The following is a 57184-nucleotide window of genomic DNA, read 5'->3' on the forward strand; positions in this document are numbered from 1 at the left end:
GGAAGGCGTGCAGCAGTTTCCCCGGGTGTTTCGTCGCACCGGGCCAGACCGGTATCACGCAGCGTGGCTAGACCCCTCTCTTGGCCGAGAGAGAGTGATGTACGTGTATATGGCCGCTGGGAGATGGGTGGCCTTCCCTCAGGATGAGGACAAAATGGATTTCGAGCAGCACGCCATCTGTCACGCTGAGCCACTTCTAAGGCGAGAGGGCTTTCAATATCTTCAGGACACCCTTCGGGCGATCCGGAACTACTACATTGGCCACGAATACTACGAGTCCATGGCGGAAGCGGAAACCAGATCGGAGATCGCCTGGATTTACAACGAGAACCGTTTTCACAGAACGTTGATGGATGCGGTTTTGCAGGCTATAGATGATGCCCTGTACTCCAGGGATGCGCGCGCCAGATACCAGAATCTGCCTGCAATGATCCCGGGGCAGACACATCGCGATACATGCCTTGAGAGCCCATGGCAATCAGATGAGCTGGTACAGATACCCATCGGAGCGCAATCATGGACTGCACCGGCTTATATCGTCGATATGGGGTTCAAACTACCCTCCTCGCCGGACAAAAAATCGCTTGGCGCGATTACGCTCAGCCCTAAAACGGCAAGCATTGAAATTCAGTCGTTTCATCCAGATTCTGAATGCGTAGCGATTAGCGTGTGTCCTCTGAATATCGAAGACACAGAGCGGCTCATCCCCGCGATGACGGCAAGGGCGATGTCTTCGCTGGTCGGAATGCTGGCGGATCAGACGGACACATTGCGGGCGTATGGTGAGGCCATGGCGGGTGTGATTCGACAGGTATATGGCCAGGAAAAAACATCCATCTATCAGTGGTGGATCGAAGAGCAGATTGCCGCCACAAGAAAAAGTGCTGCGGACCGGCTGGCGGACCTGTCTGTAGAGCTCGGCATTCCCTGGCAAGCCAAGCTGCTCGGCGCGGCGACGATGCCAGAGCGCGATATGGGGGATGATTATCATGTCAATCCTGTGCCATGAGGCTCAGTCCGCTGAGGCCATATCCAGGCGGGCCGGCCTTCAATTACTGCTAACCAGAACCGGGCTGCTGGACAAACCTTTCGAGGAGATGCGAAAGATCTGCCCGAGCATGAAGGTTGCCTTCTCGAATCCAGGCATGAAGGTGGCGGTGGTACAGACGCAAGAACTGGCGGCCAAGCTAGAACCCCCTGTTGTCGTTGCTGCGCAAGAAATCTGGATTGGGTATTTGCAAAGGGAAGGGGTCGAGGCGTCAGCCATTGGAACAGTGTTTATAGCGTCCTCTCAAAATGAACTCGGTGTCGTACTGAAAAACGTTGTCACAGGGACTCGTAACAACTATGAAGTCGGCGCCATTATGGGGGCCAATGCGCGCAGGCGTGCTGCGCTTTATCTCTTCGAAAACAAGGCCGCCATGGCGGATTCTTATCAAAGAGATTCGATCATGCTGGGCGCCTCTCGTGCGGTTGTCGAGGCTATTGAGGGATGGCATTCCGGGGCGGGTTCCAGGCTTGACGCAATGGTTTCAGAGGCGGTGTCCAGAAAGGCGGCCCAGTGGGATGTGCCTTATCCAACTCTGTTCGGATGTGTCCATGCGAAGCAGGTAATGAGGGAGGGCGAATGCCGGCAGGGTATGCCGGCCAAGGATTTGAGGGCAAAAATAACCAGAAATGAAGCAGACACGCTCTGGGTGTGCGATATCAAGGCTCCGGCCACCAATGGAGCGCCTGGCTGGCAAACGGAGATGGTGCATGTTGCGGACCATCGTGCTGCCTTGGAAGTCAAAGCGACCGGGCAGGCCATGGCGCTGTGGCTGGATATTCGGATCGGATTTGAGATGTTTCATTGGGTTGCCGAGGCTATCGGGCCTGATGACATTCGCAGTGGAGCGCTTGTGATGGCAGGGATTACTGCCGGCATTCGTGGTGCCGCGGCGCTTTCAGGTCGCGCAATGTCAGTATGGGACGCCAGTGGCATTGCTATGGAAATTACGAAACGTAATCGGGACAAGTCTAACGCCGAGAGAAGTGAAGAGGACAATCACAGTGCCAGCAGCAAGCCATAAGCAAGGACCATCGGAGGCCGCCTCCAGGCAGGAGGAGACCCAGGCGCTTTTGCGCGCTGCCGGGCTGGATGGAGCCCCTTTCGCGTTGCTGGAAAAAAAATGCTCATCGATGAATGTCGCGTTTTCCAACCCAGGAATGAAGGTGGTGGCCATCGATAAAGGCGAGTTGGAGGCCAAGGCGCGACGTCGATCCTCTGCCGGAGGAGGCGAGGTATGGTTCGCCTACATGGGCAACAGAGTAGACCCTGGCTCGGCATCTGAGAAGATGAGTAGCAGCCTCAGCAGGCAAGACATGGCCCTCAGAATCCATGACCTTTTGATTAAAGACACGATCGCCGCGGATGCCGGCAAGAAAATCGGCAATGCCGCCAAAAAGCGCCGCAGTCTTGCGCTGACCGAAGGTCGGGCCACTCTCGCGGAGAGCTACATGCGAGATTCGTTTAATGCGGCCGCCGGGCGGGCTGTCATGGAATCTGTCAGGGCGTGGTGGCAGGGCGGCATGCCAAGGCTGGATGAGCTGACGGCAAGATTGGAAAATGATGATGCGCATGACGACTGTTATCCCGGTTTGTTCGGCGATGTTCCGTTTGAGAGATCGTTTCGTTCGAGCAACAGTTTTCCAGAGCCTCCGGAATTTATTTTCGGGAGCGAGCCAACGTGGTCGACAGAGGATAATGAGGCGTGGGTCAAAGTTATGACCCCTGATGCTGAGGGACTAGGCGGATGGCAGAGCGTAAGCGTGGTGACCAACGATCTCAGGTCCGCGCTTGAGATTGATGCAATGTCAAAGGCGATTAACCTTTGGGCACGCATTCGCGTAGGGTTCGAGATGGTTCGATGGGTGGCTCAGACAATCGGCTACACAGACCCGCGCAGCGCCAAACTGGTTTCCGCGGCCATAAAGGATGCCGTCCTGGGCGCCGCCGCCATAACGGGCGCGTCGATGTCGAAGCGGATGGCCTCAGAAATTAGCGCAGATATTGTCAGCCAGCATTGGCAGCAATCGGCCCGGAGTGACGACGAGAACATTGCTTCTGCAGGAGTGATGCCATGAGCTGGGCGGATATCAAAACACCGGCAAATCCGGATTGGCCGACTAGGATTATGGTGGGCGAGTGCGAGTGGGAGCATCGATACAACGGCACCTACATTGCCAGATCGAAAGAAGATATGTTCCAGCCGCCGGATCTTTTCCCTCTCAAGGGAGGAGGGTTCTACGCTGCAGTGCTGAAAAGTACCGATGGGGCCAAGCAAGCTATGAAGGTCAGCCGGATGAGCGATGGCATCTGGGTGGCGCAGCCGCTAGTCAAAGATGGCACGTTTGATAAAGATTTAGCAGAAAATATCATCGGCATGAAAACGATGAGGATTCAGGAGGTCTTTCAGGAGATATATGCCGGGACTCGGTATGCCAGGCAAAACCTGAATCGACTCGACACGCGCGAAGGCATCAGGCTGGTTGCTGCGACAAAATTAATCGCCCTAGATGTCACGGAACAGCTTGCCAGGTATGGCCTGCAGATGATGACCGAGCCAGCCTCAGCCAAAGCCGAACAAGGCGTGGTTATTCGGCATATATACGGCGGCACCGTCACCCAAAGCGCCCTGGACAATGAGCTCTGCGAGGTGGTGCATCTGGGCAGGAGCATACCCTGCCGGGTGGACACAGGGCTCACATACGCGGAAAACAGACTGGCCTTGCTTGGCCGTCGTCGGTATCTGGTAGAGATCAGGGATGGCGTGGTGATAACGAAGGCCACCGCAATCGGCTCTGCCGTTGAAAAATTTCGCGCAGTGAATCCGGCGGACGTGGGGTCATTGTTTCTGGCTATCTTCTCATCGAGCATTGCCGCTGTGATTGATGAACTTGCTACTCAAGATCAGGATCTCAAGAGCTTTTATGCAGCAGTCGCCTGGCTGCAGGAACAGGGAGTAGATCTTGATCTGGCGCTCATCGCACTGGAAGAGGCCCGTGACAGCTGGAACAGGCGAGTGGCGGAGGATGTGTATAACCACACAGTGAACATAGCCTTCAACCTGGGCCTGTCGGACCGAACTGACGAGATCGAGCCCCTTCCGGTATTCGCACCGCTGCGAGCAATGGCCGGCATTGATGCGACAGTGTCGCAGCCAGAGTCGTCGGCCCTGCCAGGGGGTGGGAATGTCGCGCCATAACAGTGCTGAGCTGCGGTCTGCTCTCGACACGATGGCAGAGCTGAGGTCTGTTCTCGACGCGATGGGCGAGAGAGTTTTTGAAACGGGCGCCGTCCGCCTTGAGGATCGAGATGGGGGGCGGGTGTGGATGCTTGAGTGGGATGACAGACCGCGCGCCCTGATGTCTCGCAATGTCATGGTCTATCACGATGCTGGGTCCTCCACCGCTCAAGGGCTATCACTCCGTGGCGTTCGCTCCACCGATAGGAACCGGTGGGTGGTGCTGGAATCAGACGGGCACGCCGATCAGTTTGAGATGGTCATATTCGACAGCCTCGAGGCGGCTGCCGGCTATTATGCCCGGTGCCTGCTGGAGGTCGAGGTTGAGCCGCTCATGCCGCGACCTTACTGGAATCAGATATTGGATGAAGCCCCGATCGCGCTAATCCCACGGGACACCCCGGTGCTGGCGGAGATGATTTTGACTGGAATTTACGAGACGGTGCAGATCCAGAGCCTGCTCGCTAGTCGGCTTCGAAAAAACGTTGATTGGCTCGGTGCCGCGATCGGCGCCGGGCACATGAAGGATTACGTTTCGATAGCGGGAGAGAGCGGTGTCAAAGGCACGCCGGTGTTCGGCCGGGAGCTTGCTGCGTTGGAGGAATGTTGCGAATTGTTCGATGGGACCGGTATCCGCAAGCTGCTTTGGCATGGTGGTGTGATCGACTGCAAAGTTTGCGAAACCAGCATGATTGACCAGGCTCAGGAGTTTTTTAGGATGGACCTACCTGAGGGGCGCCCACTTCGTGGCCCTGGGTCATTCAAGTTATGGGTCGCCGGCGCGGAGTTGGAGATATATCAGCGAACTGTGCCGGGCGGAGTGCTTTCGTCTGCGTGCCGCAGCACCAACGAACTCGGCGAGTTCGATAGCCGCACCATGAACCTCGTGGCGAGTGCTGATCAGAATACCGGGCTGCTGAGGTGCCTCCAGTCCTTCCCCGTTTCTGTTCTCGAACAGTACGAGAAGAGCCTGCAGTCCATGGCCTTCGGCATCAGCCGCGCCGATCAGGGTGGGCCTGTTGGCTCGGTGATGGCGGCTGCGATAGAAGATCAAACCCGTCGGGCGGTAGACATCATATTGACCGGCAACACTGAAGATATGCGCACAGAAATGCGCGCTGCGCTGGGCTCGCTGGATGCAACATGCCCGGGCTGGCGGAGCCGGCTGAAAGAAGCCGTTAATCTGGCATTTCATGTAGAGGTATCGCCGGCGCCTGAGTGGACGCAACACCAGGATATGGTACAGTGATTCACATAACCGATAGTCGGAACCTTAGGAAGATTCATGTCAAATACGACCGGGCGTAGCCCGAATAATCGCGTTACGGAAGGCAACCAGAGTCGGTCGCGTGAGCGTCGGCATAATCAGGCCGCATCGTCGGGCCCAGGGTTATTCTTGGGGGTGGGCGATGGACTGCGTGTTACTCCCAAAAAAGCATTTAGCCCTATATCTGTTGCTGAAGTTGTTTCGAACGAGCCGTACGTCCTGACCGTGACGCGGGTGGAGCGTGCTGACGATTTGGCGTTGAAAGGGCTTCGGGTCGCGACGATCCCGTCTCGGGTGCTTTATTTCGACACCACCCGTGATGCCGATTTCCCTAGTGGGAGAAACTGGATATTTGCGCATGGCGCCTCGGCTCGCGCGGTAGAAATGTCTCGTGGGAAAGGCCAAAGCCTAACAGTGCGCCCGCACCCTGATGCAGCGAGCGAAGACATTCGCCGTTCAATCGAGTCCGGCTTCACGGTGAGGTTTACTGGTGAAGAGGATGACATGGGCGCGCCGGTGCTCGCTGTGGCAGCAGATGCTCCCTGGGTGGTAAAGCCGCTCGAGTCTGTAGGCAAGGACTGGTGGCGATCGCCGATGCGATGCTGGATGACAGCGCTGGAGGAAGATTTCCGTTCCGCGCTTGATGTCGAGGCTGATGCGCAGCGGTACCTGGCAGCACTGGCGCTGGAAAATTTGGCAGGCGATATGTTTCGCGAGCGAGTCCGGCAGATTGATAGAGGCAAGTTGCCGTCGGACCAGTACACCCAATTCCGAGAGCTGCAAGATGCCATCGGGGTGCTGCGCCGTCAGGAGGAGGCCAGATTGGCTTCGCCTTCTATTTTGAAGGCTCTTGATGATCTGGTGCCGGAAGTACTTGAACGAGTTGTGAGTCGCGCCAACGAGCTCAATAAAGAGCTTGATCCGGAAGCGGCACCAATCGGCATGAATCCCTAACAATCTCCGGTGAGGATGATATGAGCAACGACAAGATTCGCGTCCAGGTGAGTCGGGAAGTTACCAGCATCGATACGCATGTCGTGTATATGACTCAAGAAGAGTTCGATCGCATGAAGGAGATCGATGAATTGCATGAAAAGGCCGAGTACGCGATTGGCCTACCGCATGCTCTACTTGATGGCGACGAGGTAATGGACTCTGCCCTTCGGTCTATTGAAATAGGCACGGAGAAAGATGCGCGCCACGAGGTGCTTTTAGCGGATGACGAGTCTGCTCATTCCATGGTGGTCGATTAATTCCGTTCTCACGGGAGGCAATATGGAAGCCGATATTCTCAAGCTGATTAGGTCCCTGCTCGATGAGAGCAAACAGTTGGCGGATGATGTCCGTGCTTTAGACCCTCGGCGATGCTGGCTCTATACCGCGAACGAAGCGCCGGTCAAGACGACGATTCACTGGGTGCTGCAGGACTTTCGGTACCGCGACGATCGGACGCCTGAGCAACGGGCCATGCTTGGCCCCCACAAAAACCCTCGGATTGAGCGGTATCCAGGGATATGCGCTGTCGATCCTGAGACCATGGCCCGGGTCGAGCGGATCAATACCACCAAGAAGCGCCTTCAGGATGACATTCAGGGCTATCGAGCGGAGCTCAGCGTCAAAACGGGCGAGAAGCTGCTGAGCGGATTAAACCTGAAGCGTGATCCTGCGCTACAAATGATGCTGGGCGACGCCGGCCTGACGCGGGTCAACCTGATGAAGATGTACCGACATTTGCCGGCTTTCGTTGAGCCGGTGAAGTCAGTCAATTATCAGCGGGTTCTGTCGACCCCGCACGTAAAGACCCTGACGTCAGAGCAGCTGATTGCCTTGATCGATGCGCGGATCGCCAAACTGCGCAATGACGGCACATCCAGACGGGCAATGCTTGAGGCGCGTGAGCGGGTGTTGGATGAGCCTGACGTTCACTATGCCAAGGTCAGGACTGTCGCCCCCCAGTTGCGGGCGAATGTGGCAATAGGTCGCGGTGGTCGAGACAACACCAAGGTAGTGCAGGCGGCCATGCCGATATTCGTGCTTGGCGATGTGCTGCCGACGCATAATGGCGCAACGCTGCCGACGCCGCTTCTGCCAGAGGACCAACAGGCGATGGAGGCTGAGCTGGGGGAGCGTACCAGAGTCAGGAACCAGAAGATTCTGGAAGACGTGGAGTTTATCAAGGACCTGGGTATTCACCGCTACATTGAAGGGAGGTCAACGCGCGCCATCTTCCCTAAGGACGAGGACGAGAACGATATCGTCCCGGGCATGCGGATTTAATCCAGATAGGGAGTGCTGTCTAGGGTACTAGATAGGGGGATTGTGGCGCCGAAGAGGAGGGCGGGGCGCAAGCGCCCCTGACGATCAGTTGCAGTACGTGGTGCTGCCAATTTTGTTGCAGACCGTTCCATCGGACCCGTACGTAGTGTTGCCGATGCGGTTCACAGTGGATCCGTCGGAGTTGTACAGGGTATTGCCGATCTGTGTCGACGTGCTGCCGTCCGAGCCATACGTCGTATTCCCAATCCTGTTTGAGGTGACCCCATTGGAATTGTAAGTCGTATTGCCGATGGTATTGGATGTGCCATTCGGGCCATAGGTAGTGTTGCCAATCTTGTTGTAGGCCCCAGGCGAGCCGTGGAGGTAGTCGCCTGCCATGGCGCCACTACTGAGAAGCAGGGCCAGAGCCCCAAGCAGTGCTGATTTCATTGTCGCTCCCGTCAACGGCCAGAAAATTGGCCTTGTACTCCTACGATGCGCCTTTTAGCCCGATCTTCCAAGGCCCCATTTTCTCGAGCGTGCAGCCCCGAAGCAGCCGTTAGGTAGAGTTGCCTTGAGCGCGCTTGAATACATTTTGAAATCCGGCGATCGTTTGTTGTAGACGCGTCTGACGCGCCCCAAGCCCGTCCCCGCCCCCCGAGGCACGCGCTAATTTTTTTGATTTTCTGTCGGGAATCCGGCAAAACGTACGAGAGAGAAATCCACAGGGGGTCACATGACCAGGCTTTTGACGCTAATCTTTACCTTCATGATGATCGGCGGGTGCGCTTCATCTGGCGGGGTCACAGAAACAACATCCCCAAAGCGTGGTGCCCCTGTCAGCGTCGCTGACGACCCTGCCTCACAGCTCCGATACGTATTCGAGCTTAAGGCCAACCTGGGCGAGGGGGAGACGACGCTCGGCTCGGGCTTCCTCCATAAGGGAACAGTGATCACTAATGCGCATGTGGTCGCTGACGCCAAATGGGTCGACATCTACGACCAGGGCGGGGAGCATGTCGGCACGGCCGCTTACGCCCTCCACGTAGATAACACGAACGATATCGCAATCCTGCCTCTTCCCGGCAACTCCGCCGAAGGCATCCCTTTGGCCGGTGGGAATGTACGAACCGGAGAGCCCGTCTGGGCTTTCGGATCACCAATGGGCTTTCGCAATACGGTCTCGAACGGCATCGTATCCGCAGTCAGAGAAGTCGAAGGCAAACAGCTCATCCAAATCACCGCCCCCATTTCAACAGGCTCATCAGGCGGCCCCGTGCTTAACGATGCCGGCGAAGCAATCGGCGTGGTGGTTTCGACCTACCAAGAAGCGCAAAACATCAACTTTGCGATCCCAGTCACGCTCCTGCCGGCTGGCATTCAGGATCTGAGCGCACAGAAAGCCTTCCCGTCAGTGGCAGATCTGGCACCAGATGACGAGCTCTCGGCCACGGACTTGCTCATGCTGATGTCCCTTATGCACTCACAGCAGGCCGAGTACGGCGAGGCTTACGAAATGGAAATCACAAGCGACCAAGAGTTTGGAGAACGGCGTATCTTTTTCTTGACGTTTCAAGCCGACGCTTATCAATCACTCGAAGTATCAGCATGGGTAGATCGCGGAGACGTTACCGTGGGCGTGTACGAGTCGGTGATTGGTGAGGACAGAGAGCCATGGATCTTAGAAGACAAAGGTAGCGGGCTGGGCAACGCATCGATCGTTCGCGGTGAAGCGCCCAAAAAGGGTACATATTTTGCCATGCTGATGATGGATAAAGGGCTCGATCAAAAGGCGTACGTCTGGCTTGGGAATACACCGAACAATATCGCGCTAGACAAACGGTGGAAGGCGGTCTCAGAGACAGACGATACCGAGTTTTACGTTGACAGCAAGAGCATACAGCGGCCTGATCAATACGAAAGTTTGGCATTCAGCGAATTCAAGCCCGTTTCGGCGTGGACGTATCAGTATCACATTATCGAGCAGGATCTCGGCGGCTTTAGCTACAATGCAACGCTGGGACTGGCTGACTTCTACTGTAAAAGCAGGCAAGTGCAGTTCAAGCAGGTCACGCATATGAATTTGGAAACCGGCGCCAGAAAAGAGCGAGTGGCCTATCACGCTCGAACAGACGTCATCCCAGGCAGTGCCGGCGAGCATATGTGGGAATATGTCTGCCGCAAATAAAGACTGGAACCCAACGCTGAACAGTGAGGTTCAGGGCGCCGTCCGGCAATCAGAACAAACTGAGGCTGGCGGAGCTGTCGGGCTCGTCATCTTCAGCCTGACAAGCATCGTCATCCTTTTCAGAGGCCCGTTCTAGGCCTGTCACCAGGTCGTCGACGGCATGGTTCATGCCGTATTCAGAGAGGGTGTCATAGAAGCACGCCTTTGTGCTCACGACCGCATCTATCAGTTCGTCGGCACCCATTACCAGAAGGGACTCATGGATCGCGTCCTTCAGATCTCCCTGATGAAACTCCTCACCGGTTTCGCCGGCGTGATTGCTGGCGGCCAGGTACCAGGCCTTGAGGTATCGGTCCCGGAAGTCCGCCAGCAATGCGGGTTGACTCGCTGACAGGGTCGGGAGCTGGCCGGCCAGCCAGATGCGGTCATTGGGTGAACCATGCTCATCGAGTACAGCCCGCAGGGACAGGCGTGTATTCAGGACGGCCTCACGAAAACGTTCGACGGGCATACCGACAATCAGATCATCCAGAAAATCTTGGTAGCAGAGGACGGTGCTGTCTTCGCCACGTTCTTCGCCGGCGCGCTCCGCCGCGGTAATAAGGCAATCCTTGAAGCGCTGCTTTTCCGGTATCAGGGTGTAGCTTGTCATGATTCTCTCCTGGCCAGCCATCAACGAGGAACTGCAGAGCGGTGCGGCCATATTATGGTTCCAATTAAAACCATACTTTGGGCAAACGGCCAACCTATGCTTTCAGTTTTCGCGAGCGCGACGCTGCGCGGACAAACTATGGTGACATTGACACCATAGTTTGGCCAAAACGGACAACTTATGGTTTCAACTGCTGCCGCTGATCGATGCGTGCTTTTTCCTGTTCCGGGGCTGTGTTTGGCATGATACTGTCCCGCGTAGATTGTGGTGGGATGCGGTTATCATATCAGCTGTCTCGTCACACTGGAGCGAAGCCAAGAGACCTCAATCATGACTGAAACCAGACATCCCAGCATCGACCAATCAAGGGTGGCCGCACGCCGGGTCCACGAGCATTTCAATACCAAGAACAACCCGATGTCTCTCGAAGAGGCCCAAGAGATGGCTGCATATATCCTGGGCTACGAATCCTGGTCGGCACTGGCGTCCTGGGCAGGGAAAGGTGAGAGGTTTCTGCCCGACGAGTGTTTGCATCCATGGGAGCAGGAGGTTCGCCTGTTCAGGCAGGCGGTCAACCTGACAAACATTAATGGCGGGATGCGCTTTCATCACGAACAACTTGTGCAACAGCTTCGCCTCACTGCCGAGAATCCGAGCTCGGATCGGCTCGCGTACAATCCATGGACCACCAACCAGATGAGCCACACAGCCAGCAGCGGGACAGGGAAGACCATCCTGCTAGGCCGGAAAGGCTGGCGGTTCAGGCCGTCTCTGCGAAGCGAGCGGGCATTGGGGACCTTTCGAGACAGGAGCAGTGCGTATTGGGAGGAAGGCTCGATAACCTTCGAACAGTACAACCAGTATCTGAAGGCGCTTATTCAGCGACAACCGGAGAACATTTTCGCGCTCACAGAGGTGATTCACCTCCACGCGGATATAACAGGGCGCTCACCAAATCGGAGGCGAGTAGAGCAGCTTGAGCGTGCAATGAGAGAAATACTGCCATTCGGGATAAGGAAAGAAGATCTTGAAGGGGACGATGAAAACTATGTCGCCGGCAGAATGGAAACTTACGAGGGATACAATCGAGATTTCAAGGGAGCTGTGTATATCCTTGCTACCGCGCTGTACGTCCTGAAGGAGTACGAGGCCGCCGGTGAGTGGTTTCGGGCCAGCCTGCGTATCAATGATTGCAATGCTTTCGATCGCGAGTACTTCTACCTGGCTGATTTGGCGGGGCTGCGCCCTAAGGGTGATGTCCACAAGTCGGAGTGGGGGCCGGCTGCCACACAGTGTCGCAGCCCTACAAGAGACGGCCGTTAAGTCGTTGTCTGCCAGAAAGTCCTTGAAATGTTGCTTTCCGGCATGAGGGTTAACGCCTGCGGGGTGTGATGCTGGAGATGCGCTTTAACTCGGGTCAGGAATAGGCCAAGAAGTAGTCATGGTTCTGTTCATCGTTAAAGTGGTACGGAGAGTCGGGCCGGGGGCCATGGTCTACTTCATGCGAGACCACCATGACCTGGGTATTGAAATCGAATGCCAAGCAAATGGCCACATCGATCGGGTGAAGGTTAAAGAACATGACTCGATCGCAAACTCTGAAAGGTTCCTCTCGCCCCTCGGGCATCAGGATAAAGGCTCTTGTTGATCCTGGCGGCTCTCCGGGGCAAATCAGGCATTGCAGATCAACCTGGAAGCCTTCAGTGCTCGCGTAATGTTCGATGATTTCATCAGAAGTTTCGTCCCACCACTCCCTAAGATCTTCCAGCCGGTCCTCTGCAATAGGCAGGGTGGCCATTATCCAATCAGCAATCTCTTCCTCATAGACTGAGCGGATCAGGCAGCCAATGAAGAAGCCGCGAAGCTGGTCATCCTCAAGCAGCAGAGAGCGCAGGCCGGGGTATTCGTCTTTACGAATAGCCAAAAGCAGCGGGGTCAGGCCGTCGAAGAATGCCTGTTCTTCATCTCTTACGGGGGCTTTGGCGGATTCAGAAGGCCAGGGGATCATTGGATACGGGAGATTGGCGACTTGCAGTGCCGTCAGGTGATCGTAGGCTTCGGCCTCAAAGAAATCCGGCAGGGGGGCGTTGGCCAGATACGTTTTGATGTTTTGAAGCGCCTTGTCGTCAGTAGCCATGACAGTCTCCTGCTGAGTAATTCCCAGTGTAGTTGCCCGCGAGCAATTCGTCCCCTGTATGCCGCCCTGACCGCCAGCCATTAACGCGGATATTCTAGGGCGGCGCGGCCAGACTATGGTCCCCATTCCGAGTCGGTGTAGTCAAACAATAAAGTTAGTAAATAGACAATAAAGTTGGTAAATGAACTGGCGAAAGATTGGCCCTTTTTAATCCTCTAATCCCAGAGCAACCCGGGTTTTGGGGGGGTTCAGGGCAAGAGATTTACCAACTTTATTTTGTTTTGTGTGGTGGTGTGTGGCGATGGAATGCTGCCTCCAGGGTGTTTTGTTTACCAACTTTATTGATTAGCGCCGGTCGGCGGCATACTGAGAGGACAGACTATGCTGACATTGAAACCATAGTTTGGCCAAAACGGACAACTTATGGTTTCAACGGCTGCCCCCGATCGAGGTGTGCCTGGGCGGGTGATCCGGTGGGGCTGCCCCCACGGTGCGGGGGAGGCTTAACCTGGCGGGGGAATCCCATGGGGTGGGACGCCGGCGCGTGTTGTCGGAGACTCCATGCGAGTGGATCGGGCAATCGGTCGCCTGGGGAGGCGCTGCCGGCGTCGGCAACCATGATGGGGCTATCCCCGGGGTGTGGCTGTCAGCCTATGGTGCGCCTGGTTGTAGGAGGATGCCGTTGGGAGGGCGAGGTTTTTGGTTATACCAGCACTGACCGTCTTCCCCAACGGCAGGGTACCACCCTAAACCCTGTCCTCCCCATATCGGTTATACCAGCACTGACCCGCCCAACCCACCCCTCACCATAAACCCCTTTACCCCTACCAAAATGCTCTCCCGACACCCCTCCCGGGACAGGATCGTGGAGGAGCCCCTACGGTGGTGGGGGTTGCCCTAAACCCCTTGGGGGAAGCCCCAGAAAAACAAAAACACCCAGGGGATCTGGCTCTACTGCATACAATTTAGTTTGATCATAAATTAGACGATTTAAGAGGAGTGGCTCATTATTTGATAAGTTAGACACCGTAACTTATCAAATAATGAGCCACTGTCATATTGGGCCAGCCTGAAAACAGAGATGCCATACGGTTTTGTTTCCCCCAAAATGTAGAGAGCCCCCTACTGATAAGGGGGTGACCCCAGACCTGTTTGCACGTGCGTGCGTGACTTGGACAGGGTCATGGCAGAGGGTCGGGGATAAAGCCTGGCTTAGCCTTGAGGCGGGGTGAGCCTTGGTGGTCAGTGCTGGTATAACGGAGAGTGGTCTGCTGGCTGATCGAGCGGGGATTGCCGGCGTCCTGGTGATCCGGTGGCCAGGGTGGATAATCCGTGCGCGGAAAAGATTATTTGTGCAAAACACCATTAGGCCAGGATTTCTTGTGCGGTGACGAGTCGGCCAGGCTGGTCGTGTGGATTGCAGAAACTGCTGCAAGGATCGGGGAGTGTGCTGGCGGGATAATAAATGGTGGCCCGCAAAATAAGCGTCGCCGAATGAGCTATAATGCCCTCCTGTCCTTGCCGGAGCATCCAGAATGCGTCTTCTTAGGGTTGCCGTACCGCTAATCATCATCATCACTTTCTTAGCAATCTTCGTGCTGGCAATCCTTGACAAGAATCTTTCTGCGGCCGCGGCCGCAGGCGCTATTGCAATGGTGGCCGCACTCGCCCTTGCGGTGACAGTGGCCAGATAACATCGCGGTCATCCGGTCGAACTTCGATACCCCTGCGCTTTCCGGCGCGCAATCATGTATCCCCGCTAGAAAGGCGGTTTCTGCCCGCGGCCTTTCTTCACAGCAGCTGCACTACCACAGCTGTGGATTGCAGAAACTGCTGCAAGGATCGGAGAGGGTGCTGGCGGATAACTCCCCCGTTACACCATAAGTCTATAACGCGATTTATAGGACAAGTTTGTAAAAGTCGGCCATTTGCGTCCCGGAGCCGGCTCCTCATCCAGCGGGAATCCGCACCATCCCTGGCGTTATAACCTTTCCCTGCCAGCTTTTATAAAGTTCTCCTGAAAATTTATAGCTTTATCCTGAAATTCTCACTGTCGGGGCTGTTTTTTGTTGGGTGTGGCTGGCGGACCGTGGTGGTCAGTGCTGGTATAACGGGAAAATGAGCGCTGGCCACCGCGAGGTGCGGTAGCCAGGCTCGAGGTTCCATCCGCCAGGCGGACGGGTGCAGACGCTCAGATGCCGACCTTGTCGTGCTGGCGGGCCTTTGATCCGTCCGCAAAGCGGACGGGTAAGTTAAAGGAAATCCTAAGACCTCCCAGCCGTCCGCGGAGCGGACGGGTTCAGACAGGCCCTGATCATTTGCCGGATCTTCGACTCCCTTTGATCCGTCCGCAAAGCGGACGGGTACAGATGGTTTGGTTTGGCCACCGGGGGACTTCCAGACCTTTGATCCGTCCGCAAAGCGGACGGGTACAGATGATATCAGGCCTTCTATGCTTACCTAGTGTCCCTTTGATCCGTCCGCAAAGCGGACGGGTGCAGATGTTTACGAATCGTGAACCATACAGTTCGCGCCCTTTGATCCGTCCGCAAGGCGGACGGGTGCAGACGTTTATCCGAACTGCAGGACTTTTACTTTGCCCTTTGATCCGTCCGCAAAGCGGACGGGTGCAGACGTTCATGACTAATTTCATTGAATATGTATGTCCTTTGATCCGTCCGCAAAGCGGACGGGTACAGATGAAAGAAGGAATATAGGATGATCTGTTATTTCCTTTGATCCGTCCGCAAAGCGGACGGGTACAGATGCGTGCATCAGAGTTTGAGACATCTTTCGCGCCTTTGATCCGTCCGCAAAGCGGACGGGTACAGATGTGATGTTCAGTAACCACATGATGAAACTAGACAATCGGCGTGTGCAGCGTGCCATTTTCAAGGAAAAGCCTCGCCGCCGGGAACGCTCTCTTTCGGAATCTGAGCGGAATCGCTGACGCCAACACCGGCCGTGCACGAGAGGGTGGAGCCTCGAGCACAACCGGATCCATGCTGTTCGCTACCTCCTCCGGTAACGGGAACCGAGGGTCGGCTATCCAGATCGTTACCCGGTCACTGGCTCTGCGAATGCCTCGTCCAATGCCCTGAGCAAGCCTCCGCCGGGTTTCGGTTGCAATGCGCCCCATCACCATGCCACCAATCATGTCAGCGCTCATGCCGGCTCGCTCAAGCGCCATGCGATAAAGCATCAGGCGAATACTGTCAGGCCGGATATTCGGCAGCCTGGTAATAACGACATGACTCAGAACACCAGGCAGATCGATACCCTCCCACCCGGCCGGCGTGATCAATACACCGTTCTTGCTGCTTTTGAAATCAGCCAGAAACGAACGCAGGCCTGTGCCTCGCCGATGAAACTGAACCCCTTCCACGCCTTGAAGCCGCTCTTCAAGTAGCTCTGTTTCTACAAACGAGGTAGTAAGGACCAAAGTCCTGCCACCGGACGCCTGCGCGGCGCGAACCATTTTGGCGGCGTAACCTAGCCACGCATCCGATAGCACCGCTTGGCCATCGTCATCCTCGTCCGCCCTGATAAAAGGCGGCTCGACACGAGGGTCCGCCAGCACAAACTTCATGCTCCCGAACGAAGATGGCTCAAAGGTGCGGAAAAGATCGGTTTGCACAAAATGCGGAGAATCACCGCTCTTGGATGGCCGATACTGAATGCCGATATCCTGCATGAAGAGGTCAAATGCTTCAGGCATTGGGCGCCCAGGAATGCCGAGTGTCGCCGAGGTGAAAAGTACCGATCGGAAGTAACTGCCCGGCGGGCTTGGATCCTCTTCCCAGTCGCGGTTAACCACTGCCCACATCCTGGCCAGAATGCGCCCCGGAAACGCCTGTCCAACTCGCACACTCGGGAATGCTCGCACCGGTGACCAACTCACCGCCCCAGCACTGTTGGTGTCGGAAAGCGCCTGAATGACATCATGAACCTGAACGGCCAGATCGCAGAACACCGCATCGTCAGCGGAAAGATTCTCTTGCTTTGCCAGCGAAGCAGCCCGGCGGCCAATGGCATTTTTAAGGTGCTGCAGCTGCTCTCTGACGCGAGCAAGCTCGGGGCTATTGCCGGTCAGTGGGATTGCCAGAACACGATCGTCCGGCCGCAAACGGTCAATCGCTGCCATCACACCGACCATGGCATCTCGGTACCGCTTGTTGCCCGTCTCAATCGACGCGCGCTCACAGATCGATAGCGCTTTATGCAGGGGAACATCTGCCGCTATCGCGGAGTCGGCAGCGGTCGGCAACCGGTCAGCCTCATCGAAAACCATCGCAGCGATCTGCCTGTCGCTATCGAGCAGGCCTCCCCAGCGGAAGCTGTTCATGACAGAAAGCGTATGGTTCACAATCAACACATCTGCATCCTTGCTGGCGACCAAATCTCGATGGAATTGCTGGAGATCATCGTCGTCTTGCGAGAGAGACAAGCCGATTGCTGAATGGCTCACGCCCGCCGGCAAGGACTCAAGACCGGTGTCACGCAGGAAATCATCCAGAATCCCACTGTTAATTCTCTGCCCGTCTTTGCTCTCGGCCTCAACCCAGTCCAGCAATCTCTCCAGAAAGTCCGCCAGCGCGGCGTTGCCATCCGTCATCGCAGCGTCCACCAGCCGTGCGACAGAGGATGCAGACACGTAATTGCTGCGGCCAACCCGGCGAGCACTTCGAAGCACCACGCCAGTACGCTCACGGATCCATTCCGCAACCAATGAAACATCATTCAGCAGCTGCTCCTGGAGATGCCGGGTAAAGGTGCTGACCGCCACTCTCTGGCCACTGCGTGCGGAATAAGATAGCAGCGGCACCAGATAGCCGATCGATTTTCCGGTACCGGTTGCCGCCTGCAGGATGGTCAGCGCCGCTCGCCGGCTCCCGCTGGGGTCTTCACGGCAAAAAGCCTGGGCGGCCAATTGCGCATACTCGTACTGGGCGGGATTGTGAGAGAAGGACTTGCCCTCAGGGTGCCCGGCAAGGGTGATGACACCGTCTGGGCCAAGGATGGCCTCAACGTCCTCTAAAATCAGGGTCTCTAGCTGCTCCGGGGTCGCGTGGCGCGGCATGCGCTCTCCTAAAAACGTGGCAATGGATAACCCAGCCCATAGCTCGCGCCGCCACGTAGGCTGGCGTCATCAACGGCGACGTTAACGAAAAGCGAGTAGGACTGCCGGGTGGACTGGCTTCGCATCCGCAAATAGAAAGGCGCAGGCCTGGCGGTGACACGCTTGCGCATCGAGCGACCATTTTTGGCTTCATGCCGATTTTGTCTGGCCAGGTAGCCATCATTCTTTTCTGCAGCGCGATCTCTATAAAACGTGATCCGAGCGTCGGTGGCGGGGGTGGGCTCAATATTCCCCACGGTTACCAGCCCGGCCTGAGAGAGAGGGGACGTAGCATCAGCGAAGGCTTTAAGGGCATCACCGTCACCGAAAACCCGCATGCGCATTCCCAGCGAGCTGGGGGCGAGTCGGTACTCAGGCCAAGTCACCGCCAGCAATGCACCGGCCGCACGGCACCGGTGAACCGCATACAGCAGTCGCTCGTGAATTTCGTAGCAGATGCTGCGCTCGACAATCAAAACATCGATGTGCTGGGCATCATTAACCATTGGCGGCAGCCTTGGTGGTCGGGATGCTGAAGTCCGCATCCTTGAGGGCTGCAACGAGTGCAGATTGCGCTGCCTTCAACACATCGCCTTCGACCTGCAGTGCATCAAACGGCTCGAACCGAACGGCACCAATCTGAACGCGACCCTGGTTCGTGACCTCGTACACCGTCCACTCCCCGGCAACCAGGCCACAACCATTGGATGTATGGGCGCCAAGCAGCGGCTCCCGGGCAAATACGTCCAGAGCCGCCAGCAACAGGCCGAGCTCCACGTCGTTAGAGCGCAACAAGTGCATCCGCTGTTCCAGATACTGGCCTTCGGGAATGGCCTTGTAGCCGGCCAGTGGCATGCCGACAGACACGTCCTTGGATCCGGATTCATCCCGGATATCGGCAAGCTCCTTCTCGGCGTCTGCGATTTTGACGCTCAGCGATTCAACCTGTGCCTCGTCTTTTTCACGACGGGCTTTGCGCCGGGCCGTCTCAAGCTGTTTAAGACTCGCCCGCACCGACGATTGATCACGATTACCTTCCGCTTGACGCACCAGGGATTGGACATCATCGTCGCTCAGGTAGGCAGCCTGAGACCTGTCCCGGTAGAGGTCATCAGTTCTGGCGCCAGAGAAAACCTGGGGTGCAACATCGTTGCGACAGACCGCATTCCCCACCGAGAGATGGCCGGCAACAAATCCCAGCTCGCCGGCATCACCAGCGCCGAAAACAGAGAGCAGGGGATTTTTCTGGCGCCAGTACGCCTCATGGGCGACGGAGGCTTTGCTGGTCTCCCCGCTGCCCTTGATGCCGCCCAGGGTAAGAAAGTAGTGCTGATCGAGGGAGAACGGGGTTTCATTGCCGGTTGCCGCAATGACGTGCTGGCGAACCGCATCGCGCGCGCAGCGCCGTAACTTGCCCCGGATCCCGGTGGCGGGGAAGTAAAGTCTGGTACCGGAGCCGGTCATCGTGTGCGGGATAGGTGATGGCTTTCCAGAGCCCCCCTCGCGGTCCATCAGATCCTTGCTACAGGTTGCCAGGGGCTGCACGGAGGTGAGGCCACCAACCAGGACATAAGTCTTCATAATTCCCTCTTAGGATTTACTATATGCAGACCTGATAGTATCCTCCGGATATCGTGTTCGCAAGCAAAGGGGAATCATGACAACGTCACCGGCTGTCGAATTGTGGATGGAATGTCTGGGAACACCCTTGGGATACGATGATCCCGATACCGCACTGGGGCCGATCCTGCCGCAGCGCGGCGCTGGCGGGGTTATCAAGGAATATCGCCTTGGATCCGGGCGCCCGGTTTACCTCATGCTGTCCCCAGGCAATTCGGTGCTGGTCAGCGCCATTGCCCTGCCTGATCAGCCTGGTCTGACATTTGTGCCCGACGAATCCGTCGACGGCCCGCGCTACATGGCAGAGTGGCTGCTGACTGCGCGACCGCCCTATATTGTTGCGATCGCCGGCAAGGCGAGCCTCGGGCCATTCCTGACGATGACTGAAGATGAGCGCTTCGGCATGCTGTGCCAGTCTGCCGGGAATCAGTCATTCGACATGACAGTGGTCCGTCGAGCCAAGCAGGCCCTGGAGCCCTTCGACTGGCGCACCGCCGCCAGCACGCTGCACCTTATGACTCGCTACCAGGCGTCGCCTTCCGAGGCCGATCGGGAAAAACTCCGGAAAGCGTTCGCCAAGACTCCCGGCCTGAGCGTCGCCTTGATGCAGTCGGGGCTCAAACCAAATTCGGGAGAATACACATTGATGAGCTGGCTCAATCGCCAGCCGCGCCAGGAGGCCGCATGACCGCCAACACTCCCTTCGAGCTGATACTGGAACTGCTGACACCCTTCAGCATGCGTTATCCGGTCACGCTCGATGCGCTGCTCTCTGCCGCGGTATTCAACAAAACCGGGTTGATGGGAAAGGACACCATCGAGCACATCCCGCTGGCCATGGAGAAGGGGATATTCAAAGGCTCGTCACTGCAGTTGCCGAGGATCTGGCAATACTCACCGGTGTGCCGAATCATGGGATTGCGCGGCGAAGGCGATCTGTCACCTGCAGCATTTGCCCCAAAGCGGGCAGGGCGATACGTTTTCATCGACCAGCAGCGCGGCGACTACAAACGCAACCTTTACAGCCATCAAGGCATCCACGCGAAGGAGGTCAGATTCTTCGGCGTGGGCGACCCTGAGAAAACGGTCGCACTTATCCAGCACTACATTCCGGGGCTTGGGAAACGCACCAATGGCGGCGCCGGCGAAATTGTCGGCGTCCACTGGCTCCCAACCGAAGAGGACTACTCGTGGGTATTGCCTGATGGCAGCCCGGCCAGGCCGTTGCCGGTGGCTATCTGGCAAGAGATTGGTGGGGATCCGTCAGCTCCTGTGGCGCCGGCACCGGTTACCCTCCCGTACTGGGAAAGTCCAAAGGTCGATGCGGTTTCTCCTCCACTGGTGCGCTGACCCTATAATGGTCGGCAGACAGATAATGGCCGCCGTCGCCGCAACGTTTTGACAGGAAAGGATACCCATGAGCCCACCTCGATACCCTGATGGAATTGCGGAGATAGAGGATTCCTTCCCTTTCAACGTCACGCCCGCCATCGAGGGCTTGATCGAGTCTGCCGGGGCTCCAGCAGCGCTGCAGCCGGCGCTCGTTCTTGCGTGCGCATCATTTCTCAAAGCATTACCAGGCCATACCCCCGCGATCCCGCCAGAGGCGTTCGCAGCCACTATTCAGAGCGTATGGCCACAAGCAGACGATTTTGTGATCGAGAATCTCATTCAAGGGCTCATGTTGATCGCCACAAAGCACGGTCAGATCGCTGATTGATGGCGTAACGATTCGCGTCCGAAGAAATGGCAGCGCTGGCTGCAACGACAAGAATAGATAACAGAGGAACAACATGCCACTTTCATGGAATGACATCCGCACACGATCCGTCACTTTCGTCCGGGAATGGAGCGAGGAAACCTCGGAGCACGCGGAGGCAAAGAGCTTCTGGGATGATTTTTTCAGTGTGTTTGGGGTTTCTCGCCGGAGAGTCGCTGCGTTCGAGCAGCACGTTAAGAAGGCAGACGGGAAGGATGGCTTCATCGACCTGTTCTGGCCAGGCATGCTGCTCGCCGAACACAAGTCCAGAGGCAAGAATCTGGATTCAGCCTTCACCCAGGCCACCGATTACTTTCCAGGCCTGTCTGACAAGGAATTGCCGAGATACATTATTGTTTCTGATTTTGCCCGGCTCCGGATTCGCAATCTGGACACAGGCGAGAACATTGAGTTCCCACTGGCGGAGTTGCCAGATCGCCTGTCACTGTTCGGTTTCATCGCCGGGTACGAAACAAGGGAATATAAAGAGCAGGACCCGGTAAACATAAAGGCAGCAGAGCGCCTGGCAGAGCTGCATGACGCGCTACGTGACGTAGGCTATGACGGGCATGAACTCGAGGTGTACCTTGTCAGAATCCTGTTCTGCCTATTCGCAGACGACACCGGAATCTTCATGCCTCGAAGCTCATTCGAGGATTTCATCAGAATCCGGACATCAGATGATGGATCCGATCTCGCATCCAGATTGAACGAGATATTCCAGGTGCTTAACACGCCAGCGGAGAAGCGCTTCAGGAACCTGGATGAGCAGCTCGCGACATTCCCCTACGTTAATGGGCGGCTTTTCGAAGAGCACCTCCCAACTGCCAGCTTCGACAGAAAGATGCGGGAGACCTTGCTCTCATGTTGCGAACTGGACTGGGGCGCCATCAGCCCCGCGATATTCGGATCCCTTTTCCAAGGTATTATGGATGCCGACGTTCGGCGCAACCTCGGAGCCCATTACACAAGCGAAAAGAACATCATGAAGGTCATAGGGCCACTATTTCTTGACGACCTTCTCTCCGAGTTCGAAAAGATCCAGACACAGCCAGCAAAACTTCGGGTATTCCACGAAAAGCTCGGACAGCTTCAGTTTATTGACCCCGCGGCCGGCTGCGGAAATTTTCTCGTCATCAGTTACCGAGAAATAAGATTGCTTGAGCTTGAGGTCATCAAGGAACTATACGCAAAGGAAATGCAACAGCTATCAATGGATGCAGCGAGCCAATATGTCAAAGTTGACGTTGACCAATTCCATGGAATAGAGATAGAGGAATGGCCAGCTCAGATCGCCAGAGTAGCAATGTGGCTTATTGATCACCAAATGAACCTTCTGGTCGGCGAGGCATTCGGGCAGACGCTCGTCAGGATTCCTCTCGTTAAGTCGGCTAACATCGCACACGGCAATGCCTTGGATATAGACTGGAGTGATGTTCTTCCTGCTGCGAAATGTAGCTATTTATTTGGAAACCCCCCATTCGTGGGAGCCAAATACATGAGTGCCGAGCAGAGGGCGTGGACAGCCAAGATATTCGAAGGCATCCATGGCGGCGGAGTTCTTGACTTCGTTGCAGCGTGGTACGTGAAAGCTGCAAGATACATGAAAGGAGGGGCCCGCTGTGCTTTCGTATCGACAAATTCCATTTGCCAGGGAGAGCAGGCGGCCCCACTTTGGGGATGGATGATATCTCAAGGAATAAGTATTGATTTTGCACACCGGACATTCCGGTGGAGCAATGAAGCGAAGGGAGTTGCAGCCGTACACTGTGTAATCATAGGGTTTAGTCGAGCTAACAAGAAAGAACGAAAAAGACTGTTTGACTATTCCAGTGTTGATAGTGAACCGGTTGAAGCGGCCGCAAAGAACATCAATCCATACCTTGTAGACGCGCCGGACGTTCTTCTTTCCAATAGGTCAAAGCCCATCTGCGATGTGACACAGATGGGAATAGGGAACAAGCCAATTGATGGCGGGCATTATCTTTTTACAAAAGAAGAAAAGAATGAATTCATTAAGAATGAACCCGGAGCGAAGAAGTGGTTCCGGCCATGGCTTGGATCAAGGGAATTTATTAACGGGATAGAAAGATGGTGTTTATGGCTTGGCGATTGCCCTCCGGATGAGCTTCGTAAATTGCCGCAGTGCATGAAGAAAGTGGAGGACGTAAGAAAATACAGAATGGCAAGCGTCAGTGCCCCTACAAGACGACTCGCCGACACACCAACCAGATTCCATGTCGAAAATATCCCGCAAGACAAGTATCTGCTAATACCGGAAGTGTCGTCAGAGCGCAGGAGATTCATCCCAATTGGCTTTATAGGCCCCCATATACTTTCAAGCAATCTTGTTAAGATATTGCCTAATGCGACGCTGTTTGACTTTGGCATCATGACATCAACGATGCACATGGCATGGACTCGGTCAGTCTGCGGAAGAATGAAGAGCGACTACAGGTATTCAGTTGGAACCGTCTACAACAATTTTCCATGGCCTGTTGATTCAACAGAGAAGCATAGGAGCGCAGTTGAAATAGCTGCGCAGGGCGTTTTAGATACCAGAGCGAAATTTCCAGAATCAACGCTCGCAGATCTTTACGACCCGCTAAGCATGCCACTGGCTTTGGCGAAAGCCCATCAGTCTTTAGACAAGGCTGTTGATGCATGCTACGTGGCGAGTGGCGGAAAAAGCTCGTGGTCCGGAGAGGGGGAAAGAGTGGCCTTTCTGTTCGACTTACATCAAAGGATCACATCAATTCTTCTCGACGACACCTCCGACCAGGCAACTCGGAACAGAAGAAAGAAGAAATAGCCCTATTGTGGTCGCTGAAGCGGGGTTTGGCCGATTTGGCGAACTTTGCTGGCAGTGCGTCGGACGCCGAAAAAGATATTCGCCCCTTGCCTCGCTCAACCCTGCAGTTTATTCGTCTGCAGGCCAGTATGTATCCGACATACTATCTACTTACCCCCACCTTTGACACAGCATCTAGTTCCCGTATATTGTACTTCATATAAGGGTTTAAGCCCGCCGTTAGAGAATTGCTATGATCACGTTCAGCGATGCGCTGGCCTATGCCCGTGCGCTCAAAATCAACCGCCATACCCTCATTACCGAGTTTTCGGCATCCGAAGAAGGCCTGCTTCAGGGTGCCGGGCTGGCCGCAGGCAGCCTAGCTAAAACATCCTTCCCCGTTGCACAGTCATGGAACTTCCATGCCCAGGACGGGGCAATGCTGTGGGAGGGAGCGGACAGCCGGGGCCGCCGCATTGAAGTGCAGCTGCTGCAGTTCAATGGCCCCGCGCCAGAGATCGCAGCTCTCGCTCAAATCTCTGCTGCATCCGCCATATTGGCTGGAGCCAACGGCGATCTGCTGGATGAAGCTCATGATCAATGCCGCCCTATGCCAAAGATCGCTCTTCAGGAGCTTTCTCGAGTTATCGCCAGTGCGAGCAGCGCTGAGGACGCAAACGACCAAGCGCCAGCGCCAGCGCTGGCCCTGGGGGTGTGACATGGGGAAATATACCAAAAAACTATTGGCCGCCCAGGCAGAAGGGATGCTTACCGAGTTCCCGGAGGGCTCCAAAGAGTTTGATATGCTCGCTGAAGAAGGATTTCTGATTCACTGGACATCCAACGAAGATCTCAATGAGGCGGACATCCATACCCATGGTGTTGAGGCAATTTTAGGTGCAACTGAGCTCCGGATCGTACTACCGGTGCGTCCAGAAATGGCCGCAACAATATTCCACATCGTCGTAGACCACGCAAAAAAAACAGGGCCACTTAAGCCTGGGGTACTAAATGGCTTACTCAAAGGCGGAGTGCCGCTGTTGCTTGTGGAAGATGCCGACGAGCATCAAAACCGACTCTTACGTGTGATTATCCCAGATCCAGAGGGCAATATTGATGAAGGCAAAATGGCGCCGGAGTACGCGGCGCAATTTCATAGCCTTCCTGGGCGCGACCACCCCTCTGAACCAGAAAGCGGTCCAATGGTGCATTAAGGTGAGTGCGATGAAACGATTAGGATCGGCAGTTATCAGGCACAAAGATCTCGTCGAGTTCTACCGCCTGGAAGGCCGCGGGGTAACAGATGTGGAAGATGCCCCAATCAAGGTCGCGCGAATGCCTGTCAGCGGCACTAAAGACGACGTCGACATCGCAATGTACAGCGATGAACTTACGGACTCCCCATTGCTGCAACCGGTGTACGATGTTGGCGTATGGCGTAACGGCAACACCATTGCAGCCACTGGCGCTTTAGCCGGACTACCGCCACTAATGGATACTATGGCGCTGAAGGGTGAGCATGGACAACCTGACGCGCTGCTTCGAATCGAGGTCGATAGCCTTGCTGGCCTGGACGGCGAAGATGCTGACATCGCCTTTTTACCACTAGACAATGAAGATGCGTATCGATGGGCGCAGCGGACGCATGTGTGCCCGGAATCAACATCAATGAAACTGGCCGGAATGGCTCTTTACGCGTTTGATATTAGCCGACTTACTAACGACCAGGTAAACGAATTGAGAGTGCGGGCCGGCAGGATTCTGGCTGAAATTGCTAAGAAGAGCCGGGTTCATGACGATGATAACGACTGCGAAGATGACGCTCCGCCTGTCTTTGCCCCATAAATAAAGCCAAAATATTAGCCAGGCGCCGGGCCTGGCTCATCAGGATCGGCGCGCTTCTCCCGCGGCAGAAGAGATTCAGGATACGTCGCTGCCACTGCCAGCAAATCGCTGGTTTCTAACCTTCGGCTAAATCCAGCGAGCTTAAATGACTTGGCCACATATCGAGATGGATCGACCCACTCGGATGGCTTGAGCCATTTATAAAGAGCTTCTGCCGTTGGAAATAACTGGCCACATTGATAGCCCAGGGCAGGGGACAAAGTAACCCCAATAATCAATCGCCGCCCCCTCGGGCCAATGCGTTCTAACAGGTCAATTAGAGGGGACTGGGGTTGCTCTACGTCTGGGAAACGGCCAGTCGCTTGAAAGAGCATCTGTGCCCGCGGGTTGCGCGCCAAAATGCGCATTTGCTCGGAATGCTTGGCGGACATGACCGGCACCCTTGTTATGAATCGGGATTGTCGATCAATTCAAACTGGATGCCCCCGGTAAACCTCGATACGAAATTGTAAATCCACGCGCCAATAATCGTCATGATGTAACCCATGATGAGATATATAATGGGCATGACCACCAGCATAATCCAAAAAGGGGCAGGGTTTACTGGATTGCCGTTTGCATCATGCATAGGAGCATTTAGAAACAGCAAGCTCATAGGCACCAAAAAAACAATTGAGCTGAGAGCCATAACACAGGAAAACGTTAGCGCTGCTTTATGAGCCGAAACTTTAACAATACTCTTGGTCATTTGTGACTCCATTCATAATTAGTAGAGGTATCGCGAAGACCCGACCCAGACCACGCAGTGGAGGGCCCCATTCTACGCCGGCAACACTTTAGCCGAAGGAGGGCGCATCGACTGGGAGAGGAGACAAGGCCGCTCCTGGCGAAGAATCTATCTCCTTGGTTGCATAGACAAATCGCTGCACCGTGGATCTACGCAGCGAGTCGCCGATTCTAATATCGATTTCAGCGAGAGGAATACCACATGAATTTACCCCAGACATCAACTGAACTGCGGCGAGTCTTGCGCAGAGGTGATCGAGATCTATCCCGGTGAGGGAAAGACGCTCTAGCGCGAGAGGCCGTGAGTTAAAAACGAGTCGTGCAGCACCTAAAAGCAGCCCGCCCGCTCCAACCGCGGGGTCGAGGACGCGGACAGGCCCTTTTGAAATATCGCCAGATGAAATGGCAGCCATGAGATCGCTCAAGTTTATCATGGCCATGACGTCACACACATGAGAGGGGGTAAAGAATTGCCCCATCTGTGATTTATACCCTCTACTGGCGAGCTCTTCATACAAAGGCCCGAGAATATCGCTAAAGGGCTCAGACTGCCGGAGCGACCGCCCGTAGACAGCATCCAGCTCTTGGCAAAAGGCCAGAACAGCTGGAGGCTGGTTGGGGTCAGGCCTTGCTCCGATATTTGAAAGGCTAAAGTCACAGTATTCCCGCAGCGGATTGCTTTGGAATTGCCGAGTAGCCTTTAGGCAAATATCTGCCATGACATTGAGGTAGGGAACTTTCTTCATTCCCCTATGATATATATTTTACGGGACGCCAGTCTACTGCGAATGGACTGAAAATGTGAAACGATCGTTCAAGATTAAACCCGATCCGCGGCGGAGCAAGGTGCCCGGATCGCGCTTATACTCATAATCCAATAGCTTCGCCTGTTCTTGTAAGGCATGTTCTTCGCTCCCATCCCATTGTGGCGCCCACGGTGCAACCAGTCGCCGACAGAGTCAATTACGACCCGCCTGGTAAGGCGGGGACCGCCTCAGGCCGGTCTCAGCGCGGAGACGCATCCGCTGGCTCTTGCATGGGAGCGTTGTCGGCGTCGTCGAAGCCATAAACGCTATCCACAACATCGGCGAGGCCGGCAAGGGAGTACGATTCATGGTCATCTCTGCATTCCAGCGCCTCACCCTCAAAGACTACTGAGAGCTCGAAGTCGTCCAGCGACTTAATGGGGATAGCTGAGTGAAACGCATCCAGTGCAGCATCGGCCCAGCGAGTCTTCTCCACGCTGGCGTCGATCACAACATCAGCTCGACCAGGTACGCACTCGGCGTCATACACATGCAGGCGCTCGACAGGAACGACCGGCTTGATAATTACGGAAACCATCACCTTCTGAGACATTGCTATCACCCATAGGAACAATTTACCGTATGATATATCAAATACGTAAATCCTTCCTGCCTATGAAAACTTCAAAGAGCTCACCGCTTCTTTGATTCTCTCATCGGAGCGCTGATCATAAATCTGAGTGGTACTAACATCCGCGTGCCCCATGGCATCCCTAACGAGCCCCAGGTCATTGCCGTTCTCAAGAAGCACAGTCGCGAATGTACGCCTAAGGTCATGCGGGGAGAACGCATCGAGGCCTATGGAGCGCGCCCGCCGGCCAAGTATGTAGTAGACGCCATCACCAGTAAGGGCCTCCAGCCCTAAAAGCCCGTTTTTGTGTATGCGAGGAAACAACGGCGAAGACCTCATATCTCCAATAACAGCGTTGCGGTACGCCGAAAGCCACTCTTGCAGCCTCACTTCACACTCCTTGACCAGGAATACCCGCCGAGTTTTATCACCCTTCCCAATTACGGTCAGGGTAGAAGATCGCGGGTCGTAGCTATCAACCATCAATGAGGAGAGCTCAGCTCTCCGAATCCCACAGCCCAGCAAAACCGCGATCAGTGCCGCATCGCGCCTGCCAATAAGGGATTCGTCAGGATCGGCCGCGATAAACAAGGCCTTGACCTCTGCGGGAGTCAGACGCCGACCTTGCCGCTCAGACCTGGCCTTGGCATATCTGACTCTACGAATTAGCTGATATTGCCCTTGATCAATAATGCCTCTGACCAAGGCTTCGCCGGCAACGGCCTTCAGCGCCGTAAGGTAGGCCCGGATTGTTGCTGCAGAACGCCGCTGCCCAAGCGGTACTTTATCCGGTGACTTGGCTATTTGTGGCCATTCAACGCCACCGGATGGTGCGAGCTGTGAAAAATGCGCAGTGGATGATTTCGGAGTGCGCCGCAAGAACTCAATGACCAGATCTATGTGTGAAGCTCGCAGCTGCGACCACTGGAACTGACTATGGTGAATCGCCGCATCATGGGCCGGGCCACGCATGATCCAGCAGGCAATATTCAGGCATGCCTCCATTTTCCGCCGGCTGGTGAGCGATTTAAGGCCCTGAATATAGGCAACAGATGGCAACTCGTCCCGGTCAGCGGAAACGTAAGAAGTCAATCCAGTCCTGCGGCCATGAGCCGGCACAGATCCTTGGCGGTCGCTACTGCTGGTCATGTTTCCTCCTTGGGGATTCGCCCGGGGCATCAGGCATACGCCCTCCCCGGCTAAAATACATCATTACTCACGCGAATCTATATTCGCATAAGTAAAACATTAATAGAATGGGGCACCTTTATATACCGTTCATACCGGTATACCGTTGCACCATTCAGGCCGATATGACACCCTTCGCCCACTTAACATGAACGGACTCAAGAACAGGGGATTTGCCATGACAGAACAGCGCGTCACCAGCCAGGACGTCGTCTCAGCTATTCAAGCCCTCGAAAATGAAGGCGTAATCAATCCTGGTCTTCACCGAATCCGCAGCCGGATAGGGAAAGGCAGCACTGGGACCATCGCGAAGCTGCGCGCCATTTACTATGCGGAAAAGAACCGCGCGCCGGCTGGCGGCACCAACCCCATCGCCGAAGCGGTAGAAAGTCTCTGGCTGGAAATGATTAAGGCAATAGAAGAAAGGGAGAAAGTCGCGATCGAGGAATCCCAAAAGCCGCTCCAGGAAGCGCAGGCAGCAGCGGTACGCGCCGAGCTCGAAAAGGAAAAATTACAAACCCACCTTGAGGAAGCGAATAAGAGAATCGAGGAACTACTCCAAAGACAGGTCGAATTAAAGGCCGATCTACACGCTTCTCACGAAGCGGCCAACACTGCAAACATGACCAAAGAACGCGCCACCGCAGAAGCCGCTGCTTTGCGTGAGGCACTTGAGTCGCAGAAGGTAGCTATCACAGAGCTTTCAGCTGAGAGAGAAAAGCTGGCACTGGCAGGTATGGCGGAAAAACTCGAGCTCATCAACAAGGTCGCAGAGCTAAAAAATAGTCTAATGTCTGCTGGCGCTGAGTCCGCCCTACTCAGAAACCGGGCCGAGGCCGCGGAAAAAGCACTGGAGCTCGAGAAGATGGCCTCTGAGCGCCTTGGGACAGAGGTCAAGGTCGCACGGGCAAGACTTGAGGAAACCAAGGACGCGATGGGAAGGATGACTGGCCCTGAAAACGAAGCAGGAGCGCTTTCTTACAGAATTGGACGGACCCAGCGAGCACTGCTGCGAGAACATCATTTAAGAGCAAAGCCCCGTGCGTAACCAGCACTTGCTGACGCATTGTCGTGTTATTCAATTATCAATCGTTGTAACCCTCACTGGCTTAATGGCGGCATCATCAAAACTGTACGAATAAGTCACACTCATACCCTTGACGGCCTTAAATGCCGCTAAATTTATGTCAGAGAAGTTTATCGCTAATTCGCTAATAGCATCTCGCAATAACGTTTCTCCCTCTTGGGTTTGTAAGAACTCAAAATTCTCTTCGAAGGACAATGTATTCTCTGAAGCCATTTCTTTGACGAACACATTGGTGTTCAAGACGTGGCTGTAATTAAGATAGCACCTACCCGAAATATAGATCGCCTGAACCCCTACAAGCACTGTCATGTAGTCAATAGTAATCGGCGTTTGCTGCTGTAGTTCGGCGATCACGGGAGTTAGCTCTTTGCACACGGCTTTTGCATCCATCGCGCGGGCTGAAATTGAGACAGAAAGAAATAGAACAATGCATACGATTTTCATGACTCCCCCTTTAATTCGCATCGTTGCCCGAAATCGTATCACTAACAACAAAAAATAAGAGCACCCAAAACTGCAGTGCTATAAAAAAGATTGCGCCTGCCATAAAGCTACTTTCCTCTACGCCGATATTGTAGCTGACGACTGCAACCAGTATTTCCAAAGCCAATATCGAAAAATTATCCACCGATTACATCATCCACTAGACTAGCGCTCCCTAATTAAAAATCTCACTATTCGGATCAGCCCAGTCGTGACTGTTGGCAACAAAGAGTGACAGCAGAAAATGAACACCGGCCAACACTAAATGGTCACATCAATATCCCAGACTATACTGCGCCGGTGGATCATCTTCTTTCAGCATTTCATCGACAAGCCATCCAGGGAGAAACTCCACCCCTGCGGGATAGATCTCCGCAAGAGAAGCGGTGACAGATGCTGGGTCCTCAATGAACAACCTGGAAACATCGGTAAGGATGGCTGCCAGATAGATGTGGCTGTAATCGAGGCGACGTTCCCGACGGGCGATCGCCTTGTCCAAATGAGACATCCCGGAAATTGAAATTTCGGCCGCCAGCTTTGCAACGCCGTGACCCGAATCGAAGGATAGATCGTGCCGGGGCGAAAGACAGAAAGCCCGCCAAAAATCTGGATCACCGACGCACCTATTAACCGCAGACTCATGGACCGGCTGAGACTCGGCTAACATGCCATCCTGGGCTGTGGAGGACCTAGACCTATTCAGTACCGCCAGCGGCACGCTGGGCGATACTTTAATAGACAGCAATCCTGTCATGCCATCATCTTGCTGCGCCGCCTCTATAACCGGGCGCCCGGCGGCGTCTTCCAAGTAGGAGAGTCCGAGGGTTTTTATGTCCGCCGGTGCCATTACCAAATGGCCCGGCTGAACTCGCTCTCCCCCCACCATTCCATCAAAAGAAACGGCAAGCGACAGGAGTTCATCGATGTCATTTTTCTGCTCGATGAGAGATCGCACACCAGAGGCGGCATTCTGAAGCTGCATCGACAAGGGAACATTCTCATCAATGGTTTCTGCGATCCTATCTATGAGCGCTGATGCCATGCCCGATGCTGTACCCGCTACGCGCAAAGCCGATCTGGCGCCGTACCTCCAGACATCGGATATCGCTGCAACCCGAGATCGTCCGTAGTGAGACCTAATATGATCCCCAATCGAGGCCTCGCTGCCCTTGCCAACAACGAAACGCAGCGAGTCTTTATCGGCCAGGACTGATGCGAAAAGCTGCTGGAGATCTACTCCAACAACCGCCTGGCTTGGCAAGGCAGCCCCGATTCCACATGCCGTCAACAGAGATCCGGCCCCTCCTCCGACTAAAATCCTCCCATGTCCATGCGAGAAGGCCCAAGAAGAAACCCCATGAATAAAGAGAAAGAGCCTCTCGAGGCCGTACCTGCGTATTAGGGAGAGCTCTCTATCTAGCCTCTCCGCCAGCTCACTCGGCTCTGATCCGGATGCCGATACCAAGTCGGCAGTGCACTCTCGCAGTCCTCGCATCGCGATATCCGCCAGCATATCGAATTCATCCACGCCATCCGGCACCATTCGAGGGATGGGCGAAAAGGACATCCTGCTGGCCTTGGAAAGACTGCTGACTGACACCCCCCTCGCAATGGTATCAATCGAGTGGAGACACTCCGGCAAGTCACGAAAAGTCGAAGTAAGCACATGAGGGGCTGCGAGGCGCTGTCCATCTGCTAGATCGCATTGTGCCTGACCTTTGGATGAGTACATCGCCCTGGCGTGGAGCACGCTTAGATCACCGTCCGGCGTAAGCCGTACATCCATGCTGCCTACAAGCGGCACGGATAGGGTTTTCCCAATATCCTGCAGAAGGTCATTGATCTGCCCTTCCTTACTTCTGCCTGTTCGGCACACCTCAAGAAAAAAGTCGTCACCAAACATGAGCTTGAACCGCGTGATGCGCAAAAGAGCTTGATGCGTTTCACCTCGAGTGAGCTCATCAACAGAAACACCGTCAACGCCCCCGCTTAGGACAAACCAGCCACCGGTATAGTGCTCTCGTAGAAGGTGTTCAGGAGTGATTAGCAAGCCAGCCGACGTACGGCGCTGGCGACGATGAGTGGCGGCCAATAGTGTTATGAGGCCTTGATAGCCATCATTATCTTTAGCGATGAGGGTGACCCGATAAGGCGCGGGAAGCGATAGATCCAATGGCGATACGAGCAGGTCAACCCCCGGAATCGGCACCAACCCGGCCTGTTTACATTGCGAGAAGAGTTCAGGTATGCCGCGAAGGGAGTTAAGGTCGGTAATGCTTGCGTGGGTAAAACCGAGCCGAGCACATGCCTGGACGTAGTCGCCTACCCGGACTATGCCGTCGCTTACGCTGTATTCCGATCGAGCTCGAACATGCATGATGATAATCCCGTATATAGTAAAATGTACGGGATTGAAGGAAGGATATCAATGGAGCCCGAGCGCCTGCAGTCTCAAGAAAGCTCTGAAAGGCGCCCTCGGAATCGATCTGCCAGGTGAGGTCTTATCGCATCCAGGCCTTGGGTAAAGTCCTGTAAAGAGCAGCATAGCTCGGCATGAGCAAGAACAGCATCTCGAACGTCAGGCTCAAGCTCCGGCAACATACTCTGGATGGCTTCGAGCATTTTATTAGCCGCATCCAGACTGGTTTTAGGCGCACGCGCTTTGGTCAGCATAAAAAAAAGACCCTCTAAAAATATAACAACTCTCTAGTACAATACTCCTAATACTGTCATCTTGCCATCAAAGGAGGCCACATCGTGCACCAAGAGGGTGCGACATCAACTATGATGTCCGAATGTCAGATCAGAACCGTGATTCAGTTCAAGTATTTGGGCGGGAGTCATGACTGATGCTTGCACTCGGAACATCTTCCTAGCCGCCGCCTCTATTTCGTTTCCATAGGTTGCGCCAGACGGCATCACAACGCCATTTAAGTACCTTGAGCCAATAGAGTCGTGAGCTCTAAACTGCATTGCCCTGCTGTCCGCGCCATCCCGAGCTCCGCCAATCACCTTCTCAACTTCAATCTCATAGACATCCGAGTCCGCGACCCCCGGCAATGGTCCTATGTCTATGTCTGCCGCCTTAATAAGCTCTTTTCGAACCAGGAGCTGGGTGAAAATCGCCCTTCCCTCGTCTGCCGCTGCATCCCGGACGACATCAAAAACATAGAAGTCTTCGGAAACCAAGCGGGGGTCTGGAAACCTTGCTGATGGCCGGGTGGCATGGGCGAGCTCATGGATGAGCGCGTGGCACCGCTGCTCAAGCGTCACCTCTCTGTCGGTGTTGATATAGATAGTAACCAATGGCTCAAGGCGCCTATCTGTCCGTGTGTGGCCGGGAGCCTCACTCAGCGGCACGCCTTGATGAGTTGATCGAAAATAATGGGCCTTGAGCTTCGCTTCGGAGCCGCACACAAGATGAACTTTCCGCTGACGCAGCGCCCCCCGCACCATCTGAGAGAAAACCGTGGATCGCGCAAGGACCATGGCGACGTCTTCTCCGAGCTGACGGGAAATCTCCAGCATATTCATGATAAAAGGGCCTCAGGTATGTCAAGGCAGTCCGACATCTCGGAACGTCCAGCCTCCCCGGCCTGAACAAAGTACAGGTGGGAGCAAAGAGCCCCTAGCGACCCGGGCCAAACCCCATAAACAACTGCATCACTTGTTCGAAACTGGAACCTGGGAGCCAGCAAGGGCGCCCTGCTGCCGGCAGGGCGATAAGGAAGCTCCGAAATAGAGGATAGCTTTACAGGTCCGCCCAGAGCCGATTCAACGGCAGAAACCTTGGCGGAGTGTTCGCCAAGCCCTACATAGATCATCTCAATCTTCCCGCCTCTACCGACGTGAACGCAGAGGCCTGCAATGCCCGGCAGGCGATCGATCTCATTCAAATCCCAAATCTGTACGTCTTGCTCACCACCAATCATTACAAAGGCATCAGGCCCGACCTCAGCTGCCCGAAAAAGAACGCCTATCTCCTTGCCCACGCTGGCGATGAATACCTCGAGGAGGCCCTGAAGGCTCGGCTTTATCATCAGATCGCGACTCCTAGTATAGATGGCTGTGGAAGAATATCCGGCTTTGAAGCGCGATAATACCACCAGATCGCTGGCCCAGAATGACCTTCAGCGGCTATGGAAGCACTTAATATAATCCAGTAAGATACCCTATATTCAGGATTTTAACACCTTACCACTCGACAGGATGAGACAATGAGCAGCCACTCCGCCAATCTCGTAGGTTTAACTGGTGGCCCTGTAAGTAAGGTCCAGGCAGTCGCCGTACAACAGGTGGCGCATCGCCATAAAAGCCTGGCAACGCGCGTTGTTCAAAAAGAGCTCGAGCAACGCAAGGTAAACCTGCCGCTGTGGCAGCGATCTCTTGAAGAAAGCAACCGGTCCGCAGACAGGGCCCAAGAGATCTACACAGAGTATCGCGTTGCGCAGGTACTCAAATACATTGAAGCAATCGAATCCGAAAAGACCACCGGCACCCCATCAGGGCCTGACCCACATGGCAGGCACAAGGACTTGGATTCCTTGCGTGCGGAGAATGCAACGCTGCTCAGTGCGCATTTCGAAAACAACAGAACAATTGCCGGCATGAAGGAAAGCCTCCAGGTTCTTTCGAGTCAGGTAGATACCCTCACCAAAAATCGCAAACTGGAGGCTGAGAGGGCTGCCACGCTCGGGAAGGTTGTCAGCAAAGTCGGTCGGCTTACTGCCGCAACGGGGCGGCAGCTCATCTCTATGAAGAAAACCGTTGCAGCGCACGGGAGCCAGATCGATGCCGTCAACAGCTCAATCGCGTCGCACGATAGGTCAATCGGCGCCATCAACGCCGGCCTAAAAAATGCGCAAAGGGCGTTCAGAGAACTTAGAAAGGCACTGACAATCGCACCGCACCAAAAAGGCACTAGCGATCGCGGCAGCGAAAAACGCCCACCAGAAAGGATCGATGGCCATGCGTTGGTATCTGAGCTGGCGCTGTTTGGCACTGTTCTCCCAGTGTCTATTTTCCTCGCATCTATTGTGGTGGGCGCTTTTTTGGGCACGGCACTCATGTACGCGGGTCTAGCCCTTCTCTGCGCGGCTTCTATTCGCTCGACCGTCAAAACAATCACCATCTTGCATGGCGGAGACAAAAGAAGGCTGAGCCCGGCTATGCTTTGGGGTGCATGGGCATCAGTGAGCGCGCACAGTTTGATCGCTCTGTTCCTGGTGCTTTACTTGGGAGCAAAGCTAATCGCGTAGTGTGAAATGGTCTAAGAAAATACTATCTTTTAGAGAGATCGAAATATGAACGATCAGACCAGCAATACAGGAAATTTGGGCTCGCCAGAAACCAATGGCACCGAGAAGAAAATTGTCGCAACACCTGAGTCGGTTTTCGCGGCCTGCGAACAGCTCTACATGGACGCCGAGAACATTACTCGCGACAAAGTTAGCAACATGATCGGTGGCGGCTCGCCAGTTACCGTGATGCGCTATATTAATGAGTGGCGCGAGCACCGAGCAACCGAAAACAAGCGCAATAGATCCGAGTTAGAGTCCGCATTTGCGGACTTCGGGCGGCGCGTGGATTCGCTCATCTCAAAACGGCAGGCGGAGTTTGAGTCGGCTCTACTAAGGAAAATCGGCGCCGGAGACATCCTTTCCAACGAAACTCTACCCTCAACGGCCGAGCGTCCGCCCGCGGCGCAAACAGACACTCTCGTAGCCACCCATGCCGGCGATGATAAGCCCATCGTCGAAAACAATGGCGTCCAAGCTACATCGCCTGATGTCAGCCCCGCCGATGATATGAACGAGAGCAATGCGGAGGAAGGCGCCCCATTTGCCGCCGCAGAACATCACGACGAGCCGCCGCTGGCGGCCAGAGTGGCACCCGCCATTGACTCGGCCCGCCAAATTGACTCATCCGAAGACCAAGGGTTCGGTGACACGCCGGACAGCGGGTTTATCGCAGATTACGAAGATCGCATAACCCCATCGCCTTCCGAGCAAGAAGAAGAGTTTTTCCCGGCAGTTTCTGAAGGGGACTTTGAGCTACGTCCAGAGGACCTCCTGGCGCTAGGCACCGCCGGGAAGGCCGGTGCGGAGGATTTAAGCCTGGAAGACATAGACGCGGCTCTGAACTCAACCCCAGACCGAACCGATGACATTGACTTAGCTGATATCGACAACGCGCTCATCCAAAGTCAGCCGGCGGCTGAGGCGCCCATCGAGAAGCCCAGAGACCAGCATAAAGACAGTTGGCGGAGCTTCGATGCCCCCTTGCTGTAGCAATGGGTCTATATTAACTCTCATATATTGTCTATTATACGGGCAATGAGCATACCACGAGACTTCATTGCTGTAGCATGTGAAACAACCGGCTTGGACATCTGCTCCAGCCGGCTTGTAGAGATCGGCTGTGTCGAGGTGCTGGATGGCAAGATAACCGGCAAGCACCTACATACGATACTTAACCCAGGCCTTTCGCTAGGAGCTGATGTCTCAACGTCAGTCCATGGGTTGTCCTCCTCCACTCTAAGCAAGGCTGATTCCTTCAAGAAGAAGGCGTCTAAATTCGTCGACTTTATAGCTGGACATACCGTCGTCCTGTTTAATTCATCGATCGACCACACCTTTCTCGATGCAGAACTGGCAAGAGCCGGGCAACCGCCCCTATGTTTGGTTGCCCGATCAGTCATTGATGGACAGCTGCTTGCCAAATCAGTTGGCATCCAGACCTTAGCCGGTACAGCCGCGAGGGAAAGCGTGCACGGCGAGGACTCCTTCGCCCTCGAAGTCGCTGAGACGATTGCTAACAAACTAACCGCAGGCATAAAAAATCAGCCTTCAGCATCAATAGGTGCCGACATTCCCGGCAATGGCATAAGATAGCGCGAGCCTAAAAATGACCGATATGAATTACGATAAAGACATTCTATACACACAGAAAAGCACCTTCGCTGAAGTGTTGGATGTGTTTAAGAATGGTGGCTCCGGCCCTGCATTGATTGCTCTTGCAGTGTTGACCCTTTTTGTCCCGTACAGCGCTTGGGTGACCGTTCCAATTGGTGTTGTTCTTGCGCTAATCGCTGCGTCCCGAGATACAATCTCCCCTCCCCTGTTTATGCCTCGCGCCAGTAATCAGCGCGATGTTCACGATTTAGACCCGGGCAAAAGAAAGCCAATGATGGCCAGGGGGTCAACTTACCTCGGAAGCGAAGTTCCAGAGGAGGTGTCTAAACCCCGACGTGAGGTATGGAATGTCGCCGACATGGAGACGCAGCACTACCTAGTGCTAGGTACTACTGGTGCTGGTAAAACTGAATTCCTGCTCGGCCAAGTATTCAATAGCCTGCTACAAGGATCTGGCTGTGTTTATGTCGACGGCAAAGCTGAAACGAAGCTAGTCGGAAGAATCTACGCTATAGCAAGAAGACTCGGCCGCGAAGATGATGTGCTGGTCATTAGTTACTTGACTGGCAATCAAGATCTGCGATTTAGGAATGTTCAGCAACTAACAAACACTTTCAACCCGCTAGTGTACGGCTCGTCTAGCGTGATTTCCGAAATGCTTAAATCGATGCTGGCCAGCACCGGCGGATCAGGCGGCGACAGCTGGCGAAACCTTGCAGAGCAGTTTCTGGACGCGCTGGTTCGCCCCTTGGTTTTCCTGCGCGACGTTGCAGAACAGCCTCTCACTGTTGGCAGAATTCGGAGTTCTTTGGACCTCCACGGTGTTGGCGCCTTGTTCCGAGAAATTGCGGAGCTTAAGCCAATGCTAGACAGTCAAGGCATTAAAGTGCCACAGACAGTCACCGACGGACTCGCTGGCTATATCCGAAATCTGCCAGGCATCAAGGCAGAGCATGCCGATATGATTATCCATCAAGGCATAGTTCATGAAAAGTTACCGCAAACTGTAATGGACCAGCATGGCTATCGGTCCATGCAGCTGATACCCGTCCTAAGTATGCTTGCAGACGAGTACGGGCATATTTTCGAGGCGCCACGATCTGATGTTGATATGTGGGATGTGCTAACCAATAGACGAATTCTAATTGTGCTACTCCCGGCGCTAGAGAAGTCACCTAGCTCGATGGCAAACCTTGGGAAGATCATTCTTGCCGCTATTAAATCCATGCTTGGCATGGCGTTGGGCCATCTGACTGACGGCGACCTCTGGATGCAAAGAAAGTCTGCTCCGCTGAAGTCAAAAACGCCCTTCAAGATTATTCTTGATGAGGTCGGCTATTACTTTGTTGAAGGCATCGCGGTAACCGCCGCCCAGGCAAGATCGCTTGGTTGCTCGTTTATATATGGAGCGCAGGACTTGCCAGCGCTTAAAAAGGGGAATGAGAAAGAGGCTGGCTCGGTCATCGGCAATACGAATACAAAAATCGTCGGCAGGATCGAGGATGCGCAAGACAGCATGCAGATGATAAGCGCTCGCGCTGGGCACGTGTATCGAAAGGAAAACAAAGGATACGAAAAGGAAAGCACCGAGCTTGGCGTAAAGGTAATGAAATCGAAGTCCATTGGCATTGAGCGCAGAGAAGCGATCACTGTGCGAGATGTTGAGTCGCTATCTAATGGACGGTTTATTTGCATGCATGGCCCCCATCGATTCACATTTGACGCACTCTTCACCGGTGCTATTGACCTTCGTTACACCCAAAACAATACCTTCGTCGACGTTGAGCCGCCGACGCGCCAGGATATTGAGGAGTACGTTCTTGGAATGGAGCAGGCATCCGCAGCATTCGAGCGGATTATGAAGCAAAAGCCCGAGACCGAAGTTGCAGAAGATCTAGTTAATGCCTCCAAGGCCATGGACATGCTAACCGGACGAATGAACCCGCTGAATGCGGCCATGGTGGCCCTGGAAAGGTATAGAGCCGTAGCGCTCCAAAAGAAAAAGGACATGCATGACGAGCTGCGGGCGAACGCCAAGAGTATCGCAGCATCTTCAGAGTTTGGGGAGGAAGTTGTCGACGTGTTTACGACTCCTAGAGGCTCGCTTGAAAGTGACGATGAGACATCCAGCCCTCGCGAGTCCCAGGACGAATCCTCCCTTGACCGCTCTACGGTAGAAGAAAGCCTGCGCAAGCTCCACCGTGCTGCAAATAAACGATTCGGCTCAGCATCGCCAATGAGTGCCTTCGATACTCTTGCCGAGACAACAGAGGCAGAAGATAAAGAATCCAATGATGATGACCGGGCTGCCCGTGAGGCCCGCACCATTACTTCTCACATGGCCATTAGTACCCAGCACCCAGTAAATCCCCATCCAGAACGGGACAAAGGCTTGCTTATTAAATTATTGGCGAAGCTGCTCGAATAGTTCTAATCAATAATAAAATCGAGAATCACGCCATCACAATCGGGCACCTTATAGCTGTCGATGGCGTCCCGAGAAAGAATCGTGACAAAAGAGTACTCCTCGCGGTCACTGCCCATAATCGGGTAGATCACCGCTTCGAGGTGCTTGGTTGGCGGGTAAGATCTCAAAAACTCGGTCAGGAGCTCTGGCTGCCAAGAAAAACGAATAGTGCTTGATGGTATATCGCGCGGACGCCTTTTAATCGGGACATTGCGCTGCTTCAGGAACTCCGTATATGCCTCATCAAGCTGCTCGAGAAGCGCAGCCCGGCACTTGCTTATGTAGAGGATCGTCGACCCCCGCATAACATCGATATCGGTATTATTTTTGTGGTCCGATATCCCTCTAAGATAGACCTCCACAGGATAAACCCATTGCTTCTTACCTTTTGGCAGGGCGTCCATATCCTTCTCGATATGCATCAACGCGCTATGGCTTGAGTAGAATCCATGGAGGAGGCTCAGCCCTTTCTTGGAAAGAGCTGGGAGTCCGATCGTTCTGATAGGAGGTATGGAGTGAATGGGGAAGCGATCGCCAGGATCTGGAGCGTATCCAGCAGGCAGGAAAAATGCTCCGTAGCAGGCAAGCCTCATTGAAAATATCCCGTAAACAACCCATAATACGTGAAATACGAACCGCAGGAGATGCTCAACATGGTCACCAAAGTGACTGCTCGCAGCTCAACCATCATCCCCGAGAAAGGAGCGCAACTGTGCTGGGCGCACCTGCCCCGGCTCCAAGCCTACATCAGCGACTACTTCAAGGGGAAGGCTAAAGAAGAAACCAACGAGAGCGATACTGCGGGCCCGACCATCACCATCGAGACAATGTGCACGATCCTCGGCATCCAGCAGAATGTTTGGGATAAGAATGTGCGCAGCGCAGACAAAGCCAATCAGCCTATCCAGGATGTAACACTGTGTCTTTTGGTACGCTTGTACTTTAACAATCCTGGCCTGGCTTGGGACTACGTATCTCCTCTACGGATACATCAGATCCTTGGCGGCCCTCTTAAGTACACAGGGAGAATGTTCGGGCGGGAAGACGGCTCGGCGCATAGATGGGTAAGCGGTGGATCCAGTGGCAGACCAAGCGCCACGGTATCAAGACTCATGCTGCACTTCCGAGATCTGTACAACGTGCACGGTGAAAACATCAGAGGCACATGGGAAGACATGGTTAAGACTGAGTATGCCTTCCATGGGATCGATGAGCCCTTCGGAAAATCGATCGAGAAGGCTCACAGCGAGGCAGCTCAGCGCCACAGTGTCGTACTGGCAGCGCTTGCCTCAGATGATGATGAGACTAAGGAGAAATAAGCATTGGACGCTGCTGTCGCCAGGCTTCTGATGGAAGAAACTCACTCTAAGGCCGCCGAAGCCATAGACAAGAGCTTCGGCACCGGTGCGCACCTCGTCACGTCAGCACTGACAACAATGTTGATCCGGGAAGTCCTGGCCAAGTTTGGGTTACCTCTCCGGATCATTGCCTGCCGCGCGAAAGTTGTAATGTCTGATGAAAACGGAGAGCAGCCTGTCGCCACTGACGATGACCACCTAGTAATGGTGGGAAGCGGTTTTTACTTCGCCCCTCTCCTTGGCAGAATGGGCGGCGCCCGGTCCGCACCAGGAAGAAATGTATTTGTGGCAGGAAGGTTCCCAGGCCCGCATCAAGCGGACGCGCCATTTCGTGCAAGACATGGGGACCTGATTGTCACATTCTCCCCAAAAGAGGATCAGGTAAGCTGGCTCTATAGCTCTGATGCAGACCCCAAGAGAGTTGGGCCATTAGTTCGGCAGATAATTGCTGCGATTGCCGCATAGGGCGTTATCGCCCTGGCCCAGGCGTATCATCGATTTCTGGAAGAGAGTCCCAGTCCACAGTTGCATCATCCGTGATCTCAACAACCTCAGCATACTCAGCAACCGCCGTAGCAAAGCCAGCCGTTTTGTGTCCTTCCGGGCATACAAAAACTGTCGGAGGGGGCACTTGATCAAGAGCTGAAAGACGTGGTGGATAGTCGAAAAGATCAGTGAAATAAACGATAGCATCAACCTTGATTTCTTGGTCCTGCAGATATGAAACACCTTGATTGATAACCTTTGCCAGATCTGTACCGCCGCGGCCGGGAACGACAATTTTTTCTAATACATCTTCTGCGTTTTCTTCGGTTACCTCAACCGGCTCTCCTCTTAAAGACGTGTCGCCAGAGTAAACAAACAAACGAGCTGCACCGCCGTCTGCCCCCTCTGCCAGCCCTTTGGTTTCGGAGAAGAACATACGAAGCATCTCCATGCTCACCGAGCCAGAACTATCGATCAGGGTGAGGATGACAGATTCCTGCCGTTTTTGGACATCACTGCCCTGATAAAGCGCTCCTCCTAGCCCCATCATCCCAGGGTCAATGTAAAATACGGAGTGGGGCTCATCCATATCCTTTTCGTAAGACTTGCCGGCGCCGTTGATTACCTCACCAACAGCTCCCGTCCAACTGATTTTTGGCTCATTCAGTCTATCAATAACATCGTTAGCATATTCATCCATGTGCTTGCCTGGCATTATGTCGCCAATCCCGCTCTCTCGCCGCTTGTTAAGGGCGTTCTCCACCATTCTTGAGGCCTTGTTTTCAATCTGAGAGTGCGCCGACTTATCGCTTGAGTCAGGAATCCCCAGCGCATCCTTAACCTTCTCGAGCTCAGGGTTTGAGTGAAGACTCTCTTCAAGAATGCGCGCCAGATCCTTCGACGAAATCATGTGAGATGATGTGTCGCCATTCATAGACTTGTCGGTGCCTTTGCCAGCCTTCCGAAGAGCCTCTGCAAGCTGCTCTTCCGCCGACTTCACAGGGCCTGATTCTCCTTCGCCCTGCTGACCTGACTGATCCGGCTGACCCTGCTGACCCTGCTGACCCGACTGATCCGACTGATCCGGCTGGCCCTGCTGACCTGACTGATCCGGCTGACCTGACTGATCCGGCTGGCCCTGCTGACCCGACTGATCCGGCTGGCCCTGCTGACCTGACTGATCCGGCTGACCCTGCTGACCTGACTGATCCGGCTGGCCCTGCTGACCCGACTGATCCGGCTGGCCCTGCTGACCCGACTGATCCGGCTGGCCCTGCTGACTTGTCTGGCTCTGAGCGTGCTCGCGATTAATTCGATTCACCTCCCCGACCATTTCGCGGAAAATTTCTTCCTCGCTCATGGCTGCATATTTTTCGACTGCCTCGAGGCCGTGAGCTGTTTTTGCCATGATCTGTCCCCAAGGGTATTTGGGGTAGCCGATTTTTTGTCTCGCATTAATTGCGCGATCCAAAGCAACGTTCGCTGCATAGCCTCCAAGCTCTTTTGAGCCAAAAACCTGAGCAGCGTTGCGTAGGCGTCGATTGTGCTGCAGTAGAACGTGGCCTACCTCATGCAATACAAGATGGATGACCTCGTAAGTATTAGGGTTGGCTTGCTCGCTTTCGATTAGGGACTGGAGAAACGGCGCCGCAATATAAATGTGTCGAAAGTCAGTAAAGGCTGTATTTGCTACCTTCTCCATGATCACAGGGTGATCGTAGACAAAGACCGGCAGCTCTTGGAGCAACAGAGACGCGGCGCCGAATCGCGGAACAAAATGGCGGCGGCCGCGAATCGTTAATGGAATCGAGGCCCTCATCCATTCGGTGACCCGGTTCATGTGGAGCTGCAGGTGTGGGAAGTTTTGGTTTAGGACGCCACCCTTTGGTGGTGCCACAGGGGCAGACGCTATATCGCTCATCTTAAAATCTCCGGAAAAACACTAAATCACGCTGAAATCAGGGTCATTCATGCTGTCAGCGTCAGTGATTGACTCAAGGCGGGCCTCAATCGTCTGGCCTCGCACTACCGTAATAACGTCACTCAGGCCTCTGCTGTCGGCAATGGACACTGCGTCTAACCCATAGCGAGACCGGTCGGTTACCTTGCACCCGTTTTGGGCAAGGGAGATCAAAATTCTGGACGCTTTGAGCTGATGTTCCTCGTACTGCTTGGCGTTTCGGACCACTACCATTGCCGGGGTTTCTCGAGCCACATCACCGGCATCAAACGTGCTGAAGTCGTACCCGTTAGCACACAGATGTTCAAACAGGGCGGGACAAATGGCCGAGCAAGCGACCTGGGCAAGCTCATGGGTTGGGGGCTGGTTGGCTACGACAAGATATCGAACAAACATCTCATCAAGGTCGTCTGCGCCAACGCCCAGAACCGCGTGTGCAAGTCTGGCGACCTGGTCGTCAGACAGCGCCAGGGCCTCCGCCCGCTTAGGCAGCGTCGTCAGGAGACATTCCAAGGCTGACGCGGCCGCCAGATAAGCATCTGCCTGGTCAACCGTGCGGGCGCCAACCTGCGAGGCGATCTGCTCTGCCCAGAGAGCAAGATAATCAGCAATGGTGCTTTTCTCGTGGTCGTTAGGAGAATCGAGGGTGTCGCGGTAAAGCAGCTCTGTCCCACCTGAGACTTTGCCGAGGGCATCATCGAGCTGATCCTGGATCTGTCCGCCGGTGCCAAGGGCTTTCTCAAGGGCTTGAACGACGGCGATTGCCTCCCCGGTACCCGTAAACACGGTTTCCCCGACAGTAACCTCTCTCATTCCGGTCAATACCGTTTTGTTCGCCTGGCTCATGTTTTAGTCTCCCGCCACTATTGAAACCAGCCCCTGAGCGCTGGTAAGCTATTACGCATAATATACATCTTACGGGATATTGAGGCAGGGCGGAACCCATGAGCGAATCTGAAAACATCAAGGGACTTGTATCGGCTGGCCAGCTGGCAAAGCGCATGGTCATTGGTTATTTGATCAAGCTCCACGGGGCTAAGGACCTTATTAAAGAGGGGCTCATAGAGCCTAATACCGAATGGAACGATCGAGTGGAGGCTGCCTACGAGGCCGCGACCGGGGGGCTCGAATTTGATCCAGCTCTGAAGGTGACCCCGAGAGCGGCGTTCTACGCGCAGGGGTTCCCTGGTGAAGGCAAGTCTACAGCATTCAAAATTGCAGCCCGGGACCTATCTAGGCTGCTTCGCCTGAATTGCGTTGTTGACCCTAGCCCAGATTACGAGCCTGACCAGAATCGCGACTTCGTGTTCATTACGGAGAACCTGGCAGGCCAAAACTCCATCATTGATGTTGGCGGTATTCCAGATGTTCAGGAGCGGATGCTGGGCGGCAAGCCGCAGCGGTTCCTGATTAAGCGGGTGCGTGCATCGTTTGCCATCGCCTCTGCGGCCGCGGCCAACCTCATCTTGTTTGATGACATCTCAAATGCGTCGCCCGCAATTCAAGACACGATGCTGTCCATCTGCCTGGAGAACAAGTTCCAGGATTTGCAGCTTCCTCGCACTACCCTCATGGGCTATACCGGCAACTATGGCGCCATGGACGGCACCAATGCGATGAAGGTGTCTGCCGCGCTACGCACTCGTGTTCAGCTATTTAATGTCCAAGACACCTGCCACGAGTGGTGCGATCGTATTAATAAAGCGCTCGCAGGTGACCCGCTTGGCTCCGCCGGCACAGTGGCATTCCTGCGGGCCCACGGTGATGAGAATTTCAGGTCTCCGCCTCCAAAGGGCGCCAAGGGCGCGATTTACACCTACCCCGCCCCCCGCACGTGGTCATTCTTTCTGACTGAGGCTCGCGCTTTTTTGAGCATGTATAGCCAGATGGAGAAGAAGGGTGATCACTCGCTCTGGGAGTCAATGGGCTACTCAGACCCATGGGATTACCTCGAAGACAGCGCTGTTTCATCTATCGGCCCTGAGGCTGGTCACAAATATCGTGTCTTCGCGCAAATGATGTATACCGAGGCAGCCCCCCTCGCCCGTGCTTTTGTTGAAAACGGATCTCTCGACGATGACCAAATGAAGCTGCTTAAAGAGAAGGTCGGAGCGGGTCGAAATGCCGATGAAGTAGGCTTCGCCAACCAGTTTCTTGACCTAGTGATTGGCGAGGTCATGACGGATGTTAAAGCGCGAGCGCAGCAGGATTCAGCGACCTTGGCTAAAGCTCATAAACTTGTGGCTGGCGCATGTTACGGACTGGCAGCCCTCCCCATGGGCTGTACCAGCCTAGCACTGAACACGTACGGCACTAAACTGCTGAGCTGCGCTCCCAACCTGGCAGATAATCGCAAGGGCAATGAGGATGTGCTGAATACCAAAACGATCGAAAGCATCTTGGATGCTGTCACAGAAACCTGCACTGAGACAGGCCGATCACTATCGAAGTCTCAAAGCCAAGGTATCGGAGACGCCCTTGCGGGCCGCGTATATCTCGACGATGACGTTATGGCCGTTGCAACGCCGACAGGGGCATAAAGACACATGGAAGCCCCCCGCCATCTGATCGACAAAGTTAAGCAGCTCGCGAGCATTAAGGCGGTTGTCGGCGATCGTGTCAGCATGCCTAACAGATCTGGCAACGTCATGGTGTGCTGCCCATTCCATGACGACGGCAGCCCGTCCATGGTGGTTAATGTAAAGAAGAACAATGCTTTTTGCTTCTCATGCCGGAAAGGCGGGGATCCCATTGAGTTCATTCAGCGCTTCGACGGTGTGTCGTTCCGGGAGGCGCTGGAAAGTGCTGGCGATTACGCCGGCATCGACGTACGAGCAGAGCTAAAACAGCAGCAACCTGTCGATTCGGCCGAAGCCGCTGAAGCCAAGAAATTCTACGCCGCCCAGAGAAAGGCCATTGATGAGGCCCATGAGGCCTTCCGGCAAGCGCTAAAATCTGATGAGTCTGCGTATTCCTACCTCAGAACGACACGAGGCGTGTCCGACGAGGCCATTGAGAAATTTGGACTGGGCCTGGCGCCGGATGACTTCGGATTTCTCTCGCGTGCTCGTTTCAAGGCTGGCTGGATACAAGAGGCTGCCATCAGTATCGGATTGTGCAAATCATCTGAGCGTGCCGGGAACGTCTATGACCACTTCCGCGGTCGAATCATGTTTCCTTTTGAGACAAAGCCCGGCAGCGTAACTGGTTTTACTGGCCGTGCCATAGCTGACGTTAAGCCCAAATACCTAAACAGCCCTGAGTCTGAAGTATTTCAGAAGGCGGAGCTTGTCTATGGGTTGAATCAGGCTAAGGACCATAAGGAAAACGGGCCGTTTCTTGCCCTGGAGGGGCAGTTTGACGTGATCCGCTGCTGGATGGCGGGTTTCCCGGCTGGGGCGCTCAGCGGGTCGTCGGTCTCGGATGTTCAGCTTTCACGCATTTTCCGTGAATTCGACGAGATATGTTTCGTGTTCGATGGAGATGTCGCTGGAGCGAAAGCATCTCTTCGAACGATGGAGAGAATTGCTGCAGAGGTAGGGGGAAGCAAGCATGTATCGTTCGCTTTCCTTCCAGACGGTTACGATCCGGATGATTTCATAAAAGAACATGGCGCGGACGTCTTCGCAGAGCGCATTGCGCACCGCCTGACGTTTGGCCAATGTTTGTCTAGGCTGATTGTTGGCTCCAGCAAACTAACCGCTGGCTCACCCGAGTCCCGGCAAAAGTTGGTTGCTGAGTTGCGCGAATGGATGGACCGGATTGTTGATCCCGGGCTGCGCCTTGGCTTAATAGAGTCGGTAGCAAATGCAGCTGGAATTCCTCATGAGGCGCTGCTGGATGCCTTGTCCCATGAAGGCAATGATGTCGCCGATGAAGCGGCAACGGAGAGCGAGCTGCCTGACTGCAGGGTAGATCCGGAGCCCCACCAGGAGATGGAGAGCCTGATCCGACAACAGCCGGCATTCACCCTGCTCTACCTTTCAGCGAAGCATGAGAGCGTCCGCCAGCACATCCTAAATCGACAGGATGTGGCGTGCGCCGGTGGTGCACGAAAGGTTTTGCTGCAGGCCATTGCAGGGGAAGACCGAGTTATTGACGATGAGTTGCGCAAGGAAGTCAGTCGATTTTCGAAAGCGGCGGAGCATCTGATGCCTTTTGGCATCATGCTAGAAGATGATATCGATGCATGCATTCGACTGGCTGACCGGGCTTGCGATGCTATTTTGCCGGATCTCGCCAGCGCAGCCCCGGCTTCTCCAGTACCGGCATCTACATCCATTAATGCTGCCAGCGATCCGTTCGCCCTGCCATCGGTGAGTTCAAGCCAAAACACCAAACATCATGACCAGGTCGTATCACCGGATGTCGATGTAAAAAAAAAGCCTGAGCCGGTAGATAGCGATTCGGTTGCTGCGCTTTATTCCCCCCCGTCATTCTAATAGTGGCTTGCCTTTTACCTGCTGCCTGGGCATGCCGATAAACGGTGTAGGGTGAGGGAGTTAATAGGGTTTCAAGCCTGGGACATCATGGTCGTCGTCATCAAGGCCGAGGCAGGAATCAGCATCAGTGGGGTCACGGATAAAGAGTTGATGATAGTGGCCGCCAGCCACCGCTGCGATGAGTCGACTTAAACGATCCTCCCGGGCCCCTCTATTGCCTAGTGCCGCATCTTCATCAATCCATTCGCCAAGCACTTGCATGAAATAATCAATGGCAAGATGTTTGGCCTCTTGAAAGGTAGCAGCTGCGTAGCAACGCCCTGATGCCGGCCATACTTTGGTTGATGGGGCGAAGCCAAACCCTTGCGCGAATTCACCGCAAATATACGCGCGCCCGCCGTAATACCAGCGCTCGCCGTCAGTCGCAAAGCAAAGCGAGACATTGTCCTCAACATATACCTCCGGCCGTCGAGGGTCTATTGGCTTCGAGCTTGTAGTAAAGACATGATATAGCTTGGATTCGACGAAGACGCCCATCATGTTTGGCTGGCACGGAGGTAGCGCCGGAGAATGATCCTCAAACAATGATGTCTGGTAGCTGGTTCTAGCCATGCGTATCACCCTCGCTAAGTGCGTCATGTTGTGCTGCCGCTAAAGCCGCAGACATCTGTTTACATGCCTACTGTTCCTCGAGATTCCAACACAGCCGCCTCAAGGTCCCGCAAAGCCTTATCCGCGCCAGAGGGGTCGAACGTTCCGACTTGATCGCCATTTATGCGCACGATCAAGGCGCCCTCAGATAGCGCTGGTGCCACTAAAAGGTAATCAAAGACCACGTACCCTGACAGAGGCTTAACCTTTCTCGTAAACGGAATACCCTTCACGGAAACGGTAAAAGCCTCTTCAGCGCTTGTGGGCGATCCATGGAATTCGACGTCGGCAACCTCGTCGCTGTCGACCAGCACATTAATGATTTCCACTCTGGTGCCACTAGAAAGAAAATCACCTTGTAGTAGGCACAAACTGGCGCCCGATACGTGATCCATTGTGCAGGTCTCGAAGTAGAGAGAGTTCGGCCTGAGGGAAGGCTCCGACCAGCCCTTTGCCACCCCATCTTCAGGGGCTCCTGCGCAGGCGGCCACTATGGCGGCCACAGCGGAAACACCGGCGATGCTTACGTATTTCAGCATGGTGTTATTCATCCTTTAGGAAAGCGCTACGTTTAATATGTATCATAATAGATATATGCTGCCACACACCAATGCGAGAGGGAGTGATCAATGAAAAACGGAGTTATCTGCAAGGGCAAGCGACATCCAGCTGGGATGTATCCGCCAGCAGCGCTGATTGTGGTAGGTGCAGCCGTATGGGGTGTTGGCGCCTTGACGATTGGAGCTGACGTTGTCTTGCACATCATGGCCCTGGCGTCAGTGTTTGTCGGGTTTGTTGGCGTGGTAAGCGTTGCAATGGATATCGCGGGTTTCTCTATCAACGTCTATTCAGACCGCGTCACTATTCAAAGAGGGGCGCTTCTGGCGCGTGGAACCACGGAGATACCCCTGGCGAATATTGCTGAAGTCCAGCTGGATAGGTCATGGCTGACTCGGCTAATGGCTCCGTCAGCGGGGGTGATTACGTTGTCCCTAAGTGACGGTCGCTCAGGATCCCTGCCTCTATTGAGCAACGCAGAGCAAGTCGCCAGAACACTTCGAGGCTTAGCCTCCCCCGCTGGCGTCGAGAAGCCAGCGACACCAGAGTAGCTTTAAGGCTACTCCCCTCTCGCTAAAGCCCCGGGCATTTCGGCAGGTCAGCAGGGGTAAGGTTCTTAACCCCGCCGGGGACCTTGACGCAGCCAGCGAACACCCAGCCAAACATAGCAGGCGACTCCTCGGCAGGTCTCGTTGACGGTATTGCCTGGTACCAAGAACCTACCCGGCGCAGGATTCGCATCCTCGTACCCTGGGGCAATGTCGCTACAAGCTCATAGTCTGTTGATGGCCCAGATCGGACATTCAGGTTCACCGCCTTTACTTCCCCGTAAATCGGCTCTGCGCCGAATGTGTAACTCGCCCCGGGAAGGTCTAATGCTAGGGCCTCGCCCTCTACTGCCGCCATAGCTTCTGCCTTAAGCCGTCCAGCTTCAGGCGAGTACGGATCACCGCTGGACTCCGCCATCGACAGCCACTTGGCAGCGCCAATAAAGTCAGGGGGGGCATCGACACCAAACCCCTTGCCGCCTCGCAAGAGAACTGACCCAAGGACAAAACCGGCCCGTGGGATGTCTGCGTCAGCAGCTCGACCTAGATGATTCAAAGCCTCCTGATAGGAGGCGGTGGTCATCGGCAGTGAAAGCAAAGCCATCGCATAGTTAAAGGATCCGCTAGGCTCGCCATTCAATGCTGCACATCGGAGAAAATCGACCGCGACCTCAGGCCGAGACCTGGCCAGCGCGCGGTAGCCGAGCAAACCACATGCTCGCGTTGCGTATTCACCAGAGCCAAGTGCGGCAAGGTGGTAAAGGTCAGCAGCAGAGACCTGAGGCAATGGCGATATCCATTCTATACCTGGTTGCTCCTCAACGAGCTTGGCCGCCCGGTATGCACCTTCCGAATTGCCCTGTGCTGCCGCCTTTACAAAAAGGCTAAGAGCTAAAGTGGGGGTATCCTTTATGGCGAGCGCCCCGGCTATGACCGCCGCTTCATGGCTACCGGCACTAGCGGCCAGCAAAAATGCCTCAAGAGGAGCCAGGGCCTCATCTACCGTGCCGGCCTGAACAAGCAGTCCTCGCTGATAAAGACCAGATGGATACCCCTTTTCCACCAATGCATTGATGGTAGGCATCGCAGACTCTGGTGACAGGTAGTCGGCAAACGTTATCGCCGACGCGAAAGAAAGAACCAGCGCGGCGACAGCTTTAGGCGGTGTAATGTGAAAGACGGTAAGACTCATAAATCGGGGCTCTTGACGTATAATGCATAATATACGTGACTTTATGTACAGTAGGAAGGATCGGGGTGTCCGATATCGGACGCATATTCAAGATCGGGCCCGCCCAGGTGTCCGATATCGGACGCATAGTCAAGGCAATCCCTGATCGGCGTCCGATATCGGACACATTCAGGGGCATCCAATTAAAATGGCGTCCGATATCGGACAGGTAGGCGGACTGTAGTGTGTCATGTGTCCGATATCGGACGCATCCCTGCCAGCAAAGCGGTAGCAGATCCGCCCTGTGCTGCCCGATCCTGCCAGGTTGAATAAGCAGCTGCCTGCCACGCCTGCAATCAAACCGGGAGATACTTCGGAATAAGCTCCGATTGAGGCGGTCTTGGTCGCCGATCCGAGCAAGAGTAAAGACCAAGGCGTGAGTAGGTAACAGTCTGATTTTATAGGCTTGGGATCTGGCCGGACAGATCCAGAATTCTAGTCTAGGTCATTTCATTAGGAATGCCTGAGGATATTTCCGACTGCTCCGTACAAGCCGGCCAGGCTCCTGCGTAAATAATTATGCCCCCGCGCGGATGATTTTTTGCTGAGCCTGGATATCGACCGCTAGAAGATAAATGTCCGCCAAAAACGAAAATCGTAATTTTCAAAACACGTAAGGTCTTAAGACCTACATACATTTTAGGTAAAAAGAGAATGTTTAGGGATGGATCAATGAATAATTGACGTCCGATATCGGACACCAGCCAGTCAGATCGAGAGACTAAACACATCAAGAGTTGATGGATATGAAGGTTCAATCAAAACAACGAAACAGGGGCAATTAAGGAGAGCAGAATTACCGGGGAGGATGAACGCAGGACCAGGGATTGAATACATGGCACCCCAACCACTTCCCCCAAAAGAATGTATGGTGCAATTCCATCTTTATGACATAAATATGACAATAAAAGAGCCGTGCAACCCAAACTGCATTGCAGAATTCATTTTGGGTTGCACGACTGGAGCCCTCTCACAGCAGGTGATTCCCGGCACCCGAAGCACATGGCACCCCAACCGTATCCCCCAAGAACAATTTTGTGCGGCAACCAACAAGAACACCCATGCAACCCACCGCCCAACACCCGGCCACCCCCGCATTCTGCCGTCCGCTCCGCGTCCATCCTGTTGGTGTGAGGTGTATCTGTGAGGTGTATCTGTGGGGGTGTTCACCGCCCGTCCGCCAGCTACGAGATTGTATGGTTCATCTGGATCGGTGCCTGAGCGTTACGACGGTTGGGCTTCCCCCCTAGCGCCTGGCGCCCCCGCAGACGGGGCTTCCCCCTGGGGATGGGGATTGCCCGGGACGTGGGGCGATCCTGCGGCCTGGTCGAGTGTAATGGGGTGAGGGCTATGTAGCGGGGTGTTCTGTGGGGGTGTTCTGTGGGGCTCCTTTGTTCTGCTATCGAACATTTTGGTTAGATCGAGCGCGAGCGTCACGACACTGGGGCTACCCCCGACACTGGGGTCGCCTGGCATGGGCACCACCGCGGGCATACCCCACCGCGATGAGCCTCCTCAACCAGTCTGGGGCTACCCCCGTTATGCCCGGGCCTCCTCCACGGGCTGGGGCGAACCTGAGCGAGCGATTCTGGGGTGGGGTTTTCCCCGTCCGCCAGCGGCGAACAATTCTGTATTGATCGTGGATGCGTGCGCTCGCCGCCCTGGGGCCACCCCGCCAGCAGGGGTCTCTCCACTGTCATGCCAACCCCCGATCCGGGGCGAACATTACTGTATGGCCTCCCCCACCAGCGCCGTCGCGCATGGGTCTGTGCGACACGGATGTCGTCGCGGAGAGATGTGCGCGGTGCCAGCCAATATGGTGGGAGCTCAACGGACTGCGGGGGTCACCGGATCGAGGGGGCAGCCCAAGCGGCGAGCGTTTACTAACATTGGGTTTCCAACAAGAACCTGACTTGTCCGCCAATGGGCCTTGAGTCTTGGCATGTATACACGATGTATTCGTATATCTGTCCATTAGCAATCAGTTTCATTTATGAAACTAGGCCGAATGATATGCCAGCTACTGCAGTTTCATAAATGAAACTGTGTTGCCAGCTGTCTCATATTCTTATTGTTGATGCTCTGTGGTTGCGAATCACCACCCTCACCCCACCAATGGATCGGCACCCTCATAACTTTCAGCCTGGCTGGCGGACGACCAAAACGAGCTCGGGGTGTTGACCGGTCTTCAGCAAGAAGAGCTCCCAGGCAGATGCCGGTATGGGTCTGGCCCCGGGCCCATCCGTAGCTTCATAGTTCTGCCAGGTCCGGTACCGGCTTTTCCCGGTAGCGCCGATCAGGCCTGCCGCCTCATCCTGGGAGAGACCTGCCTTTTTTCTAGCAGCGACAACATCCTCTGGTGATGGCGGATCCAGCTGGCGGACTGCTTTTTCGAGTTCGTTCATGCTGTCCTTCCCCTGGGACACCGGAGATGCCCGGTACCCGGTTTGTATTTTGCCCCTGTTGCCTACTGCCGATTACGCTACTGCAGGCTGGCCCTGGGCGTCTGCCGATCCGAAGTCATCATCCTGGCGCCGCGGCGAGCCGAGTGGTTTCAGGATGGATCGCTTGACCGGCGGGATAAAGTCGCCGAACAAGTAGAGCTCCGCCGAATCCTTGTCTTCCTGAGATGGCTTGCTCATCGCCCCACGAATCAAGGTGGCATTGTAATCATCCCCCCGGGCAAGCGCCTCATCGAGCGCGTTTTCCATTAACCAGGTCTCTACTCTCTTCATGGTCATCGAGACTGATCGGTTTGTTTTCAGCGAAACCTTTGGAAAGGGGGATGTCTGGCGGCCGGTATTGGTCATGACGACATCGCCGGATCCCAGCAGCTGTCCGACTTCACCCACTCGCGGAGCCTGGTCGATGCGTTGAGCCTTTGCCATGGGTATCTCCTTAATGAGTTTCGGTTGCGACCAGGACCGTGACTTCGCCCTGGGAGTTGGTGAATGTCATCTCGGCAAATCCTTGCATATCAGCCAGGACGATGAGCGTGCCGACCGCCAACCTGGTGGCCTCATCCAGGCCATGGCGCATACTAAATTGCACGATGAGCTGATGAAGTTGATCGCGCTCCTGCTCCATTGCCTCGGTATCGGTGCTCATAATGATGCCCACATGCTGAAAGTCGGCGCTGCGTCGGCAGCCTCAAGCAGGGCATCATTCGCCCCCTGGTAATCGAGCTCCATGTAATAGAAGTCATCCACCAGGTCTTTGATCTCATCCTCCGACAGGCCGGCCTGGACAGCGGCCTCTACCGCCGCCGGATCCAGCATGTCGTACCGGTTGGCCAGGGCCATCAGCGGATGATCAATGGCGTTGTTGGCCTGGAAGAACGCATAGGAAAAGCCTGGTGGCGTGGCGGACCGGGCATTCTTTGTCGCGATCGAGCTACCGCCGTAAAGGGTGTGCATCTTGGAACCGGCGGTCGCTTCACAGGGCGCCACCGGCAGGTCGGCGTTGAACCGGCCCCAGATCAAGGTCTTTTTGGTGTAATCCTCGCCGAGGTGATGCGGATGGAAAGCCAGTCGCCAAGGCGGCAAGCCACACAGTTTCTCAATGCGACCGACAGGGTTTTCGATCGCCCAGATGGCCGGCTTGAAGTACTCAATGGCCGCCAGCGTTTTATGCACCAGACGAATCGACTTGAGCGTGCGACCGTCGGCATCCTTGGCAGCGAAGTGCCGGGCGCCGGCGCTGGAAAAGTCAGTGCACGGGCAAGCAGCAAGAATGGCGTAAATCTCCTTGCCTTCGAAATCACCGAACCAGTCAGAGAAGAAATCGACACAAAAAGCGTTGACGTCACCGACGTCCTCATCGCGCTGGATGTCGAAGCGCCAGACCTCGTAGCCGGCTTCTTCCCACGGCCGGGACCACTCACCGGTGTAGTCGAAGAAGGACAGCACGACCCGATTCCCATTCTCGGACCAATTGTCCCTGCCCTGCTCTGCCGCCTGCTCCTGCCACTGCTCGATGCGCGCCCGGGCCTGTGCCGGCGTCATCCAGCCGTTGGATTCGACCTGCTGGCGGACCTTGTCTGCCAGACGCACTACCTTTTCTGCAGCTGGCGGATCAAACACCCGGGTAACCTCGCTGTTGGCGAAGAGCGGGCCGGCGGCGGCAAAGCGCTCGACCATCGCCTTCATCTCCTGCGGCGACAGGCCCGCCAGATCACCCAGGTCTGCGGCGTGCTCCGGCGCCGTGGCCACGCCCGCATTGATGTTCTGGAATGTCAGTGGCAGTTGGGCGATCGCGTCCAGCATCATCATGACTCCTGCTTGTCTGCCGTCAGAATGACCACCTGCACACCGGTGCCTTCGAACTGATCCACCAGCATTTCAGACCAGTCGCAGTCAAATCCCGGCAGCAGGTCGTCCTTGCCCCGGGCCGTTCCGGGGAGGATGGCCACCAGCCGCCCGCCGGGCACCACCATGCTGGCGGCATGCTGCAAGTGGTGCTTCCAGGTTGCACCGTCAAACGGCGGATTCATGACCACCCGGTGATATTGCCCACCCTGCAGCGTAAGAAAGTCCGCTTTGGTGACCTGGTAACCCTTCGCTTCGAGCACCTTGGCATGCAGGTGGCTGGCCTCAACACACACCGTCTGCTCCTTGGGCATCAAGTCCGCCAGCCCGCCGGTACCGGCGCTCGGCTCCAGGCACCGATGGTGATCACGGATGTCAGCAAGGTCGATGACTCGCTCTGCCAGTGCCACCGGCGTCGGGTAGAACTGGCAGGCCTTTTCATCCGGCACGCAGCCAGAGCAAACGATTTCGTTAATGATCGATTCAGGGTCGTACTCGAAGACATACGTGCGCGGCCCACACTCCACGCCACCGATGCGCCGAAGAACCGACTCAGCCTCAGCCATAGTCGACTTACTCAAATCCCGGAAAGGCATCTCCACGGCATTCTCGATGGGAGTGCGCGTTACCCGATCCATGTGATCACGCTCGCGGTGATACGCCGGCTTCAACTCGGCAAGCAGGCCAATGACCTCAAAAGAAAGAGGTCGGCGGATCTCCGCCCATTCCTTGGTACGCTTGGTCTTGACCGGCTTGCGGCAAAGAGCCTCGGGAATGGCTGCGGGATACAAGTTGGCCAAAATGGCATTGAGGCGCCACGCCATGTCTGGATGAATCTCCAGATGCGCGGTACCGACTTTGTAGACCCGGACCTTCAGCGCGCCGCCATCGAGCACCATCCACTTACCGGTTTCGGCAAGCGCGGCCCGAAGCGCCTGGGCGCTGCTGTAATGAGGCGGCATCTCACGGCCCATGAACCTGGCAATGACACAGCGCAGGTCATTGATGTAGCCCGCCCGGCGGCTATCGATATACCCCAGAGAGTCAACCGCGTACTGAATGATCATCCGCTTGCTGAAAGCCTGGGGGTGGTTAGTCACATGACTACGGGACAGTGACTTGAAAATTCCATCGACCCGCTCGGCCAGGAACTGCTCCCGGGACAACAGCAGGTCCTGCAGCGTCGCCCGCACCGTGTCCTCCTCGAATTCAGGAGTTTTCATCGACCGTACAAGATCGTTCCAGTCGTCACGCCGAGCCTGCGGCATCAGGTCATAGACGTCAGTCAGCGCCAACGCCTTGCTCCAGTAGGCAGCATTCAGTGCGCGCAGCGCCCCATCGAGCTGGAAAATGCTGCCTGGAGACGGCCGGTAAGGCATGTCAGAGGCGTTGCCATCGAGAAAGTACCCCAACACGGAAGA

The 57184-nt window shown here is 55.0% G+C and carries 54 protein-coding genes and 1 CRISPR repeat array (2 of these 55 only partly in view); of the genes, 28 read left to right on the top strand and 26 right to left on the bottom strand.

What is annotated here, in order from left to right:
- The 8 genes from J1C54_RS07965 to J1C54_RS08000 form a co-directional block, all read left to right on the top strand.
- A protein-coding gene (locus J1C54_RS07965) for a hypothetical protein (protein ID WP_229146265.1) crosses the window boundary here: on the top strand, positions 1-1009 show its 3' portion. It extends 125 nt beyond the left edge of the window; 1009 of the gene's 1134 nt are visible here — the last part of the coding sequence; the start codon falls outside the window, past its left edge; its stop codon occupies positions 1007-1009.
- 109 nt (positions 1010-1118) lie between these two features.
- Entirely contained in the window at positions 1119-2072 is a 954-nt protein-coding gene (locus tag J1C54_RS07970) for a hypothetical protein (RefSeq protein ID WP_229146266.1), read from the top strand.
- Positions 2053-3126 carry a hypothetical protein gene (locus tag J1C54_RS07975; RefSeq protein ID WP_229146267.1) on the top strand — a complete coding sequence of 358 codons (1074 nt, stop codon included), beginning with the start codon at positions 2053-2055 and terminating at the stop codon, positions 3124-3126. The genes J1C54_RS07970 and J1C54_RS07975 overlap by 20 nt, the downstream gene beginning before the upstream one ends.
- Complete coding sequence (locus tag J1C54_RS07980) at positions 3123-4247, top strand: hypothetical protein (RefSeq protein WP_229146268.1); 1125 nt, start codon at positions 3123-3125, stop codon at positions 4245-4247. The genes J1C54_RS07975 and J1C54_RS07980 overlap by 4 nt, the downstream gene beginning before the upstream one ends.
- On the top strand, positions 4234-5535 hold the full coding sequence (locus tag J1C54_RS07985; RefSeq protein WP_229146269.1) for a hypothetical protein: 1302 nt from the start codon (positions 4234-4236) through the stop codon (positions 5533-5535). The genes J1C54_RS07980 and J1C54_RS07985 overlap by 14 nt, the downstream gene beginning before the upstream one ends.
- Before the next feature lie 36 nt (positions 5536-5571).
- Positions 5572-6507, top strand: a complete 936-nt coding sequence (locus J1C54_RS07990) for a hypothetical protein (RefSeq protein WP_229146270.1) — start codon at positions 5572-5574, stop codon at positions 6505-6507.
- A 20-nt stretch (positions 6508-6527) separates the two neighbouring features.
- On the top strand, positions 6528-6806 hold the full coding sequence (locus J1C54_RS07995; RefSeq protein ID WP_229146271.1) for a hypothetical protein: 279 nt from the start codon (positions 6528-6530) through the stop codon (positions 6804-6806).
- Between the two features lie 22 nt (positions 6807-6828).
- Positions 6829-7830, top strand: a complete 1002-nt coding sequence (locus tag J1C54_RS08000; RefSeq protein WP_229146272.1) for a hypothetical protein — start codon at positions 6829-6831, stop codon at positions 7828-7830.
- Positions 7831-7914: 84 nt separating this feature from the next.
- Here J1C54_RS08000 and J1C54_RS08005 read toward each other — a convergent pair whose 3' ends face one another.
- On the bottom strand, positions 7915-8259 hold the full coding sequence (locus J1C54_RS08005; RefSeq protein WP_229146273.1) for a hypothetical protein: 345 nt from the start codon (positions 8257-8259) through the stop codon (positions 7915-7917).
- 286 nt (positions 8260-8545) lie between these two features.
- Between J1C54_RS08005 and J1C54_RS08010 the strand changes: the two genes are divergently transcribed.
- Positions 8546-9997 (top strand): S1C family serine protease, encoded by a 1452-nt coding sequence (locus J1C54_RS08010; protein ID WP_229146274.1) that lies wholly within the window; start codon positions 8546-8548, stop codon positions 9995-9997.
- Between the two features lie 49 nt (positions 9998-10046).
- Here J1C54_RS08010 and J1C54_RS08015 read toward each other — a convergent pair whose 3' ends face one another.
- On the bottom strand, positions 10047-10649 hold the full coding sequence (locus tag J1C54_RS08015) for a hypothetical protein (protein ID WP_229146275.1): 603 nt from the start codon (positions 10647-10649) through the stop codon (positions 10047-10049).
- Positions 10650-10979: 330 nt separating this feature from the next.
- Here J1C54_RS08015 and J1C54_RS08020 point away from each other — a divergent pair, with 330 nt between their 5' ends.
- Positions 10980-11972: a hypothetical protein gene (locus tag J1C54_RS08020; RefSeq protein WP_229146276.1), complete on the top strand. Its 993-nt coding sequence runs from the start codon at positions 10980-10982 to the stop codon at positions 11970-11972.
- 94 nt (positions 11973-12066) lie between these two features.
- On the opposite strand, the gene J1C54_RS08025 is transcribed toward J1C54_RS08020, so the two are convergent.
- A complete protein-coding gene (locus tag J1C54_RS08025) occupies positions 12067-12786 on the bottom strand; it encodes a hypothetical protein (RefSeq protein WP_229146277.1) in 720 nt (239 codons plus the stop codon).
- 1535 nt (positions 12787-14321) lie between these two features.
- On the opposite strand from J1C54_RS08025, the gene J1C54_RS08030 reads away from it, so the two are divergent.
- Complete coding sequence (locus J1C54_RS08030) at positions 14322-14480, top strand: hypothetical protein (RefSeq protein WP_229146278.1); 159 nt, start codon at positions 14322-14324, stop codon at positions 14478-14480.
- A 460-nt stretch (positions 14481-14940) separates the two neighbouring features.
- A CRISPR array of direct repeats spans positions 14941-15620; the repeat unit is 29 nt; unit sequence CCTTTGATCCGTCCGCAAAGCGGACGGGT.
- Positions 15621-15646: 26 nt separating this feature from the next.
- On the opposite strand, the gene J1C54_RS08035 is transcribed toward J1C54_RS08030, so the two are convergent.
- Genes J1C54_RS08035 through J1C54_RS08045 form a run of 3 tightly spaced genes read right to left on the bottom strand, consistent with a single transcriptional unit; the run spans position 15647 to position 19486 of the window.
- A complete protein-coding gene (locus tag J1C54_RS08035) occupies positions 15647-17866 on the bottom strand; it encodes an ATP-dependent DNA helicase (RefSeq protein ID WP_229146279.1) in 2220 nt (739 codons plus the stop codon).
- Positions 17867-17874: 8 nt separating this feature from the next.
- Positions 17875-18411 (bottom strand): type I-F CRISPR-associated endoribonuclease Cas6/Csy4, encoded by a 537-nt coding sequence (locus tag J1C54_RS08040; protein ID WP_229146280.1) that lies wholly within the window; start codon positions 18409-18411, stop codon positions 17875-17877.
- A complete protein-coding gene (locus J1C54_RS08045; protein ID WP_229146281.1) occupies positions 18404-19486 on the bottom strand; it encodes a hypothetical protein in 1083 nt (360 codons plus the stop codon). The genes J1C54_RS08040 and J1C54_RS08045 overlap by 8 nt, the downstream gene beginning before the upstream one ends.
- A gap of 76 nt (positions 19487-19562) precedes the next feature.
- Between J1C54_RS08045 and J1C54_RS08050 the strand changes: the two genes are divergently transcribed.
- The 7 genes from J1C54_RS08050 to J1C54_RS08080 all read left to right on the top strand — a co-directional run bounded on the left by J1C54_RS08050 (position 19563) and on the right by J1C54_RS08080 (position 25920).
- Positions 19563-20213 carry a hypothetical protein gene (locus J1C54_RS08050; protein ID WP_229146282.1) on the top strand — a complete coding sequence of 217 codons (651 nt, stop codon included), beginning with the start codon at positions 19563-19565 and terminating at the stop codon, positions 20211-20213.
- Positions 20210-20875: a hypothetical protein gene (locus J1C54_RS08055; protein WP_229146283.1), complete on the top strand. Its 666-nt coding sequence runs from the start codon at positions 20210-20212 to the stop codon at positions 20873-20875. The genes J1C54_RS08050 and J1C54_RS08055 overlap by 4 nt, the downstream gene beginning before the upstream one ends.
- A gap of 67 nt (positions 20876-20942) precedes the next feature.
- The gene (locus J1C54_RS08060; RefSeq protein WP_229146284.1) at positions 20943-21245 is read left to right on the top strand and encodes a hypothetical protein; all 303 of its coding nucleotides are present in this window, start codon (positions 20943-20945) and stop codon (positions 21243-21245) included.
- Between the two features lie 73 nt (positions 21246-21318).
- Positions 21319-24096 carry a DNA methyltransferase gene (locus J1C54_RS08065; RefSeq protein ID WP_229146285.1) on the top strand — a complete coding sequence of 926 codons (2778 nt, stop codon included), beginning with the start codon at positions 21319-21321 and terminating at the stop codon, positions 24094-24096.
- A gap of 232 nt (positions 24097-24328) precedes the next feature.
- Entirely contained in the window at positions 24329-24793 is a 465-nt protein-coding gene (locus J1C54_RS08070; RefSeq protein ID WP_229146286.1) for a hypothetical protein, read from the top strand.
- 1 nt (position 24794) lies between these two features.
- The gene (locus J1C54_RS08075; RefSeq protein ID WP_229146287.1) at positions 24795-25289 is read left to right on the top strand and encodes a hypothetical protein; all 495 of its coding nucleotides are present in this window, start codon (positions 24795-24797) and stop codon (positions 25287-25289) included.
- A gap of 10 nt (positions 25290-25299) precedes the next feature.
- Positions 25300-25920 carry a hypothetical protein gene (locus J1C54_RS08080; protein ID WP_229146288.1) on the top strand — a complete coding sequence of 207 codons (621 nt, stop codon included), beginning with the start codon at positions 25300-25302 and terminating at the stop codon, positions 25918-25920.
- 445 nt (positions 25921-26365) lie between these two features.
- Here the strand turns inward: J1C54_RS08080 and J1C54_RS08085 are convergent, their stop codons facing one another.
- The 4 genes from J1C54_RS08085 to J1C54_RS08100 form a co-directional block, all read right to left on the bottom strand.
- Positions 26366-26668 carry a hypothetical protein gene (locus J1C54_RS08085; protein ID WP_229146289.1) on the bottom strand — a complete coding sequence of 101 codons (303 nt, stop codon included), beginning with the start codon at positions 26666-26668 and terminating at the stop codon, positions 26366-26368.
- A gap of 88 nt (positions 26669-26756) precedes the next feature.
- Entirely contained in the window at positions 26757-27452 is a 696-nt protein-coding gene (locus tag J1C54_RS08090; protein WP_229146290.1) for an N-6 DNA methylase, read from the bottom strand.
- A 259-nt stretch (positions 27453-27711) separates the two neighbouring features.
- Positions 27712-28065 (bottom strand): hypothetical protein, encoded by a 354-nt coding sequence (locus J1C54_RS08095; protein WP_229146291.1) that lies wholly within the window; start codon positions 28063-28065, stop codon positions 27712-27714.
- A gap of 60 nt (positions 28066-28125) precedes the next feature.
- Positions 28126-29232 (bottom strand): tyrosine-type recombinase/integrase, encoded by a 1107-nt coding sequence (locus tag J1C54_RS08100; RefSeq protein WP_229146292.1) that lies wholly within the window; start codon positions 29230-29232, stop codon positions 28126-28128.
- A 217-nt stretch (positions 29233-29449) separates the two neighbouring features.
- Here J1C54_RS08100 and J1C54_RS08105 point away from each other — a divergent pair, with 217 nt between their 5' ends.
- The gene (locus J1C54_RS08105) at positions 29450-30319 is read left to right on the top strand and encodes a DNA-binding protein (RefSeq protein WP_229146293.1); all 870 of its coding nucleotides are present in this window, start codon (positions 29450-29452) and stop codon (positions 30317-30319) included.
- 30 nt (positions 30320-30349) lie between these two features.
- Here J1C54_RS08105 and J1C54_RS08110 read toward each other — a convergent pair whose 3' ends face one another.
- The 5 genes from J1C54_RS08110 to J1C54_RS08130 all read right to left on the bottom strand — a co-directional run bounded on the left by J1C54_RS08110 (position 30350) and on the right by J1C54_RS08130 (position 34881).
- Positions 30350-30802, bottom strand: a complete 453-nt coding sequence (locus J1C54_RS08110; protein ID WP_229146294.1) for a hypothetical protein — start codon at positions 30800-30802, stop codon at positions 30350-30352.
- A 313-nt stretch (positions 30803-31115) separates the two neighbouring features.
- Positions 31116-33218, bottom strand: coding sequence for a PHP domain-containing protein (locus tag J1C54_RS08115; protein WP_229146295.1), 2103 nt, complete (start codon positions 33216-33218; stop codon positions 31116-31118).
- 74 nt (positions 33219-33292) lie between these two features.
- On the bottom strand, positions 33293-33514 hold the full coding sequence (locus tag J1C54_RS08120) for a hypothetical protein (protein ID WP_229146296.1): 222 nt from the start codon (positions 33512-33514) through the stop codon (positions 33293-33295).
- Positions 33515-33619: 105 nt separating this feature from the next.
- Positions 33620-34375, bottom strand: coding sequence for a hypothetical protein (locus J1C54_RS08125; RefSeq protein ID WP_229146297.1), 756 nt, complete (start codon positions 34373-34375; stop codon positions 33620-33622).
- The gene (locus J1C54_RS08130) at positions 34372-34881 is read right to left on the bottom strand and encodes a hypothetical protein (RefSeq protein ID WP_229146298.1); all 510 of its coding nucleotides are present in this window, start codon (positions 34879-34881) and stop codon (positions 34372-34374) included. Before J1C54_RS08130 ends, J1C54_RS08125 begins: the two co-directional genes overlap by 4 nt.
- 177 nt (positions 34882-35058) lie before the next feature.
- On the opposite strand from J1C54_RS08130, the gene J1C54_RS08135 reads away from it, so the two are divergent.
- From J1C54_RS08135 to J1C54_RS08150, 4 genes are read left to right on the top strand one after another with little or no spacing between them, the layout of a single operon-like run.
- Positions 35059-36099 carry a hypothetical protein gene (locus J1C54_RS08135; protein WP_229146299.1) on the top strand — a complete coding sequence of 347 codons (1041 nt, stop codon included), beginning with the start codon at positions 35059-35061 and terminating at the stop codon, positions 36097-36099.
- Between the two features lie 45 nt (positions 36100-36144).
- On the top strand, positions 36145-37131 hold the full coding sequence (locus tag J1C54_RS08140) for a DNA-binding protein (protein ID WP_229146300.1): 987 nt from the start codon (positions 36145-36147) through the stop codon (positions 37129-37131).
- A 45-nt stretch (positions 37132-37176) separates the two neighbouring features.
- A complete protein-coding gene (locus J1C54_RS08145; RefSeq protein WP_229146301.1) occupies positions 37177-37734 on the top strand; it encodes an exonuclease domain-containing protein in 558 nt (185 codons plus the stop codon).
- A gap of 13 nt (positions 37735-37747) precedes the next feature.
- Positions 37748-40183, top strand: coding sequence for a TraM recognition domain-containing protein (locus J1C54_RS08150; RefSeq protein ID WP_229146302.1), 2436 nt, complete (start codon positions 37748-37750; stop codon positions 40181-40183).
- A gap of 2 nt (positions 40184-40185) precedes the next feature.
- Here the strand turns inward: J1C54_RS08150 and J1C54_RS08155 are convergent, their stop codons facing one another.
- On the bottom strand, positions 40186-40815 hold the full coding sequence (locus tag J1C54_RS08155; protein ID WP_229146303.1) for a hypothetical protein: 630 nt from the start codon (positions 40813-40815) through the stop codon (positions 40186-40188).
- A 60-nt stretch (positions 40816-40875) separates the two neighbouring features.
- On the opposite strand from J1C54_RS08155, the gene J1C54_RS08160 reads away from it, so the two are divergent.
- Together J1C54_RS08160 and J1C54_RS08165 are read left to right on the top strand one after the other, a co-directional pair.
- Positions 40876-41541: a hypothetical protein gene (locus J1C54_RS08160; RefSeq protein WP_229146304.1), complete on the top strand. Its 666-nt coding sequence runs from the start codon at positions 40876-40878 to the stop codon at positions 41539-41541.
- A 3-nt stretch (positions 41542-41544) separates the two neighbouring features.
- Positions 41545-42045 carry a hypothetical protein gene (locus J1C54_RS08165; protein ID WP_229146305.1) on the top strand — a complete coding sequence of 167 codons (501 nt, stop codon included), beginning with the start codon at positions 41545-41547 and terminating at the stop codon, positions 42043-42045.
- Between the two features lie 4 nt (positions 42046-42049).
- Here the strand turns inward: J1C54_RS08165 and J1C54_RS08170 are convergent, their stop codons facing one another.
- Positions 42050-43987 carry a hypothetical protein gene (locus tag J1C54_RS08170; protein WP_229146306.1) on the bottom strand — a complete coding sequence of 646 codons (1938 nt, stop codon included), beginning with the start codon at positions 43985-43987 and terminating at the stop codon, positions 42050-42052.
- 21 nt (positions 43988-44008) lie between these two features.
- Entirely contained in the window at positions 44009-44872 is an 864-nt protein-coding gene (locus tag J1C54_RS08175; protein ID WP_229146307.1) for a hypothetical protein, read from the bottom strand.
- Positions 44873-44970: 98 nt separating this feature from the next.
- On the opposite strand from J1C54_RS08175, the gene J1C54_RS08180 reads away from it, so the two are divergent.
- Both J1C54_RS08180 and dnaG read left to right on the top strand, forming a co-directional pair.
- Positions 44971-46566 (top strand): hypothetical protein, encoded by a 1596-nt coding sequence (locus J1C54_RS08180; RefSeq protein ID WP_229146308.1) that lies wholly within the window; start codon positions 44971-44973, stop codon positions 46564-46566.
- A gap of 6 nt (positions 46567-46572) precedes the next feature.
- Complete coding sequence (dnaG, locus tag J1C54_RS08185) at positions 46573-48468, top strand: DNA primase (RefSeq protein ID WP_229146309.1); 1896 nt, start codon at positions 46573-46575, stop codon at positions 48466-48468.
- Positions 48469-48528: 60 nt separating this feature from the next.
- Here the strand turns inward: dnaG and J1C54_RS08190 are convergent, their stop codons facing one another.
- Both J1C54_RS08190 and J1C54_RS08195 read right to left on the bottom strand, forming a co-directional pair.
- Positions 48529-49080 carry a hypothetical protein gene (locus tag J1C54_RS08190; protein WP_229146310.1) on the bottom strand — a complete coding sequence of 184 codons (552 nt, stop codon included), beginning with the start codon at positions 49078-49080 and terminating at the stop codon, positions 48529-48531.
- Between the two features lie 59 nt (positions 49081-49139).
- Complete coding sequence (locus tag J1C54_RS08195; protein WP_229146311.1) at positions 49140-49658, bottom strand: hypothetical protein; 519 nt, start codon at positions 49656-49658, stop codon at positions 49140-49142.
- A 90-nt stretch (positions 49659-49748) separates the two neighbouring features.
- On the opposite strand from J1C54_RS08195, the gene J1C54_RS08200 reads away from it, so the two are divergent.
- Positions 49749-50228, top strand: coding sequence for a PH domain-containing protein (locus J1C54_RS08200; protein WP_229146312.1), 480 nt, complete (start codon positions 49749-49751; stop codon positions 50226-50228).
- Between the two features lie 22 nt (positions 50229-50250).
- Here the strand turns inward: J1C54_RS08200 and J1C54_RS08205 are convergent, their stop codons facing one another.
- The 6 genes from J1C54_RS08205 to J1C54_RS08230 form a co-directional block, all read right to left on the bottom strand.
- Positions 50251-51417 carry an SH3 domain-containing protein gene (locus J1C54_RS08205; protein WP_229146313.1) on the bottom strand — a complete coding sequence of 389 codons (1167 nt, stop codon included), beginning with the start codon at positions 51415-51417 and terminating at the stop codon, positions 50251-50253.
- Between the two features lie 2177 nt (positions 51418-53594).
- The gene (locus tag J1C54_RS08210) at positions 53595-53861 is read right to left on the bottom strand and encodes a DNA-binding transcriptional regulator (RefSeq protein ID WP_229146314.1); all 267 of its coding nucleotides are present in this window, start codon (positions 53859-53861) and stop codon (positions 53595-53597) included.
- A 72-nt stretch (positions 53862-53933) separates the two neighbouring features.
- Positions 53934-54344: a hypothetical protein gene (locus tag J1C54_RS08215; RefSeq protein WP_229146315.1), complete on the bottom strand. Its 411-nt coding sequence runs from the start codon at positions 54342-54344 to the stop codon at positions 53934-53936.
- A gap of 10 nt (positions 54345-54354) precedes the next feature.
- Entirely contained in the window at positions 54355-54564 is a 210-nt protein-coding gene (locus J1C54_RS08220) for a hypothetical protein (protein ID WP_229146316.1), read from the bottom strand.
- Positions 54561-55727, bottom strand: a complete 1167-nt coding sequence (locus tag J1C54_RS08225) for a hypothetical protein (RefSeq protein ID WP_229146317.1) — start codon at positions 55725-55727, stop codon at positions 54561-54563. Before J1C54_RS08225 ends, J1C54_RS08220 begins: the two co-directional genes overlap by 4 nt.
- On the bottom strand, positions 55724-57184 hold the 3' portion of the coding sequence (locus tag J1C54_RS08230) for a class I SAM-dependent methyltransferase (protein WP_229146318.1). Its footprint extends 153 nt past the window's final position; only the last 1461 of its 1614 coding nucleotides appear in the window; the start codon falls outside the window, past its right edge; the stop codon is at positions 55724-55726. Before J1C54_RS08230 ends, J1C54_RS08225 begins: the two co-directional genes overlap by 4 nt.

The sequence above is a fragment of the Alcanivorax sp. 1008 genome (assembly GCF_020667895.1).
Lineage (GTDB): Bacteria > Pseudomonadota > Gammaproteobacteria > Pseudomonadales > Alcanivoracaceae > PGZG01.

Coding starts and splice junctions, on each gene's coding strand:
- J1C54_RS07970 (WP_229146266.1), top strand. CDS start 1,119: ATGAAGGTTGCCTTCTCGAATCCAGGCATGAAGGTGGCGGTGGTACAG.
- J1C54_RS07980 (WP_229146268.1), top strand. CDS start 3,123: ATGAGCTGGGCGGATATCAAAACACCGGCAAATCCGGATTGGCCGACT.
- J1C54_RS07985 (WP_229146269.1), top strand. CDS start 4,234: ATGTCGCGCCATAACAGTGCTGAGCTGCGGTCTGCTCTCGACACGATG.
- J1C54_RS07990 (WP_229146270.1), top strand. CDS start 5,572: ATGTCAAATACGACCGGGCGTAGCCCGAATAATCGCGTTACGGAAGGC.
- J1C54_RS07995 (WP_229146271.1), top strand. CDS start 6,528: ATGAGCAACGACAAGATTCGCGTCCAGGTGAGTCGGGAAGTTACCAGC.
- J1C54_RS08000 (WP_229146272.1), top strand. CDS start 6,829: ATGGAAGCCGATATTCTCAAGCTGATTAGGTCCCTGCTCGATGAGAGC.
- J1C54_RS08005 (WP_229146273.1), bottom strand. CDS start 8,259: ATGAAATCAGCACTGCTTGGGGCTCTGGCCCTGCTTCTCAGTAGTGGC.
- J1C54_RS08010 (WP_229146274.1), top strand. CDS start 8,546: ATGACCAGGCTTTTGACGCTAATCTTTACCTTCATGATGATCGGCGGG.
- J1C54_RS08015 (WP_229146275.1), bottom strand. CDS start 10,649: ATGACAAGCTACACCCTGATACCGGAAAAGCAGCGCTTCAAGGATTGC.
- J1C54_RS08020 (WP_229146276.1), top strand. CDS start 10,980: ATGACTGAAACCAGACATCCCAGCATCGACCAATCAAGGGTGGCCGCA.
- J1C54_RS08025 (WP_229146277.1), bottom strand. CDS start 12,786: ATGGCTACTGACGACAAGGCGCTTCAAAACATCAAAACGTATCTGGCC.
- J1C54_RS08030 (WP_229146278.1), top strand. CDS start 14,322: ATGCGTCTTCTTAGGGTTGCCGTACCGCTAATCATCATCATCACTTTC.
- J1C54_RS08035 (WP_229146279.1), bottom strand. CDS start 17,866: ATGCCGCGCCACGCGACCCCGGAGCAGCTAGAGACCCTGATTTTAGAG.
- J1C54_RS08040 (WP_229146280.1), bottom strand. CDS start 18,411: ATGGTTAATGATGCCCAGCACATCGATGTTTTGATTGTCGAGCGCAGC.
- J1C54_RS08045 (WP_229146281.1), bottom strand. CDS start 19,486: ATGAAGACTTATGTCCTGGTTGGTGGCCTCACCTCCGTGCAGCCCCTG.
- J1C54_RS08050 (WP_229146282.1), top strand. CDS start 19,563: ATGACAACGTCACCGGCTGTCGAATTGTGGATGGAATGTCTGGGAACA.
- J1C54_RS08055 (WP_229146283.1), top strand. CDS start 20,210: ATGACCGCCAACACTCCCTTCGAGCTGATACTGGAACTGCTGACACCC.
- J1C54_RS08060 (WP_229146284.1), top strand. CDS start 20,943: ATGAGCCCACCTCGATACCCTGATGGAATTGCGGAGATAGAGGATTCC.
- J1C54_RS08065 (WP_229146285.1), top strand. CDS start 21,319: ATGCCACTTTCATGGAATGACATCCGCACACGATCCGTCACTTTCGTC.
- J1C54_RS08070 (WP_229146286.1), top strand. CDS start 24,329: ATGATCACGTTCAGCGATGCGCTGGCCTATGCCCGTGCGCTCAAAATC.
- J1C54_RS08075 (WP_229146287.1), top strand. CDS start 24,795: ATGGGGAAATATACCAAAAAACTATTGGCCGCCCAGGCAGAAGGGATG.
- J1C54_RS08080 (WP_229146288.1), top strand. CDS start 25,300: ATGAAACGATTAGGATCGGCAGTTATCAGGCACAAAGATCTCGTCGAG.
- J1C54_RS08085 (WP_229146289.1), bottom strand. CDS start 26,668: ATGACCAAGAGTATTGTTAAAGTTTCGGCTCATAAAGCAGCGCTAACG.
- J1C54_RS08090 (WP_229146290.1), bottom strand. CDS start 27,452: ATGAAGAAAGTTCCCTACCTCAATGTCATGGCAGATATTTGCCTAAAG.
- J1C54_RS08095 (WP_229146291.1), bottom strand. CDS start 28,065: ATGTCTCAGAAGGTGATGGTTTCCGTAATTATCAAGCCGGTCGTTCCT.
- J1C54_RS08100 (WP_229146292.1), bottom strand. CDS start 29,232: ATGACCAGCAGTAGCGACCGCCAAGGATCTGTGCCGGCTCATGGCCGC.
- J1C54_RS08105 (WP_229146293.1), top strand. CDS start 29,450: ATGACAGAACAGCGCGTCACCAGCCAGGACGTCGTCTCAGCTATTCAA.
- J1C54_RS08110 (WP_229146294.1), bottom strand. CDS start 30,802: ATGAAAATCGTATGCATTGTTCTATTTCTTTCTGTCTCAATTTCAGCC.
- J1C54_RS08115 (WP_229146295.1), bottom strand. CDS start 33,218: ATGCATGTTCGAGCTCGATCGGAATACAGCGTAAGCGACGGCATAGTC.
- J1C54_RS08120 (WP_229146296.1), bottom strand. CDS start 33,514: ATGCTGACCAAAGCGCGTGCGCCTAAAACCAGTCTGGATGCGGCTAAT.
- J1C54_RS08125 (WP_229146297.1), bottom strand. CDS start 34,375: ATGAATATGCTGGAGATTTCCCGTCAGCTCGGAGAAGACGTCGCCATG.
- J1C54_RS08130 (WP_229146298.1), bottom strand. CDS start 34,881: ATGATAAAGCCGAGCCTTCAGGGCCTCCTCGAGGTATTCATCGCCAGC.
- J1C54_RS08135 (WP_229146299.1), top strand. CDS start 35,059: ATGAGCAGCCACTCCGCCAATCTCGTAGGTTTAACTGGTGGCCCTGTA.
- J1C54_RS08140 (WP_229146300.1), top strand. CDS start 36,145: ATGAACGATCAGACCAGCAATACAGGAAATTTGGGCTCGCCAGAAACC.
- J1C54_RS08145 (WP_229146301.1), top strand. CDS start 37,177: ATGAGCATACCACGAGACTTCATTGCTGTAGCATGTGAAACAACCGGC.
- J1C54_RS08150 (WP_229146302.1), top strand. CDS start 37,748: ATGACCGATATGAATTACGATAAAGACATTCTATACACACAGAAAAGC.
- J1C54_RS08155 (WP_229146303.1), bottom strand. CDS start 40,815: ATGAGGCTTGCCTGCTACGGAGCATTTTTCCTGCCTGCTGGATACGCT.
- J1C54_RS08160 (WP_229146304.1), top strand. CDS start 40,876: ATGGTCACCAAAGTGACTGCTCGCAGCTCAACCATCATCCCCGAGAAA.
- J1C54_RS08170 (WP_229146306.1), bottom strand. CDS start 43,987: ATGAGCGATATAGCGTCTGCCCCTGTGGCACCACCAAAGGGTGGCGTC.
- J1C54_RS08175 (WP_229146307.1), bottom strand. CDS start 44,872: ATGAGCCAGGCGAACAAAACGGTATTGACCGGAATGAGAGAGGTTACT.
- J1C54_RS08180 (WP_229146308.1), top strand. CDS start 44,971: ATGAGCGAATCTGAAAACATCAAGGGACTTGTATCGGCTGGCCAGCTG.
- dnaG (WP_229146309.1), top strand. CDS start 46,573: ATGGAAGCCCCCCGCCATCTGATCGACAAAGTTAAGCAGCTCGCGAGC.
- J1C54_RS08190 (WP_229146310.1), bottom strand. CDS start 49,080: ATGGCTAGAACCAGCTACCAGACATCATTGTTTGAGGATCATTCTCCG.
- J1C54_RS08195 (WP_229146311.1), bottom strand. CDS start 49,658: ATGCTGAAATACGTAAGCATCGCCGGTGTTTCCGCTGTGGCCGCCATA.
- J1C54_RS08200 (WP_229146312.1), top strand. CDS start 49,749: ATGAAAAACGGAGTTATCTGCAAGGGCAAGCGACATCCAGCTGGGATG.
- J1C54_RS08205 (WP_229146313.1), bottom strand. CDS start 51,417: ATGAGTCTTACCGTCTTTCACATTACACCGCCTAAAGCTGTCGCCGCG.
- J1C54_RS08210 (WP_229146314.1), bottom strand. CDS start 53,861: ATGAACGAACTCGAAAAAGCAGTCCGCCAGCTGGATCCGCCATCACCA.
- J1C54_RS08215 (WP_229146315.1), bottom strand. CDS start 54,344: ATGGCAAAGGCTCAACGCATCGACCAGGCTCCGCGAGTGGGTGAAGTC.
- J1C54_RS08220 (WP_229146316.1), bottom strand. CDS start 54,564: ATGAGCACCGATACCGAGGCAATGGAGCAGGAGCGCGATCAACTTCAT.
- J1C54_RS08225 (WP_229146317.1), bottom strand. CDS start 55,727: ATGATGATGCTGGACGCGATCGCCCAACTGCCACTGACATTCCAGAAC.